This is a genomic window from Clostridium thermobutyricum, assembly GCF_000371465.1.
In the GTDB taxonomy this organism is placed as follows: Bacteria; Bacillota; Clostridia; order Clostridiales; family Clostridiaceae; genus Clostridium; species Clostridium thermobutyricum.
In genome coordinates, this window is sequence record NZ_KB850958.1 from 230,687 (window position 1) to 288,357 (window position 57,671).

The window sequence follows — 57,671 nt, forward strand, 5'->3', positions numbered from 1 at the left end:
TAATATACAATGTTTATCTTATATCAATTAGATATTTCCATATTGATTTATTTAAATTAATAATGGACAAAATTAAGCATTAAAAACTTGTCTAAAACATTTATATTGTTTTGGACAAGTTTTTATTTTAAAAAAATACAACAATTTAAATTAAAAGCATACTATATTAATATAAAAAATATAATTTAACGGAGGATAACACCATGGGAATGCCTTGTATAAAATCTAGTGGAATAAAAAAGGAAGAAGCAATAACTGATGTAATTGAATCTATTGCATTAATGGAAGCTGCTTTAAGTCATATACTTAATGCTGAAGGTGAGAAAATACAAGCTGTTGTTGGAACATTACATCATTGTCCACAAGCTATTGATAGACACTGTCCACCATCATGTCTTATAGCTAAAGATCCTGAAGAACTTCTTCAAATAAATAAATCTGTAGAATCTGTAATTAATGCAATTACATCTTTAGAAATAATTTTACAAAAGAAATTATCATTAGTTTCTTACAGATGCGGATGTTAATTTTATATAGATAGATATTAATAAAAAGCGACTTAAATAAAATTTAAGTCGCTTTTTATCAGTATATTTTATAAGACATTTACAAACACACACATTCTAAAAATTTAAACATATTATATAATAAAAAATTTAAAGGAAATACTGTATGACTTTGTTTAAAATAAAATCCATTGAAAATTTTAAATTAAAGAAAAACCTGTGTCTTATAGATGGCATTTGTACAGAAGATTCTATTTATTTTACAACAGATACAAAAGTCATTATAAAACTTTTTTGCAATAAAATTGATTATTTAACTACAGACAAATCATATTCAAAGATAACATATGACAGTGATGAAAAATGCTTTTATGCAACTGCTTTAAATTATAAAAATTCAATTTTTAAGCTTGATTTAAATTTTAATGAGCTAGAATGTATTGATATATGTAATAGTGCAGAAGACCTAAAAGTTATTAAATCTCTTTCATATGATAAATGTAATAAATGTCTAGTCTTATCTAATTATGATTATATGTTTAAATTATATATTAATAACATGACTTTAATTAAACTTTGTCGTAATGAAAAATTTAATCCTTACTCTATATATTCAATAGAAAACTTTATTTTAAGTCTTTCTAGAAATAAAAATTATTTCACTTTAAATATAACTGAAAGGCACAGGTCTTTACCTATATGTAAATTACCTAAAAATTTCAGATATAAAGCAATTATTTGTGCATATAATAAAAAAACTGAAATTTGCATAAACATATTGGCTATTGATTGTAAAAATATTGAGCACTTAATTACTCTATCTGTAAAATTAAAAGATAAATCTGATTGTGATGATAATTGCAATACTGACAATTCAAAATATGACTGCCTAAAAAATCGTAATGCTATAAATAATGCTATTGAATCTATAGCTTTAATAGAAACTGCTTTATCTCATATATTAAATGCTGAAGGTGAAAAATTACAAAAAGGAATATCATGTGCAAATTATGTTTATGAACTAATAGAGTTAAATAATTCAATTGAAAAAACTATAACTAAAGTAACTAATTTAGAAATACATCTTTCTGATAAGCTTTCTTCTCTTAAAGAATTAGTTAATAATCAATGTTTTGATGAATGTAATAATAAATGTGATGACGAACATCATTGTGAAGCCCATAATGATAACGAAGTTTAAAATAAAAATGAATACTTCATTAAACAAGAACCTATTAAATAGATTTTTAATAAATTCTAGTCTATTAAATAGGTTCTTATTTTTAGTTAACATAATTTTTTTTACTTTAGATTAAACTTATTCCTCATTAAAAAATATTTTTACAAGTATTTGTAAATAAATAAAATCCACTAGTTATTCTAGTGGATTTTCATTAGATTAATCTCAAAACTTATTTTGAAATATCCCCAATTTTTATTTTAAAAGCCCTCTTTTATTTACAAATCTTATTTTTTATCTTTTGCAAATTCAATTCTTTCTATTGCTCTGCTAAGTGCAAGTTTAGTTCGCATATCTTCAATTCTGCTATCTATTTCATTTTCTAATTTCTTCTCTGTTTTTTCTTTAGCTAATTTAGCTCTCATAACATCAATTTCTTCTCTAGTTTCAACTGTATCAACACAAAGAGTTACCGCCCCATCTTTTACTTCAAGAACTCCTCCTGAAGCAAAATAATCTTTTTCTTCGTTATTTCCTGAAACTATAATTAATTTTCCTGGAACTGTAGTAGTAATATAATTTTCGTGATTTGCAAGTATAGAAAATTCTCCAGCTAAGTTTTTACATGCTATTTTACTTGCTTCTCCTTCAAAAATCTTTTTATGAGGAGTTATAACTAATAGATTAAAATTATCCATTTAAATCACTCCTTTACTACTCTGCCATACTCTTAGCTTTTTCTATTGCCTCTTCAATGCTTCCAACAAATAAGAATGCTGATTCTGGTAAATTATCATGTTTTCCTTCTAAGATTTCTTTAAATCCTTTTATTGTATCTTTAATTGGAACATATCTTCCTTTCATACCTGTAAATTGTTCTGCAACAGTGAAAGGTTGTGATAAGAATTTTTCAACTTTTCTTGCTCTTGATACAACCATTTTATCTTCATCTGATAATTCATCAACCCCTAATATAGCTATGATATCTTGAAGTTCTTTATATCTTTCTAAGATTGTTTTTACTTTTGATGCAACTTCATAATGTTCTTTACCTACAACTCTTGGATCTAGAATTCTTGATGAAGAATCTAGTGGATCAACAGCTGGATAAATACCTTTTTCAGCAACACTTCTTGATAAAACTGTTTGAGCATCAAGATGAGTAAATGTTGTAGCTGGAGCTGGGTCAGTTAAGTCATCTGCTGGTACATATACTGCTTGAACTGAAGTGATTGAACCATTTTTAGTTGAAGTAATTCTTTCTTGTAAAGCACCCATTTCAGTAGCTAGAGTTGGTTGATAACCAACAGCTGAAGGTATTCTTCCTAGTAAGGCAGAAACTTCAGAACCTGCTTGTGAATATCTAAATATATTATCTATAAATAATAACACATCTTGTCCTTTATCTCTGAAAGATTCAGCTATAGTAAGTCCTGTTAAAGCAACTCTCATTCTTGCTCCTGGTGGTTCATTCATTTGTCCGAATACTAGAGCTGTTTTTGAAATAACTCCTGATTCTGTCATTTCACCAAGTAAATCATTACCTTCTCTTGATCTTTCTCCAACACCTGTGAAAACTGAAAGTCCACCATGTTCTTTAGCTATATTATTTATAAGTTCTTGAATAAGAACTGTTTTTCCAACACCGGCACCTCCAAATAGTCCAATTTTACCACCTCTTTGGTATGGTGCTATAAGGTCTATTACCTTTATTCCTGTCTCAAACATTTCAGGAACAACTGATTGTTCTTCAAATGTTGGGGCAGGTCTATGAATTGGATAATATAAATCAGCATTAACTGGTCCTTTGTTATCCATTGCATTTCCTAAAACATTAAATAATCTACCTAAAACAGCTTCTCCTACAGGAACTGTAATTGCTTTTCCTGTATCTTCTGCTTCCATTCCTCTTTTTAATCCTTCTGTTGATTCCATTGCAATTGTTCTTACAATATCATCACCAATGTGTTGTTCAACTTCACATACTAATATTTCTTCTCCATTTTTAATATGTATAGCATTATACATATTAGGAAGATTATTAGATTCAAATTTTATATCTACTACTGGTCCAATAACTTGAACTACTTTTCCTATATTATTAGGCATAACCGTTCCCTCCTAACTATTTCTGTGCTTCAGCTCCACCAACAATTTCTGAAATTTCTTGAGTAATAGCACCTTGTCTAATTCTGTTATACTTAGTATTTAAACTATCTAAAATATCATCAGCATTCTTAGTTGCTCCGTCCATAGCCTGCATTCTAGCATTTTGTTCACTAGTTTGTGAATGATAAATAGTATTAATTATTTTTCCTTCCATATATCTATAAACAAAATTCTCTACAAGCTCATCTGGTGATATTTCTGAACTATATACCTCAGTATCCTCTTCTGCAAAAGTTTCTCCTTTAAAAGGAAGTATTACTTCATCAACAACATCTTGTTGTACTGGTGACTTATATTTTGTATACACAAAACTAATTGAGCCATATTCACCTTTAGAATACATATTCATTAAATCAACTGCCAAATGTCTAGCATCTTTAATTGATATACCATCTTTTATATTTATAACTTTATCTACAACATCAAAGCCATATTTTTTAGCATAAGATACACCTTTTTCACCAATTACTAATGTTTTAATATTAGCTCTTTCTGATTCAGGATATTTATCACTTAAATAAACAGCTCCACTTCCATTAAATCCTCCACAAAGTCCTGAATTTGATGCAAATATAACATACAATTTTTTTTCATTATCATTTTCACGAACAAATTCATTATCTTTAAATTCATCTGCTAATCTAAAAATATCTCTTTTAATAGTTTCTATTCTAGTAAAATATAGATTATTATTATCAAGACTTGCTCTGGCTTTTCTAAGTTTTGCTGTTGATACAAGTGCCATGGCTTTGGTAATCTTTTGTGTACTTTCAACACTTTTGATTCTTCTTTTTATATCTAATAACCCAGCTGCTGGCATATTTTCACCTCCTACTCTTCAAAAGAGTGCATAGCTTAAAGCTATGCTGTTTTTTCAAAACTCTTTTTGAATGTATTTATTGCTTCTTCGAGTTCTTCTTTTAGTTTATCAGTGAATTTCTTTTCATCTTTTAATGATTGAACTAAGTTATATTCTTTTTCATCAATATAACTTAAAAATTCAGATTCAAATCTTTTAATATCTCCTAATGGAATATCTGATAAAAAGTCATTAACTGCAACGTAGAACATGAATACTTGATGCTCAACTGACATTGGTTTATATTGATCTTGTTTTAATATTTCAACTAATCTCTTACCTTTTTCAAGTCTTCTTTGAGTATCTCTATCAAGATCAGATCCAAATTGTGCGAATGCTGCAAGTTCTCTATATTGTGCAAGTTCTAGTCTTAAAGTACCTGTTACTTGTTTCATAGCTTTAATTTGAGCATTACCACCAACCCTTGATACTGATATACCAGCATTAACTGCTGGTCTTTGACCTGCATTAAATAATTCTGATTCAAGGAATATTTGCCCATCTGTAATTGAAATAACATTTGTTGGAATATATGCAGTAACATCCCCTGCTAATGTTTCAATTATAGGAAGTGCTGTAATTGAACCTTTTCCAAGTTCTTCTGATAATTTTGCCGCTCTTTCTAGAAGTCTTGAATGAATATAGAAAACATCTCCTGGATAAGCTTCTCTTCCTGGTGCTCTTCTAAGTAATAGTGCCATTGTTCTATATGCAACAGCATGTTTAGAAAGGTCATCATAAATTATAAGAACATCTTTTCCTTTATACATAAAATATTCAGCCATTGAACATCCTGAATAAGGTGCAATATATTGAAGTGGAGCACTATCTGATGCTGTAGCTGCAACAACTACACTATAGTCCATAGCTCCTTCTTCAGTTAATGTATTAACTATATTTGCAACTGTTGATTGTTTTTGTCCGATAGCAACATATATACAAATAACGTCTTTTCCTTTTTGATTTATAATAGTATCAATCGCTATAGCAGTTTTACCTGTTTGTCTATCTCCAATGATTAATTCCCTTTGTCCCTTACCAATTGGAATCATTGAATCAATTGCTTTTATCCCTGTTTGTAATGGTTCATTAACTGAACTTCTGTCTATAATTGATGGTGCTGGCATTTCTATTGCTCTAAATCCATCATTTTTTATAGGTCCTTTTCCATCTATTGGTTGTCCTAATGAGTTAACTACTCTTCCAATAAGTGCATCTCCAACTGGAACCTCAACAACTTTACCAGTTCTAGTTACAATATCGCCTTCTTTTATTCCATCTTCAGATCCTAAAAGAACACATCCAACACTATCTAGCTCTAAGTTAAGAGCCATTCCAAATACTCCGTTTGGGAATTGTAATAATTCACCCTCAACACAATTATCTAATCCATAAACTGTAGCAACTCCATCACCTATTTGAATGATTGTACCTGAGTCTACTGTTTCTAAATTTTTTTGATATTTTTCAACTTCTTCTTTAATTATAGAAGTTATTTCTTCTGGTTTTATATGCATGGGCTCACCACCTTTATTTCTTATTAAGCATTAATAATCTCATGTCTTCATATTTAGATTTTATAGAACCATCTATAACTTCATTTTCAACTCTTACATAAAGACCACCTATTAAGCTTTTATCAATTTGTCTTTCTAATATAATGTGCTTATTATATTTTTTTTCTAATTTGTCCAATAATCTTTTATACTCTTCATCTGTTAATGGAATAACACTTTTTACAACACCTTCTATTGTGTTTAATTCATTTAAATGTATTTTTTCCATTTGATTTAATTTTTCTCTTAGATAAAGTATTCTTCCTTTATCTATAAGAAGTTTTAGAAAGGCTAATATTTCATCATCTATTTTCCCTCTGAAAATTCTATCAAAAATAGCCTTCTTTTCATTTGTGCTAATTTGAGGGTGCTCCACAATTTCGTGAAGCTCCTTATTATTATCTATAATGTCACAGATTTCACGTAAAACTTGTAGATATTCTTCTACTTTGTTCTTTTCCTCTGCTATTTTGTATAAGGCTAATGCGTATCTTTTATCTAAAAATTCATACATGCTTATACAACCTCATCTATAAAGCTATTAATTAATTTTCTGTGCTCTTCTTCATTTAAAGATTCATTTAAAGCTTTTTTAGAAACAGCTATAGCTAAACTAATAACTTGTTCTTTAATTTCGAACTCTGCTTTTTCTCTTTCTCTAACTATTTCTAGAGAAGCTTTATTTCTGATTGATTCAGATTCAGCTCTTGCGCCTTCAACAATTTCATTATAGATTTTTTCAGCTTGTTTCTTTCTTGCCTCAGTAATTTTTTTCCCTTCTTCATTAGCTGCTTTTAAAAGTTCTTCATTTTTAAATCTTAGCTCTTCTGCTTCTTTAACCTTATTATCAGCAGAAGTTATTTTATTTAAGATACCTTTTTGTCTTTCATCAATAGTTGCTTTGAACTTATCCCAAAAGAAATGTCTTAATATTAAAAGTAAAATTATAAAGTTAATTATAGTCATACATACTTGACTTATTTCAATGTGCATCCCAAATCTAACCTCCTTTCAAAGGTTATTAATTTTATTAAAATATACATATTATTTTGCGAATAATAGAATTATCGCTACAACAAGACCATAAATAGCTGTTGCTTCTGCAAGACCTGCTCCAAGTATAAACATACTTTGTATTTTACCGCTCATTTCTGGACGTCTAGCTAATCCTTCTACAGCACCTTTAGCTGCAATACCTATACCAATACCAGCTCCTAAAGCTGTTACAGCTGCAAAACCAGCTCCTAATATTGTTCCTAGTTCCATGATTTTATCCTCCTTTATACTGAACTCATTCCGTTTAATTACTTATTTTTATTTTTATACATATATAAATCTAATTTTTTTATTTATTAGTTTTATTTTACGAACATAATTATTATTGAAATAATAAATCCGTATATTGCTGTTGCACCACAAAGTCCTGTTGCCATAATAAATATACCTTGTATTTTTCCAGCAGCTTTTGGTTGTTTAACAGTAGCTTTTATTGCAGCTGATGTTGCAATACCAGTACCAATACCTCCTCCAATACCTGCCATAACAGCTATACCTGCTGCTATCATTGCTAATCCATTCATGATTTACGCCTCCTTATAAACTATAAAGTTTTCTGTTACTTTCATTAGTTAATAATTACTAATGATTATCTGCTTGAATTTTTATTGTAATGATAGTTAACATTACAAAAATTATTGTTTGAATTATTCCATCGAATAAATCAAAGAATGAGTGTGGGAGAACTGGTATAGCAAATTGAGCAAACATACTTATGTGTCCTAATCCAATATAAACAAGAGACATAACTATTGCTGCTGCAAGCATATTACCAAATAAACGTAATGCAAGTGATAATGGGAATACTATAGCTTCCATTATGTTGATTGGAATCATAGCTGCATAAGGTTGTGCATATGATCCTAAATATCCTCCTATTCCTTTTCTCTTAATAGCATTGTAATGAATTAAGAAGAAAGTAATAAGTGTAAATCCAACAACTACGCTTAAGTTTCTAGTTGGAGGTCCAAAACCTATAAGGCCGCAAAGGTTTAATATACCTAAATAAATACCTAAAGTTCCAACAAAAGCGACATAACCTTCATATCCTTCTCCCATATTGTCTGATACAAGACCTGCAACCATATCGTAAGCCATTTCAATTCCTACTTGTAATTTACTTGGCTTGTCCACACTTAACTTTCTAGTTAATATGAATCCTACTATTATTAAGACAACCATTACTCCCCATTGAGTAACAATATCTGAATCAATAGCAAATCCAAATATGTGTACTGTAAACAAAGGTGCAAATACATTCATATACAATCACCTCCTTAAAACTTTATTTAATTTTTAATAAGATTACTATAAAAAGAATTTCCCACATTTTTTTCTTTAAATGTAATCTTATTTTATAAGTTACAAAATTCGACAATACTATGTAAAAAAATTTTAGTACTTTAAAGCTTTCTATATAATGTATATAGTTGAATACTTATTCTTATAGAAGATATATTTATTCAACTCTCCATTATTTTACTAATAAAGCATTTAATAATTTTTTTACTTAATATTGTTTATATAAACTGTCTTCGTTCATATTTCATTATTAATAAAGGAAATATTTGCGAACCACCTTATGAATTCATTATATAACTATTATTTTCAAAATTTAAACTTTAAAATAACCTATTTTTCATTAATTTTATATCATTTTTTATTATCAAAAGAAATTATTACCTATTTTCTTCAGTTTACTCCCATTTTCAACTTTTTTATCCTTTTATTTTTTTATTTTGAATGACATTAAATTACATTGTTCTATTTTCAGAAAATTTCGATAATATGTTTTTTTTGAAATTATAATTAAGTTATATTTAAAAATGTAATCTTTTAGTTACAATGAGAAACTTTCATATTTAGACCCCATTTTTTAAATTTAATTTTATTTTTAAGCTACTTAAATATATTTCATTTAACAAAAATGCTTTTAACTATTAATTTGTTTAATTATGCTTTTTTAAATTTTATTTTATAATTTTATCTATTTTTTTTTAGTTCAATTTTAAATTTCCACTTAACAATTTATTTTAATTTTCTAATAGTAAAATTCTTACGAAAAAATTACGTAAAGTAATTTTTTTTGAATTATAGAAAAATACTCATTGCATATTTATACCCACTATTTTCTCAAAAAATTTCAAAAAATTTTTTGGATTCGTTTACATTCGATACTTTTTTTTACTTTGATTAAAAACTTTATATTTTTTTCCTAAAAATATATTTTTTGATTTATCTATTTATTTTCAAATAGAAATTTTTAATTTTATTTTTGATTTTATTAACCTTTTATTTTCTTATATTTCTCTCAGAAGTTAATTTTAGAAATTTTATTTATTAAAATTACAAAAAAGACTCTTCAATTAGAAAAGCCTTTTTATTATCAATGATCTGATTCGCAGTATTTACTACAACTTATTAAAAATCCTACACAAGAAAATAATGTATTTCTTAATAGCATTAATGATGGATTTATAGGTGAAACATAATATATAATATCTAGTATTAAAATAAAAACTATTAAAAGTGATACTGAACCTACAATATAATTTCTTATTATTGTTGTTCTATCATTACAAATTACTTTACTACTAGATATTTCTATTAAAAATCCAATTATAGAAGCAAATATAGTTCTTATAGTAATTAATCCCTCATTTTGATTTATATCAAAAAAAACTGATATTGAAATTAATATTAGACATATTCCAAATATTATAATCAAAAACCTAGTACTAGAATATGTCTTTAAAAATGCACTATATAATTTTTGAATATTTCTTTTTAGTTTGTTAAACATTATATATCACTCTACTTATTTTATTATGATATATACTATTCTCACATAAAAAAATTTGTTTATTTTACTTAATAGAATTTATCTAAATTAATTATATATTTCTAAATATACAACATCTGGTCTATTAAAAAGTCTTAATGGAAAACCACTATTTCCAAGACCTCTACTAACTATTAACTTATTGTGTTCTCCATCATACATTCCACCGTAATATTTAGGAAAAGCTCCTTGTCCTGGTGCAAATAAACCTCCTACAAAAGGAAGAATAAATTGACCTCCATGAGCATGGCCTGAAAACATTAAGTCGAAGTCATAATCACAATATCTTCCATCGCCTTTAAATTTTTCCGGATAATGACTTAAAACTAACTTTAATCCTTTTCTTTTTTCAAATTCTTTAAATAATCCTTCTGTTGCATGATGATGATAAGTTTCCTTTATTCTTTTAAACCCAGTTTCTCTTTTCCCTTTTATATTTTCTGCAAGTCCAAGAATATTTATTTCTTCTCCTTTTATGTTTATATCTGTTATTTCATTTCTTAATGCAATTACTCCATTTTCTTTTAATGTATCTATAATATATTCTAGTTTCTTGCATCTATTTTCATTGTTACCTGGAATATAAACTACTTTAATACTTTTATTTAACCTTATAATAAAATCTAATATATTATCTAAATTTTTTAAATTTGAATCTATTATATCTCCAGTTGCTAAAATTAAATCTGGATTTAATTTTCTTATTTTATTTTCTAATACTTTATTGTCTTTTCCAAAGTTTTTGCTATGAAGATCTGAAAGTTGAACAATTTTTATTTTATTTTTTGTATCTAATTTTACTTTTAATCTTGTTGTCTTTAAACAGTTATTTTCATAATAACAAAAAGCTATAATTAATATTACTACTATTATAGCTATAATGAAGTTTTCCATATAACTAATACTCCTTAGCGAATAAAATATTACATCTATTATAATACTAAATTTTCCCCTTATACTTATATTTTTATTAATTATTTTCTCAATATTACCTATAGTTGAATTTTTTTAATATTTTATCTTAATATAGATTTTATATTAATTAGTAAATATTTAAATTAAAAACACTTACTATTTAATTTTCGTAAGTGTTTTATATTTTTTAGCTCTTATTAGCAATATTTAATTTTAATATTTTTATATAATTTTAAAAATTAAATTTAATACTACTAATAAACTTATACAATTATTTAATAAAATTATACAACTATAGTTTATAGACTAACCTTTTAAAGTTATAAGCTAACTACTTTCACTAATTAATACCTATTAAATGTCTATCTTACAATTGAACTATACTCTAATATCAAATCTGATTTAAAAGTTCTTCCTATTGGAATTTCAACTTTATTATTTAATGTTAAGGTTGAAGCTTCTATTTTTTCTATAAATAACGGATTAACTAAATAACTTTTATGTGCTCTAATTAATATCTTAGAATTTAGCTTTTCTAAAACACTATTTAGCTTTTCACGTACTCTATATTCTCCTGTTTTAGAATATATAGTTAAATAATGTCCATAAGATTCTATATAGATTATATTTTTTGCATTTAACCTTAAAGTTAATCCTCCATTCTGGAAAGTAATAATATATTCTTTCTTATCTATATAATCTTTTATAACCTCTTTTAATCTGTCCAAATCTTCTTTTAATTTATTTACTCGTATAAAGTGTATTGGATGAAGATTTAAAACTTCAAATACTAACTCTTCTCTTTCACTACAGAATATTAATCCGATATTTTGTAATTTCTCTTTTATATTTTTTATATCTTTAACATCATTTTCGTTTATTAATTCAAAAAATAATATTTCTATTTCATTTTCAGCACCTTGTATATTAATATCTTCAACAATTATAAAATCCTCTTTATCAAATAATTTTTCTATTTTCCTCTGTAGATGTTCTTTTAAATTATTTGATTTGATTATTAAATTAAACTTAATCATATAAATTACCTAACTTTATCTTTTCTTATTTCATTTATATAATCTGTTATATTAACTTTTGGATTTCCTATTGCTTCTAATAAGTTATACTTATCATTAATCTTTATTCCTTTTGTCTTCATATATTGAAATGCATTATAAAATTCTTCACTTTCATGTAATAATGCATCCATTATCATAATAGAATCATCTTTTAGTTTTATTGATAATTTTAATGGATAAAAAATATATCCTAATATTCCTATGTGCATTGTCCAATATATTTTTATACTTTCAATTTGATCTAATCTAATTTTTGCTATATAGTTATCTTCTCTATTAAAAAGATTATTAATAACATATCTTAATGAATCTAAATATTTATCAATTACATGATATTCTAAAAATTCTTCTGTTAATTCCCAATGTTTATTTATGGTTGCTACTAATGGAACATAGCATAAAAAAATTACAACTCCACTTATTCCAGCTCCAATAATAAAATTTAATCCTATAAGATTTTCAAGTGCAAATCCCATAAAAATTCCAATTAAAATTGAAATTATAATTGTTAAAATTATCCTCGTTTTACTGGTTGGTTTACTCCCAATTCTAAATAATATATTTTTATTCTTCATAATTCTCTTCTCCCTTATTATTTAGGTTAACCTGTCTATACTTTTATTATATTCGCTTGGTTAATTTATACAATATTCTTGTCATAAACAGCATTTTTAGAACATAAACTACTTAATTTTAAAGCTATTTTAAAAATTTTTTTATTTTTATAATATATAATGAAGTCATATATTAATTTAAATATAAGAAAAGGAGTGTTTTAAATGGAAACTTTAAATATATTAGGTACTGGCTCTGCAATGGTTACAAAATGCTATAATACTTGTTTTACAATTTCTAATGGAGATGAGCACTTTTTAGTAGATGCAGGTGGTGGAAATACTATTTTAGCTCATCTTGAAAAAATGAATATTAAAATACAAAATATACATAACATGTTTATCTCTCATAACCATAATGACCACATTTTAGGGGGAATATGGGTTATACGTGCTGTTGGACAAAGTATGTTAAATAATAAATATGATGGGATTTTTAATATATATGGACACAAATCATCATTAGATGCTTTAAAAGATATTTCTAAAATAGTTCTTCAAAAGAAATTTTTAAATCTTTTTGGAGAAAGAATCCATTTTATAGAAGTAGAAAATAATTCTGAATTTACTATTTTAAATAGAAAGACTGTCTTCTTTGATATAAAAAGCACTAAACTTCTTCAATTTGGTTTTAAGGTTGAATTAGAAAATGGTAAAACATTAACTTTCTTAGGTGATGAGCCTTATAATAAAGATTTAAAATCTTATGCTTTTGGAGTAGATTATCTTTTACATGAAGCTTTTTGTCTTTATTCAGAAAAAGACCAATTTAAGCCTTATGAAAAGCATCATGCAACTGTTAAAGATGCATGTATAAATGCTAGAGAACTTAAAGTAAAAACTGTTCTTCTTTATCATACTGAAGATAAAAATATCCTTAATAGAGAAGAACTTTATATTAAAGAAGGAAAAGAAGAATTTGAAGGTAATATTTTAGTTCCTAATGATTTAACTAAGATAGATTTATAAAATCATTATAAAAACTTATAAAAAAGCTCTAGTTAAATAGATTAGTTATAAACAACTAATTATATTTACTAGAGCTATTATTCTAATTTTCTATATACTTTTTTCTAAATTTAAAATTACCTATTTCTCTTTCATATTTTCCCTGCTCACATATTCTCTTATATTTTCAAAGGAATCTACGAAACATTATCCCAAAATCTCAATTTATTCTTTTATATATTTTTGTTCATTTAACTCCTTCACTATATTGTCACCATTATATAGCTTTATTTCAGGTTTTTTATCAAAGTTTTCAATATCTTCACAAGAATAAATTATAGTATAATCTTTAAACCTAACTATATTCATATTTTTATTATCATTTAAAACTGCTTTATTAAAGCTTTCATTATTATTTTTTATAACAGATATTAAAACTCCTAATTTATCATATTTTTTACTTACTGAATTGAAATTTACATAAGTTGTAGAATTATTTTCTACTCCTTTAGTGTCTATGTTGTTCCAATTATTAAAGGATTTTTCCATAAAGCTTAATTTAATTGATTCTCCATTTTCAATCCAAATTATAACTTTTGCATCATTATCAATATTTATGGTCTTTATCTCTTCTCCAGTCAAGACTTTCGTATTATCAAAATTAATACTTTGCAAATAACTATCTATATACTTTTGAGAACCTTTATAATTTCCACTACTTAAAGTAACTGCTACTCCTAAAATAATTATTATTCCTCCAAATATTATAAATGGCAAATTCTTAATAATAATCACACCCATTCTAAACTTTTTTTCTTTTGTTAAAATATTTAATTATTTTCAATTTTAATTTTTTAATCTACAATAATTTAAATTATAATAATCTAATTTTCTATCCTTTAATAAAAAAAAATTATTTCTTAAATAAAAATCTTTATATCTTATATTTAAATTAACTCATAAAATCTATTTAATTTCAAATTTAAAAAGGGAAGAGCTAAACTCTTCCCATTAATTTTACATTCTATTTAAAAAATATTCTAAAACTCTAGTATCATTAGTTAGCTCTGGATGAAATGCTGTGCCTAGTATATTTTCTTGCTTTACTGCTACAATTTTATCTTTAACCTTACATAGAACTTCTACATCATCACCTATTTCACTTATATATGGAGCTCTTATAAATACTAATTCTATTTTATCTTTGCTTATCTTTTCTACAACTTTTTCTTCTTTAAAACTATCTATTTGAGAGCCAAAGCCATTTCTTTTAACTTTAATATCCATTAGCTTTAAATGGCCTTCTTCTCCCTCGATTTCTTTTGCTAATAATATTAATCCTGCACAAGTTCCCCATGTTTTTAATCCACTTTCTATTTTATTTTTTAATGGATTAATAAGTCCTGTAACTTTTAAAAGTTTACTTATAGTTGTGCTTTCTCCTCCAGGTAATATTATTGCATCTAAATAATCTAAATCACTTTCCTTCTTTACTTCAACTGGAGTATGTCCTAAAGCTTCTATTGCTTTTTTATGTTCTATTACTCCTCCTTGAAGTGAAAGTACTCCAACTTTCATTTTACCATCCTCTGTTTTCATATTTAACTTTTATTTCACTTGCTGAGATACCACTCATAGCTTCTCCTAAATCTTCTGATACTTCTGCAAGTTTAATAGGATCATCATAATAAGTTGTTGCAAGAACAATAGCTCTAGCTCTCTTTTCTGGATTTCCTGAATTGAAAATACCTGAACCTACAAAAACTCCATCACATCCTAATTGCATCATAAGTGCAGCATCTGCTGGTGTTGCAATTCCTCCTGCTGCAAAATTTACTACAGGAAGTTTTCCATTTTCATGAACATATTTTACTATTTCATAAGGTGCTCCATAATTTTTTGCAATAGTCATAAGCTCTTCTTTATCAGCTTTAACAATCTCTTTTATTTGAGTATTCATAGTTCTCATATGCTTAACAGCCTGTACAACATCTCCTGTTCCAGCTTCACCTTTTGTTCTTATCATAGAAGCTCCTTCACCTATTCTTCTTAATGCTTCCCCAATATCAGTAGCTCCACAAACAAAAGGAACTTTAAAATCTGTTTTTGCTATATGATATTTGTCATCTGCTGGAGTTAATACTTCACTTTCATCAATAAAGTCAATTTTCAATGCCTCTAATATTTGTGCTTCTACAAAATGACCTATTCTAACTTTAGCCATTACAGGAATTGAAACTGCTTCTTGAATCTCTTTTATCATTTTAGGATCTGACATTCTAGCAACTCCACCTTGTTTTCTTATTTCTGATGGAACTCTCTCTAGAGCCATTACAGCACAAGCTCCAGCCTTCTCTGCAATTATTGCTTCTTCTTTGTTTGTGACATCCATAATAACTCCACCCTTTAACATTTGAGCTAAGTTTTTGTTTACGTCTTTTCTTTCCATATTAAAATGCCTCCTTAAAACTTTTTCTATATCATACGGCAAATAGAAATTCTTTACAAATGTATCGATACAGATTAGATATTTATTTAAAATTTTTCATAATCTAATTATTTTTAGAATATAACATCTTCTGGATTAACCTCTTCTCCATAAACAGGTTTTAAAGTGGCATTATAGCTTTCTTTAAAGAATCCTTCATCTTTTAATTTAGCTAAGTCTTCATTTATCCATTTTAATAATTCTTCATTTCCTTTTTTAACAGCTGGTGCTATAGTATCTTCTCCACCAAGAGATTTAACTCCTACATTAAATCCTTTATTTTCTCTAGCCCAAGCAAATAAAAGTGTATTATCATGTGCTAAAGCATCTCCTCTTCCATCTTTTAAAGCTTCAAAAGCTTCTGTATTATGATCGAATTTTACTAATTCTATATCTTTATAATTTTTTGTAAAATAAGCATCTGCTGTAGTTCCTTTATTAACAATTAATTTTTTTCCTTTTAATTGTTCTGGGTCAGTTATTTTTCCATCTTTAGATACAATTCCTAATGAAACTTTCATGTATGGATCTGCAAAATCTACTTTTTCTTTTCTTTCAGGTGTTACTGTAAAGTTTGCTAAAATAACATCTACTTTATTTGATTGTAAAAACTCAACTCTACTTGCTGCATCTACAAGAACAAATTCTACCTTTGTTTCATCTCCTAAAAGGTCTTTTGCAAGTCTTTTTCCTAAATAAACATCAAATCCATCATTTTCACCTTTTTCATTAACAAAACCAAAAGGTGGCTTATCACTAAATACTCCAATTTTTATTTTTCCATTTTCTTTTATCTTATCAATAGATCCTGTTTCACTATCTTTATTTGCTCCGCATCCAGCAAAAATGCCTATTGATAAAATAGCTACTGCTGTTAATGCAATTAATTTTTTAAATTTTTTTAACCTCTTCATTTTTTATTTCCCCTTTATTATTAAAATTTAAATATATTAAGAAACTCTTTTGCTCTATTCGTTTTTGGACTTGTAAAAAATTCTTCTGCTGTTCCACTTTCACATATATTCCCATTATCAATAAAAATTATTTTATCTCCAACAGCTTTTGCAAATTCCATTTCATGAGTAACTATAAGCATAGTCATTCCTGATTTTGCAAGATTTAATATAACATCTAAAACCTCTCTTACCATTTCTGGATCAAGAGCTGCAGTAACTTCATCAAAAAGCATAACCTCTGGCTTCATACAAAGAGCCCTAACTATTGCAACTCTTTGTTTTTGTCCCCCTGAAAGCTCTTTTGGCATACTTTCTCTTTTTTCATAAAGTCCTACTCTCTTTAAAAGCAAATGGGCTTCCTTAATCACTTCTTCTTTATTCCTTCCTTGTCCCTTAACAGGGCCAAGAATTATATTATCTATAACTTTCATATGTGGAAAAAGTTCATAGCTTTGAAAAACCATTCCTATTTTTCCTCTAAGCTTATCCCAACTCTTAACTTCTTTTAATCCTTCTCCATCATCAAAGGATATTTTTCCTTCTTGTATATTCTCAAGACCATTTAAACATCTTAAAAAAGTACTTTTCCCACATCCTGATGGTCCTAATATAACAACTACTTCACCTTTTTTTACTTCTAAATCTATATTTTTTAAAACTTCTAACTCTCCATAGCTTTTCTTTAAACCTTCAATTTTCAAAATTGTCTTTTCCATAATACACCTCTTAATACTCTAATTTTTTCTCTGCTATATTTGCCAAGATTGATATTGGATAGCAAACTATAAAATAAAGAATAAATACAAATCCATAAATAAAGAATGAAGCTTTAGGTGCATTTAAAATTGAAGTTTCAATTATCTGTTGTGAAACCTTAACTACTTCAACTACTCCAATTAAAACTATTAAGGAAGTTGTTTTAATCATTCTTGTAGAAAGATTTATAGCACCAGGAATTACTCTTCTTATTCCTTGCGGAACTAATATATATCTATAAATTTGAATTTTACTAAGTCCTAAACATTGTCCTGCCTCAATCTGATGCTTAGGAATAGATTCAATTGCACCTCTCACCAAATCTCCCATTTCAGCAATCCCCCAAAGAGAAAATATAATTATACAAACTGTTTCAGCTTCTAAATTTATATTCAAAGTAGAAGCAATTCCAAAGTATCCTATAAAAAGCCAAACTATAATAGGTATTATCCTCATTGTCTCTAAATAAAATCTACTTATAGCTCTTATAACTTTTGATTTAACAGTCATTATAACTCCAAATAATATTCCTAAAATTATAGCTATAATTACTGATATAAAAGCAATTTTTATAGTTACAAGTAGCCCTTCAAAAATTCTCTCTAAGTTATTTCCTTCAAAAATTACTCTATAATCTCCACTAAGCATATCTCACCCTCCTTTCTAAGATAGATGCAAATATGGATATTGGGAGCAATATTATAAGATAAAAAATTACAAGCATTAATAAAGCTTCATTTGTCTTATAATACATTCCTATAATATCTTTAGTTAAAAACATTAATTCACCTACTGCTATACATCCAACTATTGATGTTTCTTTTAATAAAAAAAGCACATTGGCTAGTAATCCTGGAATAGATAAAGAAAAAGCTTGAGGAAAAATAATATATCTATATACTTTAGTCTTGGTTAATCCTATACTTAATCCAGCTTCTTCTTGTCCTTTTGAAACTCCTTCAAGTGCTCCTCTAAAAACTTCAGTCATATAACTGCCACCTAAAAAAGTAAGACCTATTACTCCACACATAAAACCACTTATATTTAAGCCAAATTTAGTTAATCCATAATATAAAAAGAACAATTGAATTAATAGAGGAGTATTTCTTGATAGCTCTACATAGCCTTTAACAATATTTTTTAATATTTTTACTTTAAAAAATAAAATATTACTAAATAAAACTCCAATTAAAATTGAAAAAACAATTCCTAATACTCCAAGGCCTAAAGTTATAAAAGTTGCGTGAATAAAATTTGGAATTTGTTCAATCATAAAATTTACATCAAATTGCATATAACCTCCTCCTTAAAATAAAAAAAACTCCATCTCATTAAATTAATGAGACGAAGCTATGTACTCCGTGGTTCCACTCAAATTAGATTAAAAAATCTCACTCAATCCCCTATAAACGGCGAACCGTAATGATCCTACTTAATTTCAAATCATTTGCTCAAAAGTGCACTTTCACTATAGCTTAAATAGAAGTCTTTCAGCTTAAAACCTCCTCTCTTTAAATCTCACTATAATTACTCTTCTTTATCATCGCTTTTCCGATTATTTTACTCTGTTTTGTAAATTATTATATTTAAACAAAATATTCATAGCAACTTTCAAAATTCTTGTTTTCATTAATTTGTAAATATTTTCCTGATGTTTTTCTTTAAATTACTTTTGATTGCTATTAATTTTATTTTATATTTCTATCTTCAATATTTTTATATAATATCTTTAAATTTGTAATTTAATATTTTTCTATTTATAATAAATCTTATATTAAATAAACAGTAATTATAGCTAATAATTATTAAAAATAGTATTAGAAAGGATGCTGAACATACAAAATGAATTTCCAGATTGTCCAGTAGAAATAACTCTTCATCTTATAGGTAACAAATGGAAAGTGCTTATAATTCGTGATCTACTTACTGGAACAAAAAGATTTGGAGAATTGAAAAAATATCTTAATAACATCACACAAAAAGTTCTTACTCAAAACTTAAGAGAAATGGAAGAAAATGGGCTTATAAACCGAAAGGTCTATCCTGAAGTTCCACCTAAAGTTGAGTATTCTTTAACTGAGACAGGCCTTAGTTTAAAGCCTATTGTTGATTCTATGTTTAATTGGGGAAATTATTATAAGGATAAATTTTTATGTACTGATTGATTGCTAGTACAGAAGAATACTTTTCCTTCTTCTGCAAGCATAAATTGAAATGGACGAACTTTAGGTTTACCATCTACTCCTATTGTTGAAAAATATACTATTGGACTTTCATTTAAAAATTGTACTACTTCATTCATATATTATCGTCTCCTTTAAATTTCTTTCACAAGACAATATTAACTCATATATTATATACCGTATAGTAAGCACTTTTAAGTGGTATAGTTTCTTTTAAGATACTATTATAATTAAAAATATAGTAGTTTTCTAAGCCAAAATCTGCTCCATTTCAACTAAATGATGTCTAATTTATATATTTATAATAGTTTTTTCAAACTTATAGTATTTCAATTTTAAGTTTAAACTACTCCTGAATCTAATATTGAAAATTTTCCTTTATCACAATCTATTTCCCCTATTGCTCCATAGGGTATAGTAATCATAGGTGATGTATGTCCAAAATTCATATTGTACATTATTGGTAAATCATTCAATTTTAATTCATCTCTAACAATTTTTAAAATTATATTTTTATATTCATCATAATATTTATTATCATAAGGTTTTCCAATTATTATTCCATTGACTTTTTCTAAAATTCCTTGTGAACCATAATTTCTAATCCAACGTTCAAAATGATTTAATTCTGGCATCTCTTCTGATGTTTCTAAAAATAATATTGCATTTTCCCATATGTTTTCTTTTGGCCAAAGGATTGTCACTTTTATCATTTCTAAAACTTCTATACAACCTACTATTAAATGTCCTCTTATTTTACCTTTTCCTTGCAAAACTTCGTAACCTGTATTTTTATTAATTTTTCTTCTAATATATTTATTCTTTTCATCCCAAGGTAAAAATTCACTAGTCCAAATATCTGATGAAGGTATTTTTCCTATAATTTCTGTATTAAATAAAGCTTTTTCTATCCAATGCTTTGTATAACTAAACATCTCAACATTTTCAGCAAATTCTGATAATATTGCTGGCCCATAAAAGCTACTTAATCCAGCTTTTAAACACATCATATGAGTTACAGTTGTATCTGAATATCCTATAAAAATTTTTGGATTATTTTTTATAACATCAAAATCTATATAAGGTAACATCCTTATGCTTTCCTCTCCACCTATACAAGAAAAAATCCCTTTTATGTTCTTGTCTTTAAAAGCATTCATTAAATCTTCTGACCTTTTTTCAGGATGTTCATAAATATATTTACTCCCTTTTAATGTATTCTCCATTTCAACTACTATAAGCCCAAATTCCTCTTCTAACCTCTTTTTGCCTAAATTATATCTCCAAAGAATTTCTTTATCTCCTGCCCCACCCCAAGATAAACTTATTGCCGCAATTTTATCTCCTTTTTGTAATCTATTTGGTTTTATAAAATTCATAATATCCCCCTTATTATCCCCTAATTATCTTTCTTTTGTTTTTTATAAAATATTATCTACAAAATACATACAACACACTTGATTTCTATATTTTTAGACTTTTTTAAAAACAATTTTAATTTTATATTTTCCCCATTTTATCATAAAAAATAGTAGACTTAAACGAAAGTTTAAATCTACTATTTTAATTTATATTTTTAATAAATAAATTGTTTATAAATATATTTATTAAGCTTTATGATTCATCATAATATTTTTTACTTCTTCAACACATTCTGGTTTTAATAATCCTAGCATTTTAGGGATAAAAGCTTTCATATACTCTCAATTAAAAGTTCCATTAGCTTGTTTTTTAAAAGATTCCTTAAGTAATTCTTCTGCTTCTTTTCTTCCTTCTTCTGTTACTCTTTCCATTATGAAATTAAAAAATTGTTCTTGTCCTTTATTCATATTAGTTATCCTCCTAAAGTTTCCATAATTATAGTCCATATCTATATTTTTTTCAATTATAGAATTAATTATAATATATAGACCTCTATAAAAATTTTATTAATTTATATATATAATTTCAATTATTTTAACTATATATTATCTAAGCAACTTCATTACAAATCTTTTTTGACTTGAAAGGATTAAATACTATTAAAAACATTACACTTCCTAATACAAATGTAATAAGTTCAGTTACTGTAGTTGACCAAATTACTCCATCTAGTCCAAAGAAACTATGTCCTATTATAATTACTGGAATTGATAATACTCCTTGTGCTATTGCTATAATAGTTGTAGGTGTTCCTTTACCTGATGCTTGGAATATTCCTAAGAACAATCCTGCAATTCCATTAAATAATTGTGAAACTAGCATAGCTGTAAGAATATAAGTTCCAATTCTTATTACTTCATTACTGCTTGTAAAAAGTCCTACAACTTCTTTTCTAAGTATAAACACTACTATAAAAAAGAAAACTGATATTAAAGCTATATATTTAAAGCTTGATTTTAATCCTAAATTAAATCTTTTAAAATTTTCACTAGAATAATTATATGCTAATAAAGGAATTACACCTAAAACTATTCCCATACTTAAAAATTCAGGAACTTGTACAATACGTAATGCTATTCCAATACTAGCTGTAACACTATCACCATACTCCATACAAAAGTTATTTAATAATAATGTTGTTACAAGCATAAATGACATTTGAATTAATTCTGGTACACCTATTTTATAAATTTCAATTTTATCTTTAAATGAAATTTTTCTTATTCTAACGAAATTTCTTAGCTTTTCACTTTTTCTTTGTAGATAATAAGCATAATAAATTGCTGAAGCTAAATTGGCTACAGACATTGCAACAGCTGCCCCTACTAAATCAAAATGAAATATTAATATTAAAATTGGATCTAATATTAAGTTAACAATAGCACTTATAGCCATTCCATACATAGATTCTTTAGAAGCTCCAGTACCTCTAACTATTTGTTCTAATGCAAAATTTATAACTACCATAAATCCAAGTACTAAACATGCTACTATGTATTTTTTAGTTACTGCAAACACACTTCCACTTGCCCCTAATAAACTAGTTATAGGATTTATAAATATAATTGCTAAAATAGCAACAATGATACTAAATAAAAAACTAGAATATATAACATAACTTGCTATATTTTTAGCTTTATCTATTTCATCTTTAGCAATAAGTCTTGTTACAAATGTTCCTCCACCAACACCAAATATATTCCCAATTGCCATTAAAACTATAAATATAGGAAGTCCTAATGTTACTGCTGAAAGCATATCTGTATTTCTTAAAAGTCCTATAAAATAAGCATTTATAACATTATATACTGTTCCAATAGATAGTCCTAGCATCATTGGAATTGAAAGATGCTTAACTGCTTTTTTTATTGGTGCTTCTTTTAAATAATATTCATTTGTATTTTCCATTTAATCTTCTCCTTTAGTTTAATTTCTTACTGTTAGAATTCTAACTATTTTTATATACGATAGCAATTGCTATCATATTTTATAAAGCTTTGTTTATTTTTACAAGTAATTTATTAAAAGTTTCTGCTTCCTCTTTAGTTAATACACTTAAAGTTTCATTTTCAATTTTAGAAAAAGCTATTCCTATATCTGAAATTAACTTTTCGCCTTGTTCCAATAAATAAATATTTTTTTGTCTTTCATTATCTTTTGGGATTCTACGTTCTATGTATCCTTTTTTCTCTAAACCTTGAAGCATACTTGTAATAGTTGCACTCTTTCTATTGAAAGCTTCTGCAATATCTTTTTGTATTAATCCATCATGTTGATGCTCATAGATATACCTTAACATTCTTCCTTGTTGAGAATTAATACCTAATCTTTTTATCTCACTATCAGCTTTTAATTTTAGCTTTATACTTATAATTCTCATTAAGCCTAGTGAATCGAAGTTTTGCATTTTTCTTATATCTCTATTCAAAATAATCAACTCCTTAAAATAAAATTATCATTCAAATTTAAAATTGTCAATAGTCTAATTGTTAGATTTCTAACTATTTTATTTTTTCATTTAATAAAAAAATACTGATAAACTTTTATTTATCAGTATTTTTCTTAAAATTTATAATTTATTATTTTTATATTCTATTTATTATTTATAAAACATTTTATTCATTTCTGAAATTGCCTTAGAGCTTCTAACACCTGGTGATAAATCTGCTAATGCAATTACATGTATATTATTATCTTTTATAGCTTTAACATCTTTTAATGCTGGATTATTTTTTAAGAATTCTATTTTCTTTTCAGCTGGTTCTCCTGCTAAATAATCAGTTACAATTATAACATCTGGATTTTTTTCAACTATACTTTCAAAAGAAACTGTTTCATATGATTTTTTTAAATCTCCATATACATTTTTCCCACCAGCTAAGCTTATTAAATTGTTTGGAAGACCTGCTCCAACAACCATAGCATCTTTTTCACCTGAATCATAAATCATTACTTTTACTTTATCTTCATCTTTTGCTTTTTTTAAGCTTTCTTGCACTTTATTTATTTCATTTTTCATATTATTAATTACTTCATTAGCTTTGTCTGGAACTCCAAATATTTTTCCTAATGTAGCTATATCTTCATAAACTGTTTCTACAGTTGCATTTCCACTTAAAGATTTATCAACATAAGGATATATTCCTTCCTTAACTAACTCAGATGGAGTTCCTGTAGATTCACTATTTATAGACATTTCCCATCCACTAACAAAGTCAGGATCTAAAGCCATAAAAGCTTCTTTAGATATATTGTGTCCCCCTGTCACTTTTAAAACAGGAATTTTATCATATGCAGCTTTATATTGTGGCAATATAGGATTATCTAAAAGTGCTGTTCCAACCATTCTATCCCCTAAATCTAAAGCTAATAAAGTTTCAGTCATAAATTGTGATAATGTTACTGCTCTCTTAGGTGGTTTTGTAACTTTAACATCTATTTTTTCTTTTCCATCATCATATACATATGAAAACTCTTTAAACTGTGATGTTTGCTCAGTTTTATTTGTATTTTCTTCTACCTTTTTTTCTGATGCTTTACATCCCATAAATATAGTAGTTGCAGCAATTACAGTCATTCCTAAAAGAATGCTTTTTATTTTCCTATTCATTATTTTCCTCCTATGTATTTATACATTAATGTTTATGATAACCTGTATACCCATCTTTATGGACATGTCCATGCCCAATTCCATTTACATGTGAATGTTCACTAATATAAAATATATGTATGTCCCCAGTTATAGGATTTTTTCCTATGTAACAATCTACATTAAATACTTTTTTTATCATCTCTTTTGTAAGAATTTCATCTACACTTCCACTTGCGATTATTTCCCCCTTTTGAATAACTATAAGATAATCACAATACATTGCTGCTATATTCATATCATGTATAGCTGCAAAGGTAGTTAATTTTAATTCTTTTACAATATCCATAACCTGAAGCTGATAACCTACATCTAAATGATTAGTTGGTTCATCTAATATAAGTAATTTTGCATCTTGTACCAAGGCTCTAGCAATTAAAACTCTCTGTTTTTCTCCTCCAGACAAACTGTTAAAACTTCTTTCTTCAAAACCATTAAGTCCAACTTTCTTAAGCATTTCACTAACCATTTGCATATCTTTTTTAGAATAATCTTCAAATATAGATTTATAAGGGTATCTTCCCATTTTAACTACATCTTCAACTTTAAAATCAAATTCTGATGTAGTCTCTTGAGCTAAAACTGCAAGTTCTCTTGCAATTTCTTTATGGCTCATATTTTCCATATCTTTTTCGCCTATACTTATTTTTCCTGACTTTGGCTTATATATTCTATATATATTCTTAAGTAAAGTTGACTTTCCTGAACCATTAGAACCTATTATTCCAACAAACTGCCCTTCTTTTATTTCTAATGAAATTTTTTTAAGAATTTGCTTATTTTCTATAAAAAAATCTAATTCGCTTACTTTTAATTTACTCATTACTTCTTACCTCCAAAAGAATAATCATTCTTAGCTATTAGCCATAAGAAGAATGGTCCCCCTATAAGTGCAGTTATTATACCTATTGGTATCTCTCTTGGTGAAAATAAAACTCTTGCAATTAAATCTGATAATATTAAAAATATTGCTCCTAAAAGAATAGATAATATTATTAATTTTTTATGATTTGTTCCTGTTATACTTCTAACTATATGTGGAATTACTAATCCAATAAATCCAATAGCACCTGTTAATGATACTATTACTGAAATTAATAAAATAGAAATTAATAATATTATAGATTTCACCAACTTAACGTTCATTCCAAGCATAATTGCACTATCATCACCAAACAATAATAAATCTAATGATTTTGAAAGAATTAAAGAAATAATTAAGACTAATAGTAATACAATTGATGGAAACAATATAACATTCCATTTAGCACCACCGAGACTTCCCATTATCCAAAAAATAGCTGCTTTTGCCTGATTTGAATTTTCCGCAGAATATATAAGTAAATTTGTTATTGCAGAAAATATAGTAGATAAGGCTAATCCTGATAAAACAAGCCTTGTAGTAGAGCTTGTTTTCCCAAATCGAGTTCCAATCATAAATACTAAAACTCCACATATAATAGAACCTATAAATGCTCCACCAGCTATTCCTAACATTCCTGCTAAAGAGCCAGAGAAAACTATTACAGAAACAGCTCCCGTTGATGCTCCTGATGATATTCCTAAAATATAAGGATCTGAAACTGAATTTCTAGTTATACATTGCATAAGAACACCACAAAGTGCTAAAGATGCCCCTGTTATTCCTGCTAATATAGTTCTAGGAAACCTTATTTCCCATATTATAGTCCCAACAGATTTAGGAATTTCAGATCGTAATTCTATTCCAAAAAGCTTATGACCTAAGAATTCATATACAATCTTTGGACTAATATTTGTACTTCCAAAAGACACTCCTAAAATTATTGATATTACTAAAAAAATAGATAACAATAGCCCCCAAAATAAAACCTTTTTATTTAAATTTTTACTCAAATTCTCCCTCCAAACTATTATATTTATTTGGTTTAACTCTGTTAACATAACATCAATGATTAAATTTTACATTATTAATATTTTTTTTGTAAAGTTAATATAGTATTTTGCTATTAGCTAATAATTTATTACTTTTATTATTTAAATTCAGATTTTAATTATAATTTTAATTCAAAAATCCCATTTTTATTGATAAATTTATTTTTTGAAATAGTTTTTTTAAAATTTTTATTAATTAATAAATTTATTAATTACAGGTTTTAAATATTAACTTTTATTTCATTTAACAATAAAATAAAAAGGCAGCCTAAATGACTACCTTTTTTAAGTCTATATAATAAAATTCTATAGTTTATGGATAAATATCATTGTTTTCTTCTATAAGAATTTGAATTTGGCAATTATAATCATATGTATTAAATATATTATCAAAAATTTCTAGCATTATAATATTTTTTATTTCAAAATTATTTTCTTCTACATAAGAAATTATATCTTTTCTGATTTTATCTTCATCTTTGTTATTATAAATAGCTGTTAAATATGTTCCTTGTGGTAATACATCTATGTTTTCACATTCTTTAAGATTATTATCTACTTCTGTAAAAACAAACTTTGGTACAAACTCATTTTTAGAATTTATGTCGTATATAATTCCTCTTTCTACATTTGCTTTTATATTATTATTTTTTATCTCTTTATCTAAATAAGAATAATAAATAACTTCATTTAAATTTCCAATTTCCTCAAAAGGTGATTTTATTATATACCTCTTTTTTAAAGTTTCTATTTTTATATCTTTATCTTTAATTTTTTCTTTTGATTGTTTTACCAAATTATCTAATATATCAATGTTTTTTATAACTTCTCTCATTTTACTTATTTTTTCTTCTGATTCTTTCTTTTTCACTTCTAAAAATTTAAGCAGTTTTTCTGTATCACACTCTTTAAAAATTTCTTTTATTTCGTTTATACTCCCTCCCAATATTCTACAGGTTTTTATTATATCAATATAAATAAATTGATCTATTGAATAATATCTATAACCTGTCATATTATCAATATATTTTGGAACTAAAATTCCTTCCTGGTGATAATACCTTAAACTTTTTATAGTTATATCTTTTAATTTAGATACTTCACCTATTGAAAATAACTTTTGCATTCTAAATCCCCTTTTATTTTATTTGACTCTACCCTTAGGGTAGACTCTATTCTTATTATACAGTATTTACCTAAAAATACTAAATAAAAAAATTAAGGAGAATTTATATGCAAGAAAATATTTTAGGAAAAGAAAAAATTTCAAAACTATTTATAAAATTTTCAATCCCAGCAATAATTGCAATGCTAATTTCAGGTATGCAAACAGTAATTGATGGAATATTTGTTGGAAATTTTATTGGTGCAAATGCAATGGCTAGTATAAGTATTGGTGCCCCATTTATTCAATTAGTAATAGGATTTTCAATGTTAGTTAGTGTTGGTGCTTTAAGTTATATGGGGAGAAGTCTTGGTGAAGGAAATACCGATTTAACTAAAGATATATTTAAAACTTCTGTTATTTTACTTTCTGTAGTTTCATTTATTCTAAGTATCATAGGATTTTTATTTAATGAAAATATATCTAGTTTATTAGGTGCTAATTATGTTTTAATTGAAAATGTAGCTAATTACATAAAAATAATTTCTCTTTGTGTATTACCTATGTCTTTAGCTTTTTTATTTGGATTTTCTGACAGATTAATTGAAAAGCCTGACCTTTATTTTAAAGGAATGATATTAAGCTTAATTATAAATATAACTTTAAATTATATATTAATAAAACAACTTGAATTTGGAATTATTGGTGCTGCACTTGCAACAGGTATATCTTATTCCTCAGTATTTCTTATAGTTTTAGGACCAATGATAAATAAGAAAAATATAATAAATATATTTGTAGGTAAATTTAATAAAAAAACTATAATACCTATTATATATAATGGCTCATCAGAAGCTATAGGCTCTTTAGCTTCTGCCACATCTGCTTATTTATTTAATATGTCATTTATAAATATAATTGGTGAATCAGGTGTAGCTGCATTTACAAGTATAAATTATATTGCTCAATTTGGGACATTAATTGTATTCGGAATTGCAGATGGAATTGGATCTATTTTAAGCTATAACTATGGAGCTAAAAATTTTGATAGAGTAAAAAGAACTTTTAGCTTAGCTGTTAAAATTTCTCTTGTTATAGGAACTTTAACTTTCATAACTTTATTTTTCTTCTCTAAAAATTTAGTAACTTTATTCACTTCATCAAATCCTGAAGTATTAGAAATAGCAATTGCAGGTTCTAAATTATATGCTTTTGCCTTTTTATTAAATGGATTTAATACAATTTCATCTTCATATTTTACTGCTATAGGATATGCAAAAGAATCAGTTATAATAGCTTCATGTCATGGATTAATATTTATCATTTTAGGAATATCTATTCTTCCAAAACTATTTGCAATTAACGGTATATGGCTTACAGTTCCATTTGCTGAAATTATGACTTTATTTATATCTTTCAGGTTAATAACTAAATTTAAACTTTCTTCTGAAGATAATATTTCTTTAGAAAATGAAGTCATAAACTCATAATATATTTATAATCCTTATTTAACTAATAAAAATTAAACTGCTACAAAAATCAGTTAAATTACTTTTGTAGCAGTTTATTATTTAATATTATATATTTTTATAAAAATTTCTTATTTTCTATTCTACTATTTTTTCTTTAGTTTCAAATTTTTCTACTAATTGTCCTGCTAATACATATAAAGTTGTACTAATATAAAATCCTTTCCATATCAATAAAATACCTAATGTAATTGCACATAAGAAAATTAATGGAATGAAAGAAAGTTGTAGTTTTAATAATTGCCAATAATTCTTTAAACCAACTTTATATCCATAAACTATTGTTTCTATAACTGACATATTTTTATTTAAAGCTATAAAAATTACAACTGGTAAAGGTATAATTGCTAAATAAACTATAAGACTCGCTATTGGTAAAATTATGTGTAAGATAGTAGGTATTCCTAATATTGCATCAATATTAGCTTTTAAAGTTAAAACATGTATTATTCCGTTTAGAGCATATTGTATTGCTACTACTATAAATATAGGTAACCATTGTTTAATTGAGAATGTAAATTTAAATTTTGTATTTTGATTATTTACTGCTTCCTTTTCTCTACAACTTAAATTATAAAATAAATAACTTGTTGGTATTGATAATATTATTCCTAATATAAAAGTTACAATTGGTGATGTAATATAAAAATATTTCATTATATAATTATATATAGCCATTACAACTATTGTTGGTATTAAAAAGCTAAAAGTATATACACTTTTATGATGTATATTTGGATTGTCTAGTAATTCCTTTACATCTCGTTTTAATGTACCTGTTCTAGTATCTTCTCTAGGTTTTAATATAAAATTTCCATTAGTTGGGCATCCACAGTTTCTACAATAAGATTTTGTATCATCTATAATTTCTGCACCACATTCCTGACAATAGGAATTACCATTTCCAACACTAGTACCACATGCTGGACATTCCAAAGCTTTGTCAGAAATTTTTTTCCCACAATTTTTACAGTACATTTAATTTTCCTCCTTGGTTATAAATAAATATTTACTATTTACATCAGCAAATATAGCTAAAGTATACAATATAAGAAATTTTATATCAATTATTCTAAAAAATGGTATTAAATATAAAATATAAGTAATAAAATAGTATAAATACTTCTAGTAAATCATATTTTCAATTATTAAAATAATAAGGAAAAAACTTGTAAATTTAGATGTAATATAATATATAACATTAAATTTGATATATAATATTTTAATAAAAAATTATATAAAAAAGACATTTAAAAAGCTTTTACTACAACTTTAAAAATGTCTTTATCTTTATTATTTATAATATATCTATTTATATATATTCTAGTTTCTATAAATATTCTTGAAATATTGACCTGCTAGACCATCAGTTCCTATTTCATTCTTTAAGAAGTATTTTAGAAGTTCTTTATCATCTTTATCTTTTAAAAGCTTTTCTAAATTATAAGTATCTTCATAATTTATAGCCTGTTCCTTTAATATATTTATTAGATAATTGAAAGTCTCTCTTATTTCGTTGGTATTTATTTTTCTAACCTCACCACTTCTAAGACTTATTTCTAATTCTAGTGTATATGCTAACTTATATAATCTGTCTTCTTCTCCATCATAATTAAATTTAAGTGGAAATCCTGTTCCTCTAGTTCTAAATATATTCCCTACACTTATCTTAATTGAATCAATTTCTGAAAATGATATATTTTCATTTAATTTTTTCACTTTCATAGTAATAAGATTTCTATTATATATTTCTATATTTGTTTCTTTTATAAATATTGAATAAATAGCATCTGTCGCTAACAAGTTTTCATTTGGTTCTCCATTAATATATATAACTGATCTCATAAATTTATTTTCCATTGCTGTTTTATTACTCTCCTTTAATCTAATTTTATACTCTTCTAAAACCTTATTGTATTTTTTACTTTCTTTATTAAGTCTCATATTTTTTATCTGAACATAAATAATTAACCCAATTCAAATTAATAGTGATGCTCCTATTAACCATTTAATATCTATAATTTTAAATCTATCCCAAAGCATAAATTCAAAAGCCATAAACATTGTATAAAATAAGATAAATCTTAATCTATATGAATATTTTTTAATTAAACTTTTTTTATTTAATCCTTTTTCTATAATAGAAAAAATTATACTAAAGCCTATAATAATAAAAATATTTACTTTATTTATATCTTTAGATAAAAGTGTATATAAAGCTAAATTAATAAATTAATTTCTAAAAAATAAATAAAAAATTTCTTTAACCATAAAAAAACCTCCCTTAAAGCCCCAAACTCTTTTTAAAATTAAAAGTAAAACTTCTAGAAACTATTACTTTCTCTTTATTTTCTAAAGTTAATATTAATCTTCTACTAATGTCAGGAACTATTTTAGAAACTTTATTAAGGTTTACTATTGTATTTTTAGAAATTCTTATAAAACTTTCTTTTTCTAAAATTTCTTCTAGTTCATAAAGCTTTTCCTTACATTGAAAAACATCTTCTTTTGTATATATAAAAGTCTTTTTATCAACACTTTCTATATATAGAATTTCAAATACTTTGACTAAAATAACTTCAATTTCTTTTATCCCACTTATAGTTTTATTTTCATTTTTAAAAGTTTAATAATGTCTGAAACTTCTTTATTAACTTTTCTACAAGAAATTGTAACTACTATCTCTTGTAAATTTTCTTGTTCATCAATTTTTATTCTCATACCCATCCTCCAAGCTTAAGCTGTAATATAAGTATATTATTACTTATTTACCCATTCAACTGTTTACAACTAAGATGTATATTTATATATCTAACTTGCCAAAATTCATTCTGTATATATCTATAAAAAATATCGTTTCTCCAAACACTTCCATATAATTGATATATTAAAATTCATTAAATAAAAAAGAGCTATAATATGAAACAACAGGCATTAGTAATTATAAATATATAAAAATGTTTTTTCATAACTAAAGAAAGTCGAGTAAAGTTAGATTTACACATAAAAAGGATAAGCTTATAGCTTATCCTTTTATATTTATGTTATTTAATTTTATATACAGCAGCTTTTCTTATTAAACCTCTTCCTTCTTTAAAATCATTTTTTATAACTATAGCATATTCGTTATAATATTTTATCCTTGTAATCTCTGGAGCATAAGTCTCTATATTATCTACAATAATTTTTATTTTGTTTCCTTCTAATTTTCCAATACTCATTTTTGCAATATCTTCTGACACTTTTTTATTTTCTATATGTCCATCAATAATAGTTACATTTTCATCTTTTAATTTATATTCTGAAGTAAATAATATAAAACCATCATTAAAATTATAATTATGTATAATTTTATGATTATCCTTTCTCCAAATATTATCAAACTTTTTATTATTTAAGTTAAATACTATAAGCTCTTCATCTAAAAGTATATAAATATCCTCTCCTTTGATTCCTAAAAGCTTCCCTTTATTTCTAACAAAATATCCCTTAAACTTATCTATTATATTTCCATATCTATAAGTTTTATTAACTTTTAATTTATTATTTTCTATTCCTAACTCTATAATAGAACCATTTTCTAATATTCCAATAAACTTACCTTTTAAATAAATAACATCCGTAATTATTTTTGAATCATATATAGAAAATTCATTTTTATTACCTAAATAAATTTTTTCTTCTTTATTGTCTACTATTCCTTCAACTAAATCTTGTCCATTAGAAAAACGTACTACATAGTATCTATAATCAGAATAATATACATCTTTTATATTTAGATAACTTAAACCTAATTCATTTTTTAAACTCTCCAGTTCTTCTATTAAAGTATCTTTTAAATACTCTCTATCTTCTTTTTCTACATAATTTAAAAGGCTTGGATTTTCTTTTATTTCTTTAGATGTTTCAAGTTTCAACTTATCTATATATTTATTAGTGTCAATCTTTTTTTCTTCTAAAAAGTCTAATTTACAATTTTTATTTATTTTAAATTTTACTTTTTTAATATCTATATTTTCTCTTTTATCTCCATAATAACTTTCTATTGATTTAGATATATAATTTAAATAATATCCCACTCCTGAAGTTAATAATCTTAAATCTCCATATACCTTATCTCCAATTTTAATGGCCCTCGTTAATTCATCATTTTCAAGATATACCTTATCTTCTCTTATTTCCATATTTTTATTTAAATCAAATAAATAAGCTTCCCCTATAATATCTCCGTTTTCAAAATAGATGTTATCTAAAAATGATTCTATATCATTTATTTCATATTCGCATACTAATTTTCCTTTTTCATTTACTTCTATAGTATTTAAAATTGGCCTTAATTTGTATATTGACATGCTTATGACTATAATAACTAAAGCTATTATTGACCATAAAATCCCCTTTTTCATATTTCCCCCACTTTATTTCATTATGAAAAGCTACTTTAGTTTGTAAAGCTCTAACTCTGTTCCTATAACTTCCTTTGTGCCATCTTTAAGCTTAGATTTTTCTACTGCAATATATTCATCATTTAAAATTACTTTTTCTTTATCTAACTTTTCAATATCTTTTTTAATAATTTCTATAGTGTTTCCATTTAAATGACCTATATCAACTTTTTTAGATTTTTCTCCAGAACCCTCACTAAATATAATATATCCATCATTTACATCTTCAATATGAAGATTATTATTTTCACCTTTATAAGCTTTAGAAAATTCTCCAGTCTTTGTATTAAAAGATACTAAACTTTCACTTTCCCCATTTATATATTTTAAATAAATATAATCTCCTGATGTACCTAAATATCTAGCTCTAGTTTTTAAACCTTTTAATATATTTTTGTATTCTTTCTCATACTTAATTTGCCAATCATTTAAATTAAGTAAAACTATATTTCCTGAAGATAAAACTCCATAAAACTTTCCATCAACTAAAACTATATCAACTATATTTTTATTACTGTCATTAGCTGTATCTAAATATGCTTCTCCTGTCTCATCCTTTAAAATTCCATAGCCAGTAAGCATAGTTCTTGCTTCATCAGAATAAAATCTCACAAAAGTATATTTTCCATCTGAATCATGTACTCTCATTATACCTACAGCTAAAGTTTCCCCTTTAAACTCTTTCATTATTTTGCTAATTCTCTGTTGAACATCATATTCAGGTCTAACTTTGTTAAAATTATCTTTTCTATTTTTAAAATCTTTAAATGAAATATCTTTTTCTTCTACAATTTTTTCTTTTCCGTCCTTTATTTCAAAAGTAATTTCTTTTGTTATAAATGGATCTAATCTAGTCAATTGGTTAACCACTTCATATATTCCATATTTTTCGATTACTTCAACTGATGATAAATCTCCAAATTTTTTATCTGAAATAGTAACTCCTTTTCCTATAACACTACCTCTACAAACTAATTCATTTTCATCATTTACAGTTATAGGATAATCTCCTTTTCCTAATATTACTACATATTTCTTAAAATACACTTTCCCATCTTTATAAATTATGTCATCATAATTTAAATCACTGTCTATCTTTTCTTTATTTAAAAGCTTATTATCGCCTTCAAAATTAGTCTCTTCTATTTTTAAATCTGGTTTTTTAGAATAAGAATATCCTGCAATAGCCCCAATAGTTCCAACAACTCCAACAATCCCAAAAGTAATAACCCCAATAATAACTTTTTATCCATATTCTTCCCCTTTTGTTTAAAAATTTAATATTTTATTCATATATACATTTTATCAAATCCATCTAGAATTTTCTAATTTTTTTGGAAATATTTAAATTGTTTTCTGCTTTTTGCTTATATAAAATTTTAGCTTTGCTAAAATAAGCTGGAAACAATTTATTTATTTTCTTTAAAATTAGAAAGTAAAACTTAAATAAAAAATCTCTATTTATTTTCCCAATACACTTTATTTTTTGTTATATATTAATACTTATTTACGAGTATTTTATTTAAGTTACTTTTTTTAATATTTATATAAATTTTATAGATGTCTTAAATTTTTTCAACTCCAAACTATATGAAAAGTTATTTATATTCATTTACGAGGAAATCTTTTAAAAAATAAATTTATATTTAATAGAAAATAAAGACATGACCTTTAATTTAGGTCATGTCTTTATTAATTTAATTTATATACTTTTATTTCTGTAAATAATTTTTTTGTTTGCTTATCTTCTTTTCTATTTTCTATTATAACTGTATCTTCATTAAATAATTCAGTTGAATATTTCATATCTTCAATATTATCTATTAATATTTCTATTTTACCTTCTTTTAAAACTCCTATGCTTTTTGCTCCTGAATTCTTAGGATTTTTATAAAAACTTATATATCCATTAAACATGTCTATATCTTCCATCACTTCAAATTTACTATTATAAACTAATTTAAATTCTTCTTTTTCTAAATCAAATGCCATTATAGAATCTACTGGTTTATAATTTCTAAAGTAAACATACCCATCTTTTAAACCAAGTAAATGACATTCTCCTACACTCTCATGCTTTATTTTATTTTTAAAAGTGTTTATAATTTCTATCTTATCTTCCTTTAATTCTATTTCTAATATATCTCCTTCTCTTCTAAGTGCATAAAGTTTATCTTTATATTGAAAAATTTCTCTTATTGAAGTGATTGTCCCTTTTTGAAAAGTATAAGTTTTATCTTCCTTTCTGTCCCTAATAGCATAAACATTATTTTCATAATTCTTTTCATCTAAAAAATATCCTACATAATATCTATAATTAGAGCCATATACCTCTTCAAAATTTTCATAACTTATCTTTTTCATTTTATATTTGTTTTTTATTTCTTTTGTTAAAAGTTTTAGTTCTTCTTCATCTTTTAAATCTTCTTTAGATAATGCTTTATATTTTTCTAAATCATTTATAAAAAACTTTTTATACTCTTTATTTTCTTTTTCCTCCATAAATTCTTTATAAGTTTTCTTTTCTTTATTTACTAATTCAATTTTCCCATTATCATTTATCTTACCTTCTATTAAGAATATATCTAGTGTTTCTAAATCTTTTTTTCCTTTAGAATCCATAATTTGGTCTTTTTCATTAATAGTTATTTTAGTTTGAATAGCCTCTAAAACTCCATAATCTTTATTATCAATTTTCATTGTCCAACCTAAGTCTATTCCTTCTAAAAATAAATCATTATTTTCATTTATTTTCATATTAGGTGTTACTTCAAATAAATAAGTTTTTATATAAACATCTTTATCATACTTTATATCATTGTAATATATACATCCATCATACTTTAATTCTTTAATTAAAGCTTCATTACTTGTTTTAGATTTTTCTTTTTCTAAATTAAATTCTTCCTCTACTTTTACATCAGCTTTAACTCTAATATTTCTACTTTCATCAGTAAAAATATTTCTATTAAGTATTAATGCAGTTCCAAACCCTATACATATTGATACTATTCCACCCACTAATTTTATTAGCCATTTTTTCCTCATATCCTCACAACCTTTCATACCATACTCTTATATTTTACCATTTTTCTACCAAATATAAAAAAAGAATAATAAAATTTATATATTTATTATTCTTGTAATTCACTTTAAATATTTTCTCTAATAATTTATTTTATAACCAAAAAGAACTACCTTAAGGTAGTTCTCGTTTTCTTTCTTAGTAAATCATCATGCCTATTAATGTAATAAATAAAGTTATCATTGTTAAAATAAACATTTCAGATATAACACTGTAAACATATTTTACTTTTATATATCTATTGTATGACAGTTCATTTAATCCCATTACTGATGTAGTTTCCATTGTAGCTATATCTTTATTTATTTGATTTAAGTAATCTTCTTGTAATCTCAATAAAATTATCTCCCAACCTTAAAAACTTTTTTCTTTATTTTAGCACTAATTATAATACTTGTATAGGTTTTCTTTGTAAAATTTACATTTTTTATATATTTCACAAATTTATTACTAAATCCTATTCTTTTTTATCAATGTTACTAAGGTACATGCTTCTATATATTCTATTCCTCTATCTTTACAAAGCTCTTTTATTTTCTCGCTTCTAGCCCCAGGTTGAGCTATAACATACTTTATTTTATGATTTGTATCATTAAATAGATTTTCATATCCTTTGCTTGGGCTTACACATAAATTAACCCCTTCTATATTTAAATCAATATCTTTTAATTCTTTCATTTCTCCATCTATTTCATCATATGGAGTTACTCCAACTACGTTATAACCTTTATTTTCAAAATTCTTTAAGATTTTATAAGCATATTTTTCTTTATTTAATATATCGCCAATAACTGCCCAAGTAATCTCTTCTGAATATATACTTTCTAAATTCATTTAAGTCACATCCTTTCAATTAAATTATTTCCCTTAATTTCTATAATTATTATAAAACTTATCTTATCCCGTTATTATATAAAAACTATTTTTATTATAATTTTAAATTTCATATTGTCTATTGTAAAAAATTTGTACTAACTAAGCTTGTCTCTATATGCTATAATAAAAACATTATAAAAATATATTATAAGATTGGAGTTTTTTATATGGAAATTTTCGGTATGAGTATAACTCAATTTTTAGCAACTTTAATATTTTTAGTTGTTGGAGGATTTGTTGTTTGGAAAATTTTTAAAGCTATATTACATTTAGCTGTTTTCGTTATAGCCATATTAATTCTTGTATACATATATAATCATGTACCAGTTATTCATCAAATGGTATTAAATTTATTATATTCAATTAGTTAATTGAATATAAAACCACTAGTAAAATGTTAGTTACTAGTGGTTTTTTATTTACACTTCTAATTAATCTTATATAAAATTAAAATAAATATAGTTATTAATTAGAATATTATATTTTATTAAGATAAATTTTAAATTAAATATTTTTTAAATTTGAATGTTTATATTTTTTAAGCAAAATTATAAACCAAATCACAAGTATACTTCCTTTAAATATACTACTTACACTTATACTCCACCATATTCCATCTAAACCTAAAACAGTTGATGAAAGCAATAATGCAAATGGAATTCTAAGAAGACTAAATAATGTGCAAATAATTGGTGGTACATAAGTTTTACCTATTCCATTAAAAGCACCAACAGTTAATAGCTCTACACACATAAATATTTGAGATATTCCAAGTATCCTCATATATCCTGTCCCCATAGCTACAGCATGAGGTTCTGATAAGAATATTCTAAATATATAACTTGGGAATAATAAAAATATTAAAGTTATTGTTCCTCCAAATATTAAAGTTAGTGTAAGTGCCTTTTTATATCCTTCTATTATTCTTTCTTTTTTATCTGCACCATAATTTTGCCCTACAAAAGCTGAAATAGCACCTTGAAGCCCTCCAATAGTAACATAAGAAACTGATTCTATTTGAACTCCTACTTTTTGGACTGCAATTGCAGTAGGCCCAAAATCAGATACTATTCTTCCTATTGTTATTGATATAAGACTAAATGTAACCCTTTGAACAGTTACTGGAAATCCTAATTTTATTACCTCTTTTGCCTTTTCTATGTTTAATTTCATTCCACCTTTGAAATGATTTATTAATCCTCTACTTGAAAATATAAATATCCCTAATACAATACACCTTGAAATAAGTGTTGCAAAAGCAGCACCTAAAACACCTAAGCCAGAAATAGGCCCAATTCCAAATATAAGTATAGGATCTAAAATTATATTAAATACAAATCCAGTTGTATTTGCTTTAAAAGGCATTTTACTATTTCCATATGAATTAAATATAATAGTTAAAAGAGAATTTAAATACATAACTATTATTCCTAAAGCAGAAATAACTAAATATTTTTCTGCCATACTATTTACCCATGGATTTCCAAGCTTATAAAAATCTATTAATGGTTTTCTAAAAACAATTAGAAAAATCATATATATAATTCCTAAAATAAAAACCATTATTATTCCATTATTTATATATTCTCTTTCATTATCCCTTTGCCCAGAACCAATTGCATGAGAAAGCTTAACTCCTGTTCCTATTAAAATTACACTTACTATTGAAAGAGAAAGATTTATAAAAAAACTTGCTGTTCCAATAGCTGCAACTGAATCACTACCAAGTCTACCAATCCATATCATATCAACCATACCATAAGCAGTTTGAATGAAATTAGTTAATATAATGGGCATTGAAAGTGCTAATAAAGATTTTGTTATATTTCCTTTTGTTAAATCTATATTTTTCAAAAAATCACCCCATTCTTAATACTATACACAGTTTTTATAAAAGTATATAGCTTAAATCACTAAAAGTGCTTGAAAAATTTCACATTTAAATTATTAAAAATGAATTATGTTATATATAAATGATATTTTTTAATAATTTATCCTAATTATACAAATAACTATTTATATTTTAAAATTTACTCTATAATAATTTATAAAAAGGAATAGCAATCTATATTTTATACTATATATTATCAACCTTAATTCAAAACAGAGCCTATAAAAAAATAACAGTTATTTTTTATACATAACTGTTACTTTTATATATTATTTTATATCTTCTATTTTTAAACCTTTAAAGAATTCTTCTTCACCTAAGTTTCCTTTTAATAATTTATTCGGAAACATAAGAAGTGGAGTATAATCCTTATCATACATAATTAAATAATCATCTTTTCTTATAACTCTAGATACATCTTTTATTTTAATGCTATATGATTTACTTTTATCATCTAAATTTTGAACATAAAATTCTTTAGGTTTTCTTGTTACCTCTTTATTTTGTCCATAAGCAGGATTTTTTCTTAACATTCTAAGAACACTTTTTCTATAAACAGTTCTACTAGCAAGAAGAACTCTTACCCAGAAAAGCGCATTACATAATACTATAACATATATAAGTATTTTATTTCTTGGTGCAAATCCCCCATAAAATATTATAACAGAAATACAAACTATGATACTTATTATTGAATAAATTACAGGTATCAAGTTGTTTCTGAGCCATTTTTTCTTCGAAAGTTTTACTGTAAGAAGATTTAGATCAATTAATTCTTCTACATCATTCTTGTACTTTATAACCACTTTTGTTTTTCCTCCTAAACGTTACTACGTTTCTAAATTATACCACAAATGATTATAGTACAGATTATTCTTACATATAAGATTAACATTATTTTTTATATTTTTACATTAATTCTTTAATTTTATAGGTGTTTTATTAATTAGGTTAAATGTATCTTCTTTTTCATAATAAAAGGTATTTAAATGATTTTAATTTTGCTTTTTAATATTAAAAACTCCTTTTACGTTAATAGCTAAATTGACTTCTCTACTTATTCCCTATTCGATTTAATTTACATAATTTATTATAAACAAAATTAATCTTTCAAAATAAATGTACCTATTTTTCCAAAATCTTTAGAACTATCGTAATAAAAAGTTATTTGTCTATTTTCTTTTATTCCACAATAAAATTTATATTATTATCAATTAAATTACTATTTATATTTCCAACTATGATATAATTAATCTCTTATTCAATAATAATTTGTAAAAAATAAGCTGCTTCAAATTAATTGAAACAGCTTAAGGTTTTATATTATTAAGTTTATCGGCAATTTAATTATGCGTTTTGTTTTGCCATTTCCTCTTGCATTTTAGCTTCTGCTTCTTGTTGAGTCTTTTTATCTCTATCTGCAGCAACTATAACAAAAGGAATGTAAATTAAGACATCAATTATTAGTAATATTATTGCTAATACTCCACCTTGCCATGATCTAGTACCAAGTATACCACTTAATACTGGTGGAATTGTCCAGAATATTTCAACAGTTGGATATGGAACTAATCCTCCTGACATTGCGAAATAAGTAATAACAGCATTTAGAAGTGGTGCTCCCATAAATGGAATTATATATATAGGGTCTAAACATATTGGTAAACCAAATATAACTGGTTCATTAATATTGAATACTCCTGGAGCAATACCAAGTTTTGCTATCATTTTTTGTTGATCACTACTCTTCTTATGAACAATAAATATTGCTATAATAAGACAAATTGTAAGTCCAGATCCTCCCATATTACAGAAAGAGTTTAGGAATTGGTCATTAATTATATATTTAGCTTTATGACCCATTTCTATAGCCTTCATGTTATCTATTGTAAGTGGGAATAAAACACCTTGAACTATTGGTAACATCATATTTGAACCATGAAGTCCAAAGAACCACAGTAATTGAATTACAAATATTAGTACTAAAACTCCCCAGAAACTACTAACTACACCTTGCAATGGAGTTTGAATCAATTTATTGAAAAGTGCTGGTAGTACCATTCCTGTATGGAACATTAAGTATATTTCTTGTAATATACCTGCCCCACCAACAACTATCATTGTTGGGAATAATGATGCGAAAGATCTTGAAACTGCTGGTGGAACTCCATCTGGCATTTTAATAAGTAATTTTGGATTTCCAAGAAGTAAACACATTATATCTGAAACTATAAGAGCAATTACTATTGCAAGTAAAAGACCATCTGTTCCAAGGAAAGTAGTTCCTTTTGCTAAATCATATATAAATAGAATAAAAACTCCTACTGCAACAACTGCTACTGCTAAACCATCTTTACCTCTACTTCTAGTTAAATGATAAGAAATTGTAAAACAAACAACTAAACTCATTATAGCATAGGATGCATTCCAAACATTTCCACCCCAGCCTTTCCAGCCTGCTCCAAATATACTAGACATAAATCCAACATACCAATGTGCATCTGTTATATTATTTACTAGTATTCCCACAGCTCCTATCATAATTAAAGGAATAATAGTAACAAATCCATCACGGATAGCTGCCATATGTGGCTCAGCACCAATTTTGGCCGCTACAGGAACAACATATTTTTCCATAAAAGCAATAAATTTTTTCATTTGCCTCTCCTCCATAAAATTTTTCTCTTCAAAAAAGCTTGTAAAAATTTTTATGATACCTAATCTCTTATGTAAGCTTTTTTAATTTTTTATTTTTTTTGACACTAATTACTAAAGCATTTCTCGTGCCAAATTTAATTCAATTAAATTTTTATGTAATTTACCCTCTAAAATCGGCTAGTTTACTAAGTTTCAAAAAAATTTATTCCTTATACACACTTGTAAACATTATCATAAACTTTTCTAAAATTTGTGTGTAAATGTTTTCTTCAAAATATTTAAATTTATTTATCCTTTAGAAATATTATTTACTTTTTAGAAATTTTTAACTCCTATTTTTATATTAATATCCTATTTTTTACTATTTTTTATATTAAAAATTATTTTTCATGTTAACATTTTAATATTACACACTAACTTTAATTATTATAACAATATAAAAATAATATGGTATCTTAATTTATTATAAATCTTTTATATCAAATTATTTTTTAATCCTTTATATATTTATGTTTTAAATTTAATATTCTTTGTATTAAAATCTTTATAATATGTAGAAATACTTTTATTAAAAAAAAACGCCGATTTAAAATCGACGTTTTTTTTTATATTAAGCTTCTGCTTTAGCTGCTTCTTCAGCTTCTGCTGCTGCTTGAATTTTTTTATCTCTATCTCCAGCAATTATTACAAATGGAATATAAATTAATATATCTATTATTAATAATATTATTGCAAGTACTCCACCTTGCCATGAGTTAGTACCTAAGATACCACTTAAAATTGGTGGCACTGTCCAGAATATTTCAACACTTGGATACGGAACAAGTCCTCCAACCATTGAAAGATAAGTAATAGTACAGTTAATTAATGGTGCTATGATAAATGGTATTACATAAATAGGATCTAAACATATTGGTAATCCAAATATAATTGGCTCATTTATATTGAATACTCCAGGTGCTACTGCAAGTTTCGCAATAACTTTTTGAGTATCACTACTTTTCTTACCAACTATAAATATAGCTATAATTAAGCAAATGGTTAATCCCGAACCTCCCATATTAACAAATGAGTTTAAGAATTGGTCATTTATTATATATTTTGGTGCTTGACCAGCTTCAACTAATTTCATGTTAGCTATAGTTAATGGGAAAAGAACACTTTGAATAATTGGGAACATCATGTTTGCTCCATGTAATCCAAAGAACCAAAGAATTTGAATTACTATTATAAGTATCATTACTCCCCAGAAACTACTAATTACACCTTGTAATGGAGTTTGTATAAACTTATTTACAACTGCTGGAATAGTAGTATTATGAACAAATATTATAAATATTTCTTGTATTAATGCTGCTCCCCAAATAACTATCATTGTTGGGAAAACTGAAGCAAATGATTTTGCAACTGCTGGTGGAACTCCTGCTGGCATTTTGATAACTAATTTTGGGTTACCAAGTAAAACGCACATTAAATCACCTATTACTAAAGCTACAACTATAGATAGTAAAAGTCCATTAGTTCCTAAGAAATCTGTTCCTTTAGCTAAATCAGCAAGTAAAATTATAAATACACCTACTGATGCAACCCCTGCTGCTAGTCCATCTTTACCTCTTCCTTTAGTTAAATGATAAGAAATTGTAAAACAAACTAAAAGGGCCATAATAGCATATGAACCATTCCATACATATTCTCCTAGTTGCTTCCAACCCGGTCCAAATATATGTGCCATTAAATTTTGATAAAAATCAATGTGAAAATTATTAATTAATATTGCAATAGCTCCAGCCATGATAATTGGGATAATTGTAACAAACCCATCACGAATAGCTGCTAAATGTGGTTCTGCACCAATTTTAGCCGCGACTGGAACTACTTTTTCTTCCATAAAAGCAATAAACTTTTTCATTTTGTACCTCCGATAAACTTTTTATAAAACCTTTTCTTTTGTAAAGTAATTAAATTATTTCTGTCTTTTGTAAAATTATCTTATTTTACTCTAGCAATATAATTCTTTAGCAATTATTATGCCAATTTAAATTTTATTAAAATTTTCTATAAGATAACTGTATAAATGGCATTTTTACTAACTTATAGCCTATCTATAAATATTACACACTATCAACTTTATATAAATTCATGTTTTATTTACTATTTTGATTTATTTTTATTTTTTTAGAAATATTTTCTCCAAGCTGTTCCAATATGTAAACTTATACAAAATTATTTATTTTGTATTAATTTAACAATAAAACTTATTTTTGTATTATAATATTTTAATTTATATTAATTTTATTAAATAGGCACAATTTTGCACACTTTATTATGAAAACTTTTTTATAAAAAATATCTGTATAACACACTCCACACTTTTATGAAAATTATTTTAATAGTAAACATTTAAATATCATATTTTTTAAATTTATTGAATTTTATAATAATAAAAATTATTTTTAGTTTATATTTTAATATTTTGCAACTTTAAATTAGTTTTTTTATATTTTACGTTTATTTTTTGTACTAAATATAGGAAATTAATAAAAGTACCTATAGTTAAAACTATAGGTACTTTTTAATATTTTAAATTTCAACTGTTTTAGCTGAAACTCCTTCTAAAGAGTTTAATTCATCTTTAAGTCTTATAATATCTTCTACTTTATCTATAAGTTGAAGAAGAATTAGTCCATCTGAAGAACACTCAGTCATACTTGCATCATGAAGTCCTAACCTAACTTTTATTATACATCCATATTTAGTTAGAATCTCTTGGACAGTAGGTGCTATTTTATTTCTAGGTGCTAATCTTATTGCCATTATATGAATCACGCTCATCACTCCTTTTTTATATAAATATACTTCCCAATTTTTTTATACTTATTCAAAGGAGCATTTCAAAAAAATTAAGCTTTTATACAATTATCCTAAGATAATTGTATAAAAGCTCTTTAAATTTATATGATTACCTTTACACTAAATTACATAATTTATAAGTAAACAAGCAAAACCTGATACTATTAATATTATTGTACTATATGCAAATCTAAAAGAATTAATAAATTCAAGTCTTTGCTTTTCCATTCTTATAACCTCTAGATTTGCATTGGAGTTAATTTGTCCTAATGTTCCATTTGTTAAGCAACTTGGACTTTCTCCAATGGAAGATAATATTCCGCTAATAATCAATACTAAACCTTCAATAAAAAGACTATCTTTAATACTATAATTTAAAAATCTTGAAAAAATTGCCCCTAAAGCTACAAATGATATTACAGTTAAAATTACTTTAAGTAAAACTAAAACTTTGTTATTTAAATTAGAATTTCCCATGCAACTTAACTCCTATATTTTATTTTTTATACTATATTATATTAAGATTTTTTACTTTTTGTAACAAAAAAATCCTTTAAATAAGGATTTTTAATAAAATATGCTTGTCTATCATAAACACAAGAAATTTCTTAGTATTTTAATATAAACAAATTGTTTTAGTTAACACTTTAATAATTTATTTAGATATTTAATATTTTTAAATTATATAATTAATAACTATACATGTTAAACCAGATAAAATTAATACTAAATCACTAAAAACAAATTTTATTTCTTCTTTTAAATTTACTTTTTCTCTTTCTCTTTTTGTTATTTCTAGATTTATATTTGAAATATATTGAGCATTTATACTTCCTAGCCCTTGCATTGATAATCCTTTTGAATTTCCTTTCATTGAAGATAATATTCCACCAAATATTAATATAATTCCTTCAACAAAAAATACATCATTCAAATTATAATCTGAGACTTTTGAAGCTATAAATCCTAAAATTAAAAATAAAATTGCTGAAATAACTAATTTTATTATTGATTTTATATCTAATTTTTCTTTATTCATATATTCCTCCTGTAATATATTGTATTAATTTCTAATTTTTATATATTTTTTATATTATATGATATATAGTAAATAAATTTAAGAAGTTTTTATAGGAAAGATTTTTATATCTATTTGTTTGTCTATGTATAAATAATTATTTTAAATTTCTATTTTATAATTATTTATTAGTATTATTTAGAAAATTATATATAAAAAAGACAAGTTTTAAGCTTGTCTTTTTTTATTTAATTTATATATTTATTTTTTATCTTTGTTGAGAAAAATTCTAAACACATTGCACAAATTAATATCATTATTGATATTATCCCTACTTCTCTTACATTAAAATAAAAATTACTAGACATAAATAATTCAAAGCCAATTCCTCCTGCACCAGCTGCTGCTCCCATAGCAACTGCATTTGTAAAATTTATTTCAAATCTTAAAAATGTCCATGCAATTATATATCTTATAGAAGATGGAAAAACTGCTTGAAAAACTATTTGCCAAAAGCTTCCCCCACTTGCTTTTAAAGCTTCTATAACTCCTTCATCTATTTCTTCAAATGCTTCTGAATATGCTTTTATTAAATATCCTACTGTATGAAAAGTCATTCCTATTACTGCTGCTTCTGATCCAAGTCCAGCTGTTACTGCAAATATCAAAACCCAAAGTACTGTAGGAATTGCTCTTATTAAAGCTACAAAACCTTTTATAGTTAAACAAACTCTTTTATTACTTAAATTACTTGATGCAAAAATCCCAAGAAATAAAGCAATTACAGCCCCTATTATAGTTGTTAAAAAAGCTAAAGATACTGTTATTATTATTTGTTTTAAAGCTTGTTCAATTCCAAAATGTGAAAGTTCTGCTTCAAAAAACATAGTTTTTATATTTTCAAAAGTAATACTTATAGCCTCACTTATATTTATTCCTTTATAATCAAATGTTAAAAAACCAAGTACTGTTAAAATAACTAATATTCCTAATGTGCATTTTATATAAATTTTTGATTTATCTTTTGCTCTTATATTTATCTTTCCTTTTTTACTTCTCTTAATTGTTTCTCTTACACTTATATTCAAAGTTTGCTCACTCATAAAATTTTTCTCCTTATCTTATTTGATAGTATTTCAATTAATATTACTGAAATTATTATGCTTATAACTATAAGTCCTGCCACATTATAATTCATATTTTTATAGTAAAGGTCAAATAAAAATCCTATTCCCGTTCCTGTTAATATTCCTATAAGTGTTGAACTTCTTATATTTGTTTCTACCATATAAAGAATCCAGCTTATTATTTGTGGCATACTTGTTGGAATTATTCCTTGCATAACTATCATCAAAAATGATGCTCCTGTTGCTTCTAATGCTTCTACCGAACTTTCACTTGTCTCATCAATTGTTTCTATAAAAGCCCTAGTTAAAGTTCCGAAAGACACAAAAAATAATGCGAAATATCCTGTAAGTATGTTTTGACCAAAAGAAAGAAGAAAAATCATTGCCCATACTGCCTCTGGCACATTTCTAAATATAGATGCAATCATTCTACTAAAAATACTAAATATGTTATTTATTTTTGTAATTCTTGAGCCCAAAATTCCAAATATAAAAGCAAAAACTCCACCTACGGTTGTAGCTGCTATTGAAAGAAGTATAGTTTCTACTAACTTACTTAAAATTTCTCCTATTCTACTTAATGAATCACTATTTGGAATAAAGCTTTCTATCATCCACACTAAAGCATTTGGAATAGATAAAATTCCTTTAATAATATTAAATTCTGAAAGCTTCATAGATGCTATAAAAATTAATAATATTATAAAAACTGCTCCTCCAAAAAACTTTTTCCTTTCTAAAAATATATCTTTTTCCATCTCTTTTCCCCTTTAGTCTATTATAAGACTCCCAACTTCTGACCCATATATTTTGTGTATTATATCTTCAGTAAGATTTTCTGGTTTTCCATCATAAATAATTTTTCCATCATTTATTCCTATTATCCTATCTGAATATCTAACTGCTACATCAACTTGATGTAAATTTAATATTACTGTTATTCCAGTAGTTTTATTTATATTTTTTAAATAATCCATTATTGTTTTAGATGAATTTGGATCTAATGAAGCTATTGGCTCATCACATAAAATAAGCTTTGGATTTTGTATTAATGCCCTTGCTATTCCTACTCTTTGCTTTTGCCCTCCACTTAATTGATCGCACCTTTTATAAGCTTGTTCTTCTAATCCAAGTTTTTTTAATATTTTAAAAGCTTTTTCCTTTTCCTTTTCTGTATAAATCCCCATAATTCCTTGAATAGTATTCTTATAGCCAAGCCTTCCATGTAAAACATTTTCTACAACTGAAAGTCTATTTACAAGATTGTAATGTTGAAATATCATTCCTATCTGTGTTCTTAATTTTCTAAGCTCTTTCTTTTTAATATTTTTTACATTTGTATTATTAAAAATAAGCTCTCCCTTCGTTACATCAATCATTTTATTTATGCAACGAAGGAGAGTTGACTTTCCTGCTCCAGATGGACCTATTATAGAAATAAATTCTCCAGATTTAACAGAAAAGCTTATATCACTAAGTGCCTTAGTTCCACCTTTATATTCTTTATAAAGATTATTTGCTTTTAGCATCTCCATATACTCTTCCCCTTTTATTTCTTATTTAGAAAGTTCTCTTACAGGATTAAACCATGAATCTTCTACCTTTAAGAATTTTTCTTTATCAGTTTTTGTAAAGAATCCTTTTACATCTGAATCTTCTTTTACAAATACTTTTTCATTATTTGAAACTTTATCAGAAGTAAACATATCTATAAGATTTTTTTGGTCTTCTTCACTTAAAAGATTTTTATTCATAACAAAAGGTGAATTTAAAACTGGTGTACTATTTATTGCTACAAATTCTTTTCCTTTTAAATTAGTAAAAGGTTCTTCTGCCTTATCTGAAATTTTATATTTTGTTCCTACTTTATTAAATTCTCCTGAAACCACATCTATATAATTCATTAAAACTGTATCGCAAAAAGCTGATATATCACTTTTATTAGTTAATAAATTTACTGCTGAACCTTGATGACTTCCACCAAAAATAACTTTATTGAAAAATTTACCTTTACCACCTTGCATTAAATCTTCTTCTTTTAAATTATCATTTTCAAAATGATTTATTATACTTGATGATGGAACTTTAAATCCTGAAGTTGAGCTATTTGATACAAAAGACATTTTCTTTCCTTTTATTTTATCTATTTCATACTTGTCCCCATTTTTATATTCCCCCTCTTCTCCAGTTCTAACAGCAAGCCAACTATAATAAACTGCATCATCAAGAGTTCCTGATTTTCCTGAAGAAACTACTAATGGAACTATATTATCATTTTTCTTTTTTGCTTCAACATAGCCTTGAGCCCCTGTAAAACCAATTTCAGCTCCATCATTTGCTAAAGCTTCAATAGCAATTGAATAATCTGTTGTAAGCTTATGCTCTACTTTTTTTCCTGTTGCCTCTTCAACTATTTTTCCTATTTCATTTCTTGCTTCTTCTTGATCTCCACCAGATTCATTAGGATACCAAACTATTCTTATAGTATCGCTTTTTCCTTTTTCCTTTTCACTTGCTCCACAAGCATCAAACATTCCTAGTGCTAAAGTTGCACTAATAACTAATGCTATAATTCTCTTCATAAATTTTAATCTCCTTTTATATAAAAACTTCTAAATAATTATTTGGACATAATTCAGAACCTAATTCACTTTCTCCATAAAAACCATGATAATCACTTCCACCAGTTAAGATTAAATCATACTGTCTTGCAAATACACTAATTCTCTCTTTATCCCAACAAGAATGACTTGGATGATTAAATTCTATTCCATCTAATCCACCTGATACTAATTTGCCAATTATTCTATAAGAATCTAATTCTCCTGGATGAGCTAAAATTGCTATTCCTCCATCTTTTTTTATAGCTTCTACTGCTTCTAATGCTGAAATATATTTAATATCTCTATCAAGTTTTCCCCCATTTTTAAAAAGCTTTCTATAAAGCTCTCCATAAATTCTATCTGTATATCCTTTATCTATTAATTCCTCTACAATATGCTGCTTATATAAAACATTACTTTTTTCACATTTCCTTAAAATATTTTCTTTATCAATCTTATATCCAAGCTTTTCTAAATTTTCTAATTGCCAAAGACTATTCTCATTTCTATCTTTTCTTATATTTTTACAAAGCCTCTCTATATTTTTTCCTTCATTAAAGTTGTATCCCAATATATGAACTTTTTTCTTTCCCCTAAAGTCATAAGCAGATATTTCAACTCCTTTTATAACCTTTATACCTTTTTCGTTTCCTATTTCTACGGCTTCATCTAATCCTTTTATTGTGTCATGATTAGTTAAAGCTATTCCTTCTAATCCTTTCTCTTTTGCTTTATCTAATATTTTTTCTATACTATCTGTTCCATCAGAAATATTTGAGTGTATATGCATATCTATTTTCATAAATTCCCCCTAAACAAAATTTCCTTTTTCCATGTTATAAACTTTGTCACATAAGCCTTCCATAAACTCTAAATCATGAAATATTCCAATCATTGTTGTTCCTTCTCTTTTAAGATTTTCAATAAGTTCTCTAACTTTTAATTTTGAGCTATTATCAAGACTTGCTGTTGGTTCATCTAAAAGAAGAAGTCTTGGTTTTTTAACCATTGCACGAGCAATATTAAGTCTTAACTTTTCTCCACCAGAAAAATTATTTGGATAGCTATCCCAAAGTTCTTTATCTAACTCAAAATGTTCTAACATTTTTTCAGTTTCAACTTTTGCATATTCTAATTTATATCCCATTTCTAAAAGTGCATTTTGTACTACTTCTCTAGCAGTAGTTCTAGGCATTACATTTAAAAATTGTGATACATACCCTATTTCATTTTTTCTTAAATATATTATTTCTCTTTCTTTAGCTTCTGAAAGATTTATCTTTCCAAATTTTTCAGAAAAATAAATTATATCTCCCTTCTTTGGTAAGTAAGTTCTATATATACATTTAAGAATTGTTGATTTCCCACTTCCACTCTTTCCTGTTATTCCTATAAATTCACCTTTATTTAAAGTTATATTTATATCCTTTGATACTTCTATATATTTTCCTAGACTATATATATTAAAACTTTTTGAAAGACCTTTTATTTTCAATAATTCCATATTTAATCCTCCTATAAATTTTTATTATTTTAAATCAAATCCTATAGATGAAACTATTTTTCCATTAACTATAGTTTTACTAACTATTGGAGAACCGTCTTTATCTCTATTTATTATTAAAATATCTGCTTTTTTTCCTTTTTGTATTGAACCTAATTCTTTATCTATCCCAACTGCCTTAGCTGGATTTAATGTTACAAGCTTAAACATTTCACAAAGGTCTAATCCATATTTTTCACTTAATATAAATACAGAATGTAACATCCCTTGAGGATAGTAATCACTACAAAGAATATCTATATATCCATTTAATACTCCTTCTGCTGCACTTAAATTTCCTGAATGAGAACCACCTAAAAGTACATTTGGTGCACCTGCCACAGTAAACATTCCTTTTTCTCGTGCTTTTTTAGCAACTTCAAGCTTTATAGGAAACTCACTTATATTAACTCCCATTTCTTTAACTAAATTTAACTTTTCAACTGTATCATCATCATGAGATGCAACAGAAATTCCATTTTCACGTCCAAGTTCTATTAATTCTTTTATATTTTCTAAAGTTAATTTTTCTTTATTTTTATGATTTTCTAAAATACTTTCTATTTCTTCTTCACTTATATCTTTTCTATAACCTTTTAGAGTATTTTTATAAATTTCTAAATCACGATATTGTCCTTGCCCTGGAGAGTGGTCCATTATAGAAAGAAGTTGTACTTTTCCTTCTTTTATATATTCCTTTAAATTATCTACTTGCCCTAAATTATCTATTTCAAGTCTTCCATGAAATTTATTTCTTATAAGATTTAAACTATTTTCATTTATTTTTTCTAAAAGCCCTTTAACATTTTTACTTTCCCTAATTGGCTTTTTAGAAAATTCATCATCTTTTACAAGAGAAAGAGAATGATACATTGTAGTAATTCCACAAGAAGCTAAAACTTTCTCTGTTTCTCTTATTCCAACATCAAAATTCATTACTGAAGTTGGTCTTGGTGATGTCATAAGCTCAATATAATCTGAGTGAATATCTATAAATCCTGGTGCTATGTATCCACCTTTTGCATCTATAACAACACTCTCTTTATCTGTATATGAATCTATAAAAATTCCTTCTATCTTATCCTCATTTATAACTAAACTTAATCCTTCTTTTATTCCATACTCTGTTACAATCTTTCCATTCTTTATAACATATCTCATTTATTCTCCACCTTCCTTTGCCTTTAGTATATCTTGGCGCTATGTTAGGTGTACTTTAAGTTTTGTTAAATCTTCATTTTAGATTTTTAACTAAAAAACAGCATTTAAAATTTATTTAAATGCTGTGTTTCAAATAATAATAAAATTACATTTTGTCTTATTAACTAAATTTATTTTTAATATATCCGAGAAAAAACTATATAGTAAATTAAATCTAATTGTCTTTATAAATTATTTAATTTATATAATATCTAAAGGAGATTTTATGAAAACAAAGAAAAAGCTAATTGTTTGTTTATTGATAATATTTTTATCTGGAGCTTTATATTTTTTAAGTATTATTTTTAGCAATAAATATAATATAACTATTTTAAATAATACAAATCAATCTATTTCAAATATGGAATTAAAATTTAAAACTAATGGTTCAATAAAAAAAATACCTAAAATTGAAAAAAATAATTCTTTTAAAATTTCTATTGATACAAGATCAATTCAAAGTGAAGATGCAATAATTTTAGAATATAAAGATATTAAAGATAATATTCATAAAGAATATGTAGTAGGATATTTAGAAAAAGGTCATTTTGGAAATGTTAAAGTTATTATTCATAAAATAAATTCTTTAGGTGTATTAGATATATATATTAATGAAAATTAGTTAATTTAATAAAGTTCTTTATTCTAAATATAAATACTACATCATAAAATAAATTTTAATATTAATAAGTGAGGATTTTAAATTGAAAAAATTAATTTCTATTATTGTAATTTTTATTTCTATTTTTCTTGTAAGCTGTGATTTTATTAATACGCCACTTAAAGATGTTTCAATAGATATCTTCTCTAATGACCTTTTTGTAACTTATGCAGCTAAAGCAAATTATCAAAAAGATGTTACTTATACACTGGAACTATCTACTACTATTCAAAATGAAGATGGTACTTCAAAAAATATTATTTTACAAGCTACTGAATTTATTGCAAAAGAAAACACTAAGATATTATCAGATTCTATTTTAATATCAGATATCTGCGATATTATAAGCGGAGACTTTACTGAAAAAAATTTTAAAGAATTAGAATACACAATATCCATATATAATTCAAATAATGATAGTGCTGGAAAAACTTTAGAGATTGATTAAAAAAGCAGACTTAAATTAAAGTCTGCTTTTCTTATATTTCTAAAATACTTCCTGTTTTTAAATAATCTATTTTTTCTCCAAGTATCTCTTTTAATATAGAAAATGGTTTTTCTCCTGTACAATGACATGTATAAAACTTTGTATCTCTCTCTTTTAAGTTTTCTCCTAAAGCTCTTATAAATTCTTCTTTTTCTATTTTTTTAGTACTTGGCTTACATAAGTGAAGTCCACCTATTGATATATCTATATTTTCATTTAAAATTTTTGAGGCTTTATCTAATATATTTACTACTCCACAATGAGAACAACCAGAAATAAGTATATGCTTGTCCCTTTCTTTTAAAATTAAATTTTGTTCATGTCTAAAATCATCTTCTAAATATAAATCTCCTTCTTTTTTTAATAGTGATTTATTTGATGTTGAAAGAAATTTTTTTCTATCTACATTAGAAAACAAAAGAATATCTTCATCTATTTTAAAATTATCATCTGTTAAAATTATTCTTTTATCATCTTTAAGTTCTCTATTTAGTCCTATATAATACTTTCCATACTTTAAAATAGATGTATAATAAAGTCCAAAAGCATTTTTATTTATATAGACCTTTGCTTTATTATTATTCTTTAAAAAGCCTTCTAAGCCTCCTCCATGATCACTATGCCCATGAGATATAATTGCTATATCTACATCACTTATATCTATATTTAATTTTTTTGCATTTTCTAAAAAAGATTTATCTGGTCCTAAATCAAATAAAATATTATGATTTTTTGTTTTTATATGAAAACTTAAACCATGTTTATTTTTATATTCATTAGATACTGATAAATTCTCTACTAAAGTTGTTATTATCATTTTTTCCTCCTAAAAACTTTAATCTTATCGATTATTATATTTATCTTATTTAAAAAAATAAGCTTTCTTCATAAATCCTATCTTTTTATTAAAGATTTCTTCACCTATCAAAGAATCAATATATTTTCCATTTAGGTCTGGTATAACTAATGGATGAATTTTTTTTCTATCATTAGTAAGAACAATTGTAATTATTTCTTTTTCAGGATAAATACTAAGCTGAGTTGAAAATCCCATTGGTATTAATCCTAAATGACCTAACATTTTTGTATTAAAATGATTATTTAAATATAATCCTTCTCCATACTTAAATGTTGATTTTTCAAATACTGGCTTTGACATCTCCTCTAAAGTTTCTTTTTTTATTAATTTATTATCTAAAATACCCTTTGAAAACTTATATAAATCTTTTACATTAGATACAATATCTCCTGACCCAAATAAAAGGCCTGGATTAAAATTTGAATTGTGCTTTCCTTTTATATTTGCATTTACAACATTTTTATTATCATCTATTGCAAAAAATGTATTATCCATCTTAACAATATCAAATATATTTTCTTTTATATAATGTTCATATTTCATTCCTGTAACCTTTTCAATTATTAAAGCAAGTATATAATATCCTGTATTCCCATATCTCCACTTAGACCCAGGTTCAAAATTAAGCCCTTTTCTATTCATAAGAGTTAATATATAATCTGGAGAATAATTTTTAGTCCAATCTATATCTTTTCTATATATTGTGAAATCAGGTATTCCTGATGTATGTGTTAATAAATGATAAATTGTAATATTAGTATCACTAAAATATTTATCTATGTATTTTGTCATAAAATCATTCTTATCTATTAATCTCTTTTCACATAATTGATTTATTCCTATTGAAACAAACATTTTTGATATTGAACAAATCAAAAAATTAGAATCTTCTGTGTGCCTTATCTTATTTTCAAAATCATTAAATCCATTTACAATAATATCTTCTATTCCATTTTTATTTCCTATAAGTGCAACTCCGTTTAATTTATTTATTATTTTTCTTTTCTCCATAAATTCTCCTTTATACTTTCTGCTCTTCTAGTACCATTTTAAACCTTTTTTACAAATAATTAAAATATATTTGTGATAATTTATCTTTTCTCTTTAAACTTATTTTCTTTAATTACACCATAAAAAATACTCTATTATTCTAAAAATAATATTTTATATAAAAAAGTTGATTTCTTAATTTAAAGAAATCAACTTTATATAATTATTTTATATCTAAAATTTTCAAAATATCTTTTGGGTGATTTAGATTATAATCTGCTTTTATATCTGTTAAGTCAAATGCACCCCAAGTTGCTAATGCAAAATCCATTTCTGCTTCTTTAGAAGCTTTATAATCTGCTATTGTATCTCCAACATAAATTGCATCTTTTGGACTTATATTTAAAAGTTCAACAGCTTTTAATAAAGGCTCTGGATGAGGCTTATGATTTTCTGTATCTTCAGCAAGAACCACACTTTTCATATATCCCTGAAGTCCAGTTTTAAAAAAATCTATTTCATATTGATTTTTCATTTTAGAACTTGCAATTCCAAGAAGTATTCCATTTTTATCTAATACTTCTATAACTTCTTTAAAACCATCATAAAGTTTTGCACCATCTTCATATTCATTAACATATTTTACCCACCTATCATAAGAATTTTCTATATCTTTAAATTCTAATAATTCTAATGTTTTCTTTCCTGCATATGCCCTATATTTTAAAAGTTCATCATATTCTATATCTTTTCCTAATTCCTCTTTTATAAGCCTTTGAAGTGGAACCATATTCATTTTTTCTGTGTCTAGCATTGTTCCATCTAAATCAAATATTACACACTTATATTTCTTCATCCTATATCCCCCTATTTTTAAACCAAAGTATATAAACAGATTAAATTATATCATTGTTAATATCAAGTTGTTTATATAATTTTTATTATGAAAATAATTTATCTACAATTAATAAAATAAATGTAAAAAGGCTAAAGCCATTTAAAGCTTTAGCCTCTTTTTATTAATATCTTTTTTTATTTTTTATATGTCTAGTTAACTGTTTCATATTGCTCATACTACCAAACATATTTATTATTTTTTCTCTTTCTAAAGCCTTGCTAGAAGATAATTCATTATATATTAATTCCCTTTGAAGTTTTTTATAATTTCTAAGTCTTTCTTCTGTTAAAGTTCCATTTTCTATTGCTTCTCTAACTGCACACCCTTTTTCGTTTTCATGTCTACAATCTGAAAACTTACATTTTAAGACTAATTCTTCTATATCTACAAAGCTTTTTTCTATATCTGCTCCAATTAAGCCAAGCTCTCTCATACCTGGTGTATCTATAAGAACTCCACCTGTTTCAACTAAAAACAATTGCCTATAAGTTGTAGTATGCTTTCCTTTATCATTTTCACTTATTTCATTTGTTTTTATTTTTTCCTCACCTAGAAGTTTATTTATCATTGTTGATTTCCCAACACCTGATGAGCCTATAAGAGCTATTGTTTTACCTTTCTTTAGGTAAGATTTAATTTCATCATAACCATCTTCTGAAACACTACTTGTAACTATAATTTCTATTCCTATAGCTACATTATTTATTTCAATTAATTTTTCATCTATGTTATCACATAAATCAGATTTAGTTAA

65 protein-coding genes and 1 other annotated feature (2 of these 66 running past the window's edge) are annotated in these 57,671 nt (G+C 25.3%); of the genes, 9 read left to right on the forward strand and 56 right to left on the reverse strand.

What is annotated here, in order from left to right; all coding sequences use genetic code 11:
• From HMPREF1092_RS14595 to HMPREF1092_RS17305, 3 genes are all read left to right on the forward strand, one after another.
• Positions 1-83, forward strand: the final stretch of a protein-coding gene (locus HMPREF1092_RS14595) for a metal-dependent hydrolase (RefSeq protein ID WP_002599443.1). The gene continues 505 nt to the left of window position 1, outside the view; only the last 83 of its 588 coding nucleotides appear in the window; the start codon falls outside the window, past its left edge; it ends in the stop codon at positions 81-83.
• A gap of 120 nt (positions 84-203) precedes the next feature.
• Positions 204-527 carry an alpha-helical endospore appendage domain-containing protein gene (locus HMPREF1092_RS14600; protein ID WP_002599444.1) on the forward strand — a complete coding sequence of 108 codons (324 nt, stop codon included), beginning with the start codon at positions 204-206 and terminating at the stop codon, positions 525-527.
• 145 nt (positions 528-672) lie between these two features.
• Positions 673-1,707 (forward strand): alpha-helical endospore appendage domain-containing protein, encoded by a 1,035-nt coding sequence (locus HMPREF1092_RS17305; RefSeq protein WP_002599445.1) that lies wholly within the window; start codon positions 673-675, stop codon positions 1,705-1,707.
• A gap of 266 nt (positions 1,708-1,973) precedes the next feature.
• On the opposite strand, the gene atpC is transcribed toward HMPREF1092_RS17305, so the two are convergent.
• The 13 genes from atpC to HMPREF1092_RS14670 all read right to left on the reverse strand — a co-directional run bounded on the left by atpC (position 1,974) and on the right by HMPREF1092_RS14670 (position 12,737).
• Positions 1,974-2,384 carry an ATP synthase F1 subunit epsilon gene (atpC, locus tag HMPREF1092_RS14610; RefSeq protein ID WP_002599446.1) on the reverse strand — a complete coding sequence of 137 codons (411 nt, stop codon included), beginning with the start codon at positions 2,382-2,384 and terminating at the stop codon, positions 1,974-1,976.
• A gap of 16 nt (positions 2,385-2,400) precedes the next feature.
• Positions 2,401-3,795 carry a F0F1 ATP synthase subunit beta gene (gene atpD / locus HMPREF1092_RS14615; RefSeq protein ID WP_002599447.1) on the reverse strand — a complete coding sequence of 465 codons (1,395 nt, stop codon included), beginning with the start codon at positions 3,793-3,795 and terminating at the stop codon, positions 2,401-2,403.
• Between the two features lie 16 nt (positions 3,796-3,811).
• Complete coding sequence (atpG, locus tag HMPREF1092_RS14620) at positions 3,812-4,675, reverse strand: ATP synthase F1 subunit gamma (protein WP_002599448.1); 864 nt, start codon at positions 4,673-4,675, stop codon at positions 3,812-3,814.
• A 41-nt stretch (positions 4,676-4,716) separates the two neighbouring features.
• On the reverse strand, positions 4,717-6,231 hold the full coding sequence (atpA, locus tag HMPREF1092_RS14625) for a F0F1 ATP synthase subunit alpha (RefSeq protein ID WP_002599449.1): 1,515 nt from the start codon (positions 6,229-6,231) through the stop codon (positions 4,717-4,719).
• A gap of 13 nt (positions 6,232-6,244) precedes the next feature.
• Positions 6,245-6,784 (reverse strand): F0F1 ATP synthase subunit delta, encoded by a 540-nt coding sequence (locus HMPREF1092_RS14630; protein ID WP_002599450.1) that lies wholly within the window; start codon positions 6,782-6,784, stop codon positions 6,245-6,247.
• 2 nt (positions 6,785-6,786) lie between these two features.
• Positions 6,787-7,263: a F0F1 ATP synthase subunit B gene (locus tag HMPREF1092_RS14635; RefSeq protein WP_002599451.1), complete on the reverse strand. Its 477-nt coding sequence runs from the start codon at positions 7,261-7,263 to the stop codon at positions 6,787-6,789.
• 51 nt (positions 7,264-7,314) lie between these two features.
• A complete protein-coding gene (gene atpE / locus HMPREF1092_RS14640; RefSeq protein ID WP_002599452.1) occupies positions 7,315-7,536 on the reverse strand; it encodes an ATP synthase F0 subunit C in 222 nt (73 codons plus the stop codon).
• Between the two features lie 92 nt (positions 7,537-7,628).
• Positions 7,629-7,850 (reverse strand): ATP synthase subunit c family protein, encoded by a 222-nt coding sequence (locus HMPREF1092_RS14645; RefSeq protein ID WP_002599453.1) that lies wholly within the window; start codon positions 7,848-7,850, stop codon positions 7,629-7,631.
• A 58-nt stretch (positions 7,851-7,908) separates the two neighbouring features.
• The gene (locus HMPREF1092_RS14650; protein WP_002599454.1) at positions 7,909-8,589 is read right to left on the reverse strand and encodes a F0F1 ATP synthase subunit A; all 681 of its coding nucleotides are present in this window, start codon (positions 8,587-8,589) and stop codon (positions 7,909-7,911) included.
• A 1,123-nt stretch (positions 8,590-9,712) separates the two neighbouring features.
• The gene (locus HMPREF1092_RS14655; protein ID WP_002599455.1) at positions 9,713-10,129 is read right to left on the reverse strand and encodes a hypothetical protein; all 417 of its coding nucleotides are present in this window, start codon (positions 10,127-10,129) and stop codon (positions 9,713-9,715) included.
• Positions 10,130-10,216: 87 nt separating this feature from the next.
• Entirely contained in the window at positions 10,217-11,062 is an 846-nt protein-coding gene (locus HMPREF1092_RS14660; protein WP_002599456.1) for a metallophosphoesterase, read from the reverse strand.
• A 383-nt stretch (positions 11,063-11,445) separates the two neighbouring features.
• A complete protein-coding gene (locus HMPREF1092_RS14665) occupies positions 11,446-12,120 on the reverse strand; it encodes a LytR/AlgR family response regulator transcription factor (RefSeq protein ID WP_002599457.1) in 675 nt (224 codons plus the stop codon).
• 5 nt (positions 12,121-12,125) lie between these two features.
• A complete protein-coding gene (locus HMPREF1092_RS14670) occupies positions 12,126-12,737 on the reverse strand; it encodes a hypothetical protein (RefSeq protein ID WP_002599458.1) in 612 nt (203 codons plus the stop codon).
• A gap of 204 nt (positions 12,738-12,941) precedes the next feature.
• Here HMPREF1092_RS14670 and HMPREF1092_RS14675 point away from each other — a divergent pair, with 204 nt between their 5' ends.
• Positions 12,942-13,745: an MBL fold metallo-hydrolase gene (locus tag HMPREF1092_RS14675; RefSeq protein ID WP_002599459.1), complete on the forward strand. Its 804-nt coding sequence runs from the start codon at positions 12,942-12,944 to the stop codon at positions 13,743-13,745.
• A gap of 204 nt (positions 13,746-13,949) precedes the next feature.
• Here the strand turns inward: HMPREF1092_RS14675 and HMPREF1092_RS14680 are convergent, their stop codons facing one another.
• The 7 genes from HMPREF1092_RS14680 to HMPREF1092_RS14710 all read right to left on the reverse strand — a co-directional run bounded on the left by HMPREF1092_RS14680 (position 13,950) and on the right by HMPREF1092_RS14710 (position 19,218).
• Positions 13,950-14,501, reverse strand: coding sequence for a hypothetical protein (locus tag HMPREF1092_RS14680; RefSeq protein WP_207637641.1), 552 nt, complete (start codon positions 14,499-14,501; stop codon positions 13,950-13,952).
• 240 nt (positions 14,502-14,741) lie between these two features.
• Complete coding sequence (pdxT, locus tag HMPREF1092_RS14685; protein ID WP_002599461.1) at positions 14,742-15,302, reverse strand: pyridoxal 5'-phosphate synthase glutaminase subunit PdxT; 561 nt, start codon at positions 15,300-15,302, stop codon at positions 14,742-14,744.
• A gap of 1 nt (position 15,303) precedes the next feature.
• Entirely contained in the window at positions 15,304-16,173 is an 870-nt protein-coding gene (gene pdxS / locus HMPREF1092_RS14690) for a pyridoxal 5'-phosphate synthase lyase subunit PdxS (protein WP_002599462.1), read from the reverse strand.
• 113 nt (positions 16,174-16,286) lie between these two features.
• Positions 16,287-17,126: a cysteine ABC transporter substrate-binding protein gene (locus HMPREF1092_RS14695; RefSeq protein WP_002599463.1), complete on the reverse strand. Its 840-nt coding sequence runs from the start codon at positions 17,124-17,126 to the stop codon at positions 16,287-16,289.
• A gap of 20 nt (positions 17,127-17,146) precedes the next feature.
• Positions 17,147-17,884, reverse strand: a complete 738-nt coding sequence (locus HMPREF1092_RS14700) for an amino acid ABC transporter ATP-binding protein (protein WP_002599464.1) — start codon at positions 17,882-17,884, stop codon at positions 17,147-17,149.
• A gap of 10 nt (positions 17,885-17,894) precedes the next feature.
• Complete coding sequence (locus HMPREF1092_RS14705) at positions 17,895-18,572, reverse strand: amino acid ABC transporter permease (RefSeq protein ID WP_002599465.1); 678 nt, start codon at positions 18,570-18,572, stop codon at positions 17,895-17,897.
• On the reverse strand, positions 18,565-19,218 hold the full coding sequence (locus HMPREF1092_RS14710; protein ID WP_002599466.1) for an amino acid ABC transporter permease: 654 nt from the start codon (positions 19,216-19,218) through the stop codon (positions 18,565-18,567). Before HMPREF1092_RS14710 ends, HMPREF1092_RS14705 begins: the two co-directional genes overlap by 8 nt.
• A gap of 43 nt (positions 19,219-19,261) precedes the next feature.
• Positions 19,262-19,477, reverse strand: a binding site (T-box leader).
• Positions 19,478-19,750: 273 nt separating this feature from the next.
• Here HMPREF1092_RS14710 and HMPREF1092_RS14715 point away from each other — a divergent pair.
• Positions 19,751-20,089 (forward strand): winged helix-turn-helix transcriptional regulator, encoded by a 339-nt coding sequence (locus HMPREF1092_RS14715; RefSeq protein WP_002599467.1) that lies wholly within the window; start codon positions 19,751-19,753, stop codon positions 20,087-20,089.
• Here HMPREF1092_RS14715 and HMPREF1092_RS14720 read toward each other — a convergent pair.
• The 9 genes from HMPREF1092_RS14720 to HMPREF1092_RS14760 form a co-directional block, all read right to left on the reverse strand.
• Positions 20,059-20,226, reverse strand: a complete 168-nt coding sequence (locus tag HMPREF1092_RS14720; RefSeq protein ID WP_002599468.1) for a pyridoxamine 5'-phosphate oxidase family protein — start codon at positions 20,224-20,226, stop codon at positions 20,059-20,061. The genes HMPREF1092_RS14715 and HMPREF1092_RS14720 overlap by 31 nt on opposite strands.
• Positions 20,227-20,448: 222 nt before the next feature.
• Entirely contained in the window at positions 20,449-21,489 is a 1,041-nt protein-coding gene (locus HMPREF1092_RS14725) for a S66 family peptidase (protein ID WP_186003728.1), read from the reverse strand.
• Positions 21,490-21,810: 321 nt separating this feature from the next.
• Entirely contained in the window at positions 21,811-21,936 is a 126-nt protein-coding gene (locus tag HMPREF1092_RS17770) for a hypothetical protein (RefSeq protein WP_002599471.1), read from the reverse strand.
• Positions 21,937-22,078: 142 nt separating this feature from the next.
• Positions 22,079-23,437 (reverse strand): MATE family efflux transporter, encoded by a 1,359-nt coding sequence (locus HMPREF1092_RS14735; protein WP_002599472.1) that lies wholly within the window; start codon positions 23,435-23,437, stop codon positions 22,079-22,081.
• 79 nt (positions 23,438-23,516) lie between these two features.
• On the reverse strand, positions 23,517-23,936 hold the full coding sequence (locus tag HMPREF1092_RS14740) for a MarR family winged helix-turn-helix transcriptional regulator (RefSeq protein WP_040414482.1): 420 nt from the start codon (positions 23,934-23,936) through the stop codon (positions 23,517-23,519).
• A 192-nt stretch (positions 23,937-24,128) separates the two neighbouring features.
• Positions 24,129-25,139 carry an ABC transporter substrate-binding protein gene (locus HMPREF1092_RS14745; protein ID WP_002599474.1) on the reverse strand — a complete coding sequence of 337 codons (1,011 nt, stop codon included), beginning with the start codon at positions 25,137-25,139 and terminating at the stop codon, positions 24,129-24,131.
• 25 nt (positions 25,140-25,164) lie between these two features.
• Positions 25,165-26,001: an ABC transporter ATP-binding protein gene (locus HMPREF1092_RS14750; RefSeq protein WP_002599475.1), complete on the reverse strand. Its 837-nt coding sequence runs from the start codon at positions 25,999-26,001 to the stop codon at positions 25,165-25,167.
• Positions 26,001-27,053, reverse strand: a complete 1,053-nt coding sequence (locus tag HMPREF1092_RS14755) for a FecCD family ABC transporter permease (protein ID WP_002599476.1) — start codon at positions 27,051-27,053, stop codon at positions 26,001-26,003. Before HMPREF1092_RS14755 ends, HMPREF1092_RS14750 begins: the two co-directional genes overlap by 1 nt.
• Positions 27,054-27,405: 352 nt before the next feature.
• The gene (locus tag HMPREF1092_RS14760; RefSeq protein ID WP_002599477.1) at positions 27,406-28,218 is read right to left on the reverse strand and encodes a MerR family DNA-binding transcriptional regulator; all 813 of its coding nucleotides are present in this window, start codon (positions 28,216-28,218) and stop codon (positions 27,406-27,408) included.
• Positions 28,219-28,325: 107 nt separating this feature from the next.
• Here HMPREF1092_RS14760 and HMPREF1092_RS14765 point away from each other — a divergent pair, with 107 nt between their 5' ends.
• The gene (locus tag HMPREF1092_RS14765) at positions 28,326-29,687 is read left to right on the forward strand and encodes an MATE family efflux transporter (protein ID WP_002599478.1); all 1,362 of its coding nucleotides are present in this window, start codon (positions 28,326-28,328) and stop codon (positions 29,685-29,687) included.
• Positions 29,688-29,804: 117 nt separating this feature from the next.
• On the opposite strand, the gene HMPREF1092_RS14770 is transcribed toward HMPREF1092_RS14765, so the two are convergent.
• From HMPREF1092_RS14770 to HMPREF1092_RS14800, 9 genes are all read right to left on the reverse strand, one after another.
• Positions 29,805-30,704 (reverse strand): zinc-ribbon domain-containing protein, encoded by a 900-nt coding sequence (locus HMPREF1092_RS14770; protein ID WP_002599479.1) that lies wholly within the window; start codon positions 30,702-30,704, stop codon positions 29,805-29,807.
• 345 nt (positions 30,705-31,049) lie between these two features.
• The gene (locus tag HMPREF1092_RS14775) at positions 31,050-31,670 is read right to left on the reverse strand and encodes a hypothetical protein (protein ID WP_002599480.1); all 621 of its coding nucleotides are present in this window, start codon (positions 31,668-31,670) and stop codon (positions 31,050-31,052) included.
• Between the two features lie 340 nt (positions 31,671-32,010).
• The gene (locus HMPREF1092_RS17820) at positions 32,011-32,328 is read right to left on the reverse strand and encodes a LytTR family DNA-binding domain-containing protein (protein WP_081606351.1); all 318 of its coding nucleotides are present in this window, start codon (positions 32,326-32,328) and stop codon (positions 32,011-32,013) included.
• On the reverse strand, positions 32,325-32,447 hold the full coding sequence (locus tag HMPREF1092_RS17710) for a hypothetical protein (protein WP_002599481.1): 123 nt from the start codon (positions 32,445-32,447) through the stop codon (positions 32,325-32,327). Before HMPREF1092_RS17710 ends, HMPREF1092_RS17820 begins: the two co-directional genes overlap by 4 nt.
• Before the next feature lie 323 nt (positions 32,448-32,770).
• Positions 32,771-34,132 (reverse strand): hypothetical protein, encoded by a 1,362-nt coding sequence (locus HMPREF1092_RS14780; protein WP_002599482.1) that lies wholly within the window; start codon positions 34,130-34,132, stop codon positions 32,771-32,773.
• Positions 34,133-34,162: 30 nt separating this feature from the next.
• Positions 34,163-35,218 carry a hypothetical protein gene (locus tag HMPREF1092_RS14785; RefSeq protein ID WP_002599483.1) on the reverse strand — a complete coding sequence of 352 codons (1,056 nt, stop codon included), beginning with the start codon at positions 35,216-35,218 and terminating at the stop codon, positions 34,163-34,165.
• A 645-nt stretch (positions 35,219-35,863) separates the two neighbouring features.
• Entirely contained in the window at positions 35,864-37,219 is a 1,356-nt protein-coding gene (locus tag HMPREF1092_RS14790) for a hypothetical protein (RefSeq protein WP_144054973.1), read from the reverse strand.
• 175 nt (positions 37,220-37,394) lie between these two features.
• Positions 37,395-37,592, reverse strand: coding sequence for a hypothetical protein (locus HMPREF1092_RS14795; RefSeq protein WP_002599485.1), 198 nt, complete (start codon positions 37,590-37,592; stop codon positions 37,395-37,397).
• A gap of 114 nt (positions 37,593-37,706) precedes the next feature.
• Positions 37,707-38,090 carry a CoA-binding protein gene (locus HMPREF1092_RS14800; protein ID WP_002599486.1) on the reverse strand — a complete coding sequence of 128 codons (384 nt, stop codon included), beginning with the start codon at positions 38,088-38,090 and terminating at the stop codon, positions 37,707-37,709.
• A gap of 209 nt (positions 38,091-38,299) precedes the next feature.
• Here HMPREF1092_RS14800 and HMPREF1092_RS14805 point away from each other — a divergent pair, with 209 nt between their 5' ends.
• Positions 38,300-38,503, forward strand: coding sequence for a hypothetical protein (locus tag HMPREF1092_RS14805; protein ID WP_002599487.1), 204 nt, complete (start codon positions 38,300-38,302; stop codon positions 38,501-38,503).
• A 133-nt stretch (positions 38,504-38,636) separates the two neighbouring features.
• Here HMPREF1092_RS14805 and HMPREF1092_RS14810 read toward each other — a convergent pair whose 3' ends face one another.
• The 14 genes from HMPREF1092_RS14810 to phnM form a co-directional block, all read right to left on the reverse strand.
• Positions 38,637-39,986 (reverse strand): MATE family efflux transporter, encoded by a 1,350-nt coding sequence (locus HMPREF1092_RS14810; RefSeq protein ID WP_002599488.1) that lies wholly within the window; start codon positions 39,984-39,986, stop codon positions 38,637-38,639.
• Positions 39,987-40,292: 306 nt separating this feature from the next.
• Positions 40,293-40,829, reverse strand: a complete 537-nt coding sequence (locus tag HMPREF1092_RS14815) for a hypothetical protein (RefSeq protein ID WP_002599489.1) — start codon at positions 40,827-40,829, stop codon at positions 40,293-40,295.
• A 541-nt stretch (positions 40,830-41,370) separates the two neighbouring features.
• Positions 41,371-42,681, reverse strand: coding sequence for a PTS sugar transporter subunit IIC (locus tag HMPREF1092_RS14820; RefSeq protein ID WP_002599490.1), 1,311 nt, complete (start codon positions 42,679-42,681; stop codon positions 41,371-41,373).
• 610 nt (positions 42,682-43,291) lie between these two features.
• The gene (locus HMPREF1092_RS14825; protein ID WP_002599491.1) at positions 43,292-44,590 is read right to left on the reverse strand and encodes a PTS sugar transporter subunit IIC; all 1,299 of its coding nucleotides are present in this window, start codon (positions 44,588-44,590) and stop codon (positions 43,292-43,294) included.
• Between the two features lie 671 nt (positions 44,591-45,261).
• On the reverse strand, positions 45,262-45,507 hold the full coding sequence (locus HMPREF1092_RS14830; RefSeq protein WP_002599492.1) for a CPF_0552 family protein: 246 nt from the start codon (positions 45,505-45,507) through the stop codon (positions 45,262-45,264).
• A 144-nt stretch (positions 45,508-45,651) separates the two neighbouring features.
• Positions 45,652-46,008 (reverse strand): hypothetical protein, encoded by a 357-nt coding sequence (locus HMPREF1092_RS14835; RefSeq protein ID WP_002599493.1) that lies wholly within the window; start codon positions 46,006-46,008, stop codon positions 45,652-45,654.
• Between the two features lie 199 nt (positions 46,009-46,207).
• Positions 46,208-46,570, reverse strand: coding sequence for a hypothetical protein (locus tag HMPREF1092_RS14840; RefSeq protein WP_002599494.1), 363 nt, complete (start codon positions 46,568-46,570; stop codon positions 46,208-46,210).
• Between the two features lie 227 nt (positions 46,571-46,797).
• Positions 46,798-47,652 carry a PhnE/PtxC family ABC transporter permease gene (locus tag HMPREF1092_RS14845; RefSeq protein ID WP_002599495.1) on the reverse strand — a complete coding sequence of 285 codons (855 nt, stop codon included), beginning with the start codon at positions 47,650-47,652 and terminating at the stop codon, positions 46,798-46,800.
• Positions 47,649-48,434, reverse strand: a complete 786-nt coding sequence (locus tag HMPREF1092_RS14850; RefSeq protein WP_002599496.1) for a PhnE/PtxC family ABC transporter permease — start codon at positions 48,432-48,434, stop codon at positions 47,649-47,651. Before HMPREF1092_RS14850 ends, HMPREF1092_RS14845 begins: the two co-directional genes overlap by 4 nt.
• Positions 48,435-48,446: 12 nt before the next feature.
• On the reverse strand, positions 48,447-49,211 hold the full coding sequence (gene phnC, locus HMPREF1092_RS14855; protein ID WP_040414433.1) for a phosphonate ABC transporter ATP-binding protein: 765 nt from the start codon (positions 49,209-49,211) through the stop codon (positions 48,447-48,449).
• A 21-nt stretch (positions 49,212-49,232) separates the two neighbouring features.
• Positions 49,233-50,258, reverse strand: coding sequence for a PhnD/SsuA/transferrin family substrate-binding protein (locus tag HMPREF1092_RS14860; RefSeq protein WP_002599498.1), 1,026 nt, complete (start codon positions 50,256-50,258; stop codon positions 49,233-49,235).
• A gap of 16 nt (positions 50,259-50,274) precedes the next feature.
• On the reverse strand, positions 50,275-51,081 hold the full coding sequence (locus HMPREF1092_RS14865; protein WP_002599499.1) for a PHP domain-containing protein: 807 nt from the start codon (positions 51,079-51,081) through the stop codon (positions 50,275-50,277).
• 9 nt (positions 51,082-51,090) lie between these two features.
• On the reverse strand, positions 51,091-51,783 hold the full coding sequence (locus HMPREF1092_RS14870; protein WP_002599500.1) for a phosphonate C-P lyase system protein PhnL: 693 nt from the start codon (positions 51,781-51,783) through the stop codon (positions 51,091-51,093).
• 24 nt (positions 51,784-51,807) lie between these two features.
• Positions 51,808-52,983 carry a phosphonate metabolism protein PhnM gene (phnM, locus tag HMPREF1092_RS14875; RefSeq protein WP_002599501.1) on the reverse strand — a complete coding sequence of 392 codons (1,176 nt, stop codon included), beginning with the start codon at positions 52,981-52,983 and terminating at the stop codon, positions 51,808-51,810.
• Between the two features lie 265 nt (positions 52,984-53,248).
• Between phnM and HMPREF1092_RS14880 the strand changes: the two genes are divergently transcribed.
• The gene (locus tag HMPREF1092_RS14880; protein ID WP_002599502.1) at positions 53,249-53,644 is read left to right on the forward strand and encodes a hypothetical protein; all 396 of its coding nucleotides are present in this window, start codon (positions 53,249-53,251) and stop codon (positions 53,642-53,644) included.
• Positions 53,645-53,726: 82 nt separating this feature from the next.
• Entirely contained in the window at positions 53,727-54,131 is a 405-nt protein-coding gene (locus HMPREF1092_RS14885; RefSeq protein ID WP_002599503.1) for a hypothetical protein, read from the forward strand.
• Between the two features lie 31 nt (positions 54,132-54,162).
• Here the strand turns inward: HMPREF1092_RS14885 and HMPREF1092_RS14890 are convergent, their stop codons facing one another.
• From HMPREF1092_RS14890 to rsgA, 4 genes are all read right to left on the reverse strand, one after another.
• Positions 54,163-54,987: an MBL fold metallo-hydrolase gene (locus HMPREF1092_RS14890; RefSeq protein ID WP_002599504.1), complete on the reverse strand. Its 825-nt coding sequence runs from the start codon at positions 54,985-54,987 to the stop codon at positions 54,163-54,165.
• A 45-nt stretch (positions 54,988-55,032) separates the two neighbouring features.
• Entirely contained in the window at positions 55,033-56,040 is a 1,008-nt protein-coding gene (locus HMPREF1092_RS14895) for a serine hydrolase domain-containing protein (RefSeq protein ID WP_002599505.1), read from the reverse strand.
• A 202-nt stretch (positions 56,041-56,242) separates the two neighbouring features.
• Positions 56,243-56,875, reverse strand: a complete 633-nt coding sequence (locus HMPREF1092_RS14900) for an HAD family hydrolase (RefSeq protein WP_002599506.1) — start codon at positions 56,873-56,875, stop codon at positions 56,243-56,245.
• Between the two features lie 163 nt (positions 56,876-57,038).
• Positions 57,039-57,671, reverse strand: partial view of a ribosome small subunit-dependent GTPase A gene (rsgA, locus tag HMPREF1092_RS14905; RefSeq protein ID WP_002599507.1) — the 3' portion only. It continues 450 nt past the right edge of the window; 633 of the gene's 1,083 nt are visible here — the last part of the coding sequence; its start codon lies beyond the right edge, outside the window; the stop codon is at positions 57,039-57,041.

Bases quoted from the DNA above. Each gene is read 5' to 3' on its own strand.
- HMPREF1092_RS14600 (WP_002599444.1), top strand. From the start codon at position 204: ATGGGAATGCCTTGTATAAAATCTAGTGGAATAAAAAAGGAAGAAGCA.
- HMPREF1092_RS17305 (WP_002599445.1), top strand. From the start codon at position 673: ATGACTTTGTTTAAAATAAAATCCATTGAAAATTTTAAATTAAAGAAA.
- atpC (WP_002599446.1), bottom strand. From the start codon at position 2,384: ATGGATAATTTTAATCTATTAGTTATAACTCCTCATAAAAAGATTTTT.
- atpD (WP_002599447.1), bottom strand. From the start codon at position 3,795: ATGCCTAATAATATAGGAAAAGTAGTTCAAGTTATTGGACCAGTAGTA.
- atpG (WP_002599448.1), bottom strand. From the start codon at position 4,675: ATGCCAGCAGCTGGGTTATTAGATATAAAAAGAAGAATCAAAAGTGTT.
- atpA (WP_002599449.1), bottom strand. From the start codon at position 6,231: ATGCATATAAAACCAGAAGAAATAACTTCTATAATTAAAGAAGAAGTT.
- HMPREF1092_RS14630 (WP_002599450.1), bottom strand. From the start codon at position 6,784: ATGTATGAATTTTTAGATAAAAGATACGCATTAGCCTTATACAAAATA.
- HMPREF1092_RS14635 (WP_002599451.1), bottom strand. From the start codon at position 7,263: ATGCACATTGAAATAAGTCAAGTATGTATGACTATAATTAACTTTATA.
- atpE (WP_002599452.1), bottom strand. From the start codon at position 7,536: ATGGAACTAGGAACAATATTAGGAGCTGGTTTTGCAGCTGTAACAGCT.
- HMPREF1092_RS14645 (WP_002599453.1), bottom strand. From the start codon at position 7,850: ATGAATGGATTAGCAATGATAGCAGCAGGTATAGCTGTTATGGCAGGT.
- HMPREF1092_RS14650 (WP_002599454.1), bottom strand. From the start codon at position 8,589: ATGAATGTATTTGCACCTTTGTTTACAGTACACATATTTGGATTTGCT.
- HMPREF1092_RS14655 (WP_002599455.1), bottom strand. From the start codon at position 10,129: ATGTTTAACAAACTAAAAAGAAATATTCAAAAATTATATAGTGCATTT.
- HMPREF1092_RS14660 (WP_002599456.1), bottom strand. From the start codon at position 11,062: ATGGAAAACTTCATTATAGCTATAATAGTAGTAATATTAATTATAGCT.
- HMPREF1092_RS14665 (WP_002599457.1), bottom strand. From the start codon at position 12,120: ATGATTAAGTTTAATTTAATAATCAAATCAAATAATTTAAAAGAACAT.
- HMPREF1092_RS14670 (WP_002599458.1), bottom strand. From the start codon at position 12,737: ATGAAGAATAAAAATATATTATTTAGAATTGGGAGTAAACCAACCAGT.
- HMPREF1092_RS14675 (WP_002599459.1), top strand. From the start codon at position 12,942: ATGGAAACTTTAAATATATTAGGTACTGGCTCTGCAATGGTTACAAAA.
- pdxT (WP_002599461.1), bottom strand. From the start codon at position 15,302: ATGAAAGTTGGAGTACTTTCACTTCAAGGAGGAGTAATAGAACATAAA.
- pdxS (WP_002599462.1), bottom strand. From the start codon at position 16,173: ATGGAAAGAAAAGACGTAAACAAAAACTTAGCTCAAATGTTAAAGGGT.
- HMPREF1092_RS14695 (WP_002599463.1), bottom strand. From the start codon at position 17,126: ATGAAGAGGTTAAAAAAATTTAAAAAATTAATTGCATTAACAGCAGTA.
- HMPREF1092_RS14700 (WP_002599464.1), bottom strand. From the start codon at position 17,884: ATGGAAAAGACAATTTTGAAAATTGAAGGTTTAAAGAAAAGCTATGGA.
- HMPREF1092_RS14705 (WP_002599465.1), bottom strand. From the start codon at position 18,572: ATGCTTAGTGGAGATTATAGAGTAATTTTTGAAGGAAATAACTTAGAG.
- HMPREF1092_RS14710 (WP_002599466.1), bottom strand. From the start codon at position 19,218: ATGCAATTTGATGTAAATTTTATGATTGAACAAATTCCAAATTTTATT.
- HMPREF1092_RS14715 (WP_002599467.1), top strand. From the start codon at position 19,751: ATGCTGAACATACAAAATGAATTTCCAGATTGTCCAGTAGAAATAACT.
- HMPREF1092_RS14720 (WP_002599468.1), bottom strand. From the start codon at position 20,226: ATGAATGAAGTAGTACAATTTTTAAATGAAAGTCCAATAGTATATTTT.
- HMPREF1092_RS17770 (WP_002599471.1), bottom strand. From the start codon at position 21,936: ATGAATAAAGGACAAGAACAATTTTTTAATTTCATAATGGAAAGAGTA.
- HMPREF1092_RS14735 (WP_002599472.1), bottom strand. From the start codon at position 23,437: ATGGAAAATACAAATGAATATTATTTAAAAGAAGCACCAATAAAAAAA.
- HMPREF1092_RS14740 (WP_040414482.1), bottom strand. From the start codon at position 23,936: ATGCAAAACTTCGATTCACTAGGCTTAATGAGAATTATAAGTATAAAG.
- HMPREF1092_RS14745 (WP_002599474.1), bottom strand. From the start codon at position 25,139: ATGAATAGGAAAATAAAAAGCATTCTTTTAGGAATGACTGTAATTGCT.
- HMPREF1092_RS14750 (WP_002599475.1), bottom strand. From the start codon at position 26,001: ATGAGTAAATTAAAAGTAAGCGAATTAGATTTTTTTATAGAAAATAAG.
- HMPREF1092_RS14760 (WP_002599477.1), bottom strand. From the start codon at position 28,218: ATGCAAAAGTTATTTTCAATAGGTGAAGTATCTAAATTAAAAGATATA.
- HMPREF1092_RS14765 (WP_002599478.1), top strand. From the start codon at position 28,326: ATGCAAGAAAATATTTTAGGAAAAGAAAAAATTTCAAAACTATTTATA.
- HMPREF1092_RS14770 (WP_002599479.1), bottom strand. From the start codon at position 30,704: ATGTACTGTAAAAATTGTGGGAAAAAAATTTCTGACAAAGCTTTGGAA.
- HMPREF1092_RS14775 (WP_002599480.1), bottom strand. From the start codon at position 31,670: ATGAGACTTAATAAAGAAAGTAAAAAATACAATAAGGTTTTAGAAGAG.
- HMPREF1092_RS17710 (WP_002599481.1), bottom strand. From the start codon at position 32,447: ATGAGAATAAAAATTGATGAACAAGAAAATTTACAAGAGATAGTAGTT.
- HMPREF1092_RS14780 (WP_002599482.1), bottom strand. From the start codon at position 34,132: ATGAAAAAGGGGATTTTATGGTCAATAATAGCTTTAGTTATTATAGTC.
- HMPREF1092_RS14790 (WP_144054973.1), bottom strand. From the start codon at position 37,219: ATGAGGAAAAAATGGCTAATAAAATTAGTGGGTGGAATAGTATCAATA.
- HMPREF1092_RS14800 (WP_002599486.1), bottom strand. From the start codon at position 38,090: ATGAATTTAGAAAGTATATATTCAGAAGAGATTACTTGGGCAGTTATT.
- HMPREF1092_RS14805 (WP_002599487.1), top strand. From the start codon at position 38,300: ATGGAAATTTTCGGTATGAGTATAACTCAATTTTTAGCAACTTTAATA.
- HMPREF1092_RS14820 (WP_002599490.1), bottom strand. From the start codon at position 42,681: ATGAAAAAATTTATTGCTTTTATGGAAAAATATGTTGTTCCTGTAGCG.
- HMPREF1092_RS14825 (WP_002599491.1), bottom strand. From the start codon at position 44,590: ATGAAAAAGTTTATTGCTTTTATGGAAGAAAAAGTAGTTCCAGTCGCG.
- HMPREF1092_RS14835 (WP_002599493.1), bottom strand. From the start codon at position 46,008: ATGGGAAATTCTAATTTAAATAACAAAGTTTTAGTTTTACTTAAAGTA.
- HMPREF1092_RS14840 (WP_002599494.1), bottom strand. From the start codon at position 46,570: ATGAATAAAGAAAAATTAGATATAAAATCAATAATAAAATTAGTTATT.
- HMPREF1092_RS14845 (WP_002599495.1), bottom strand. From the start codon at position 47,652: ATGAGTGAGCAAACTTTGAATATAAGTGTAAGAGAAACAATTAAGAGA.
- HMPREF1092_RS14850 (WP_002599496.1), bottom strand. From the start codon at position 48,434: ATGGAAAAAGATATATTTTTAGAAAGGAAAAAGTTTTTTGGAGGAGCA.
- phnC (WP_040414433.1), bottom strand. From the start codon at position 49,211: ATGGAGATGCTAAAAGCAAATAATCTTTATAAAGAATATAAAGGTGGA.
- HMPREF1092_RS14860 (WP_002599498.1), bottom strand. From the start codon at position 50,258: ATGAAGAGAATTATAGCATTAGTTATTAGTGCAACTTTAGCACTAGGA.
- HMPREF1092_RS14865 (WP_002599499.1), bottom strand. From the start codon at position 51,081: ATGAAAATAGATATGCATATACACTCAAATATTTCTGATGGAACAGAT.
- HMPREF1092_RS14870 (WP_002599500.1), bottom strand. From the start codon at position 51,783: ATGGAATTATTGAAAATAAAAGGTCTTTCAAAAAGTTTTAATATATAT.
- phnM (WP_002599501.1), bottom strand. From the start codon at position 52,983: ATGAGATATGTTATAAAGAATGGAAAGATTGTAACAGAGTATGGAATA.
- HMPREF1092_RS14880 (WP_002599502.1), top strand. From the start codon at position 53,249: ATGAAAACAAAGAAAAAGCTAATTGTTTGTTTATTGATAATATTTTTA.
- HMPREF1092_RS14890 (WP_002599504.1), bottom strand. From the start codon at position 54,987: ATGATAATAACAACTTTAGTAGAGAATTTATCAGTATCTAATGAATAT.
- HMPREF1092_RS14895 (WP_002599505.1), bottom strand. From the start codon at position 56,040: ATGGAGAAAAGAAAAATAATAAATAAATTAAACGGAGTTGCACTTATA.
- HMPREF1092_RS14900 (WP_002599506.1), bottom strand. From the start codon at position 56,875: ATGAAGAAATATAAGTGTGTAATATTTGATTTAGATGGAACAATGCTA.